This is a genomic window from Mesorhizobium hunchu (assembly GCF_040081975.1).
Lineage (GTDB): Bacteria > Pseudomonadota > Alphaproteobacteria > Rhizobiales > Rhizobiaceae > Mesorhizobium > Mesorhizobium hunchu.
Genome location: NZ_JBEBMG010000002.1, coordinates 113,409 through 168,964, shown reverse-complemented (window position 1 = coordinate 168,964; position 55,556 = coordinate 113,409). Strand labels below are relative to the sequence as shown.

Below are 55,556 nucleotides of genomic sequence, written 5' to 3'. Positions count from 1 at the left end.
TCGACGTTCGATTCGAAGCTCTTGGCGAGACGGACAAAACGGGTGGCCGGCCTGGCGTGCAGCCCTTCGTGCACCCTGACGATGGTCGAGCGTTCCATAGACACTATCCTAGCAGATTTCCGAACCGGCGGACGGCAGTCAGGCCGCGATGGTGATGGTCGCGCCGGGTTGAAGGGCCGCGACCAGCTTTTCGCCCTCGACTTCGGTGGCGCAGATCTCGCCGGGCCGCTCGGCCTCGCCGGCTCCGTTGAAGGAGATGACGACGTGGCCGATCTCGCGGACCTTGGACCACGCCGTCGCGCCGACGGCGGTGACGCTGGCCGAAACCGGCCCGATGGTGATCGACGCGCCCGGTGAAGGCGCGTCGTCGCCCGGCCCCTGAACGGCCCTGTGAAGCACGGAGACTTCGGCCAGTTCCGGCGGCGAGCCATCCGCGAACAGGATGAGCACGCCGCCTTCCGCGAGGTCCGCCACTTCGGGGCCGATTTCGGTCACCCGCGTTTCCAGAAAAACCATGATGTGGCGAACCTCCTTGCTTTCTTTACAGAACCAGCAGGCTGAAGACCCAGGCGATGAGCACCGAGACGGGACCCATGATCTGACGGCTGATGAGCACCGCCGGAACGCCGATCTCGATGGTCTTGGGTTTGGCCTCGCCGAGCGCCAGACCGACCGGCACGAAGTCGCAGCCGACCTGGGTGTTGTAGGCGAACAGCGCCGGCAGTGCCATCGCCGGCGCGATGGTGCCGTTGGCGATCTGCGGGCCGATGATGGCGACGCCGATCACCTGGGCGATGACCGCGCCCGGGCCGAGGATCGGCGACAGGAACGGCAGGCCGCAAATGGCCGAGATGACGATCAGCCCGACGATGTTGTTGGCCAGCGGCCCCATGGGCTGGGCGAGGATGTCGCCGATGCCGGTGTAGAGGATGAGGCCGATCAGCATGGTCACGAAGGCCATGAAAGGCAGCACGTTGCGCACCACCTGGTCGATGGTGCGGCGGCCGGCATTGAAGAAGATGCCGACGACGCGCCCCATGACGCGGCCGATCGAGCTGATCAGGCCGACGAAGCCGCCCTCGGACGACGGCGGCGCGGCGACCTTCATGGAAGCGGCGGCTTCCGCGGGCGTCATGTCCCGCTTGACCGTGCCGCCGGCCGAGGTCGCCGGTTCGGAGCCGTCCGCCATCTCGATGTTGGCCGGCTTCACGCCGGAGACGTAGATGTCCTCGGTGATGAACTGGGCGAGCGGCCCGGCCTGTCCGACCGGCGTCAGGTTGACGGTCGGGATGCGCTTGCGCGGATAGACGCCGCAGCGGGCGGTGCCGCCGCAATCGACCACCACCACCGCCATCTCGCCTTCGACCGGCGGCGCCCTGAAGCCGTCCACGGCTTCGGCGCCGGTCATCTCGGCGATCTGGGCCGCGACCGGGTGGATACCGCCGCCGGTGACGGAGACGACCTTGTTGCGCTGCTCCGTCGGCTGGATGACGAGCGGGCCGCCCCATCCGCTGGAGCCCCTGGAGATTTTGACTGCCTTGTAGGTCTTGACCATGTTCGTGTCCTCCCTACCCGGCCTAGAGCTCGACGCCCTGACGGCGCGCCATGAAGGCGGTGATGCGCTCGGTCAGGATGCCCTTCAGAAGGATGACGATCAGGCCGACGATGGCGTACCAGATGGCGACCCTGATGTGATAGCCGGAGGCCACGACGCCCTTCTTCTCGAGCTCGAGAAGCGCCACCAGCACGCCGCCCCAGACGAAGTATTCGCCCGGATTGATGTGCGGGAACAGGCCGAGCGGCGGATGCACGTAGGACACGGCCGCGTCGTAGAAGGCCGGCTTGTGCTTTTCCTCCAGAAACGATCCGAAGGTGTAGGCCATCGGGTTGGTGAGGAAGAACACCGAGATCACCGGCAGCACGGTGTAGCGGGTCAGCGCGATGCGGCCGGCGCCGCGCGCGATGCCGTGCACGCGCTCCTCGCCGATCAGTTCGGTGAGAGCGTAGAAGGCGGTCATCAGCACGACCAGCGTTGGAATGATGCCGGTCACGAAGCCAGCGAAGACCTCGCCGCCCTTCTGGAAGATGCCGATGAAATACTTGCCGGCATCGGCCAGCCAGCCGAGCTGCTCTTCCTGTTTGACGTCCTTCAGCTTTTCCCTGAACTGGTCAACGGTGATCGGGCCGCTGTCGGCCTGCGCCAGGACCACATAGTGGTCGCCGGCGTGCTGCGCGGCCGGATGGCCGTGGAACACGGCGTCCGACGCCATCGCGCTTGCGACATGCAAGTGCTGGACGGCGATGTCGGCATGTTGTGCCAACAATGAATAGAGTGACATTGCTCCTCCTTGCGCCGCCGCCTTCGTCCCCGTCGGCGGTCGGTTCCTGCCTATGCGCTGGCTGCGCTCAAGCCGGTCGGTTCCGGCTGCCTCCCTGGCGCGGACCGCGCACGGTCGACCTGTTCGACCGCCCGCCGCACCGCCTCCGTCACACCGGGTTCCCCCTCCCCCATCACGGCAGGATTGGACCGGAGCTGATCGAGGGACGTGCCCTCGAATTCTTCATGCCTCTTGAACTTGGTGAACACCGATCGGCCGGTCATGACCATCAGGCGCTGCACGACCAGATCGGGCGTCACGACGATCAGGGCGATGGTGCCCTTGTAGAGCCGCCCCTTCGAGTTGCCGGCGCCGACAAACCCGTCCTTGAAGCGGTTGGTGATGCCCTGGAACACGTCGGAATAATGGCGCATCTGCAGCCAGACGCCGAGCGACTGAAGCGCCCAGACGACCGCCAGAAGAAGCAGCGCCCATTGCCAGATCGCCATAAGGATCCTCCTCCCAAGGCCCGTGCCGACAACCGCCTGCCGGGACGGTCATGAAGTGTCAGCTAGAGAACATTTGTTTTCTTCGATGTCAATATGTATGATTTTACGACCCGACACCGCTCGATAAACAGGGAACCGCGTGGCGCAGCGCCGGCGGCGATGGTAAAGGATAGCCGAGGAACCCGCCCATGGATACGAGCTTCAAGGACGAATTGGCACTTATGCCCGACCTTGGGCACCAGCTCAGGCGGCTGCGCTGGTTTCGTGCCACGTTCCGGGCCAATGCCAGGGCCGTGGCGGCCGCCTACGGCGTCCGTTTCGAGATCGACGACACGAAACTGGCCAAGGCATTTCTCGACTGGATCGAGACGGTGGACGCCAGCAAGGGCCTCGCGCTGGTCGATCGCAGCGACTTCATCCGCTTCGCAGCGGGGCTGGCGCTGCGCGAACTGATCCGGCAGAATCCGGCCAGGGCCTGTGCCCCCGTCCAGCCCGGCTCCGGCGCGGACTCCAGGATGGCCGAGATCATCCGCTTCTGGCCCGAAGGCTTCCTCTACACCAACTATTGCGTCTCGGCGATCTCGGCCATCCACGAACAGGAATTCGGCCGCGCGCCCATCGTGGACGCCTGCGCGGACGACCTGCGCACATGGTGGTCCTATCGCGAGAACGCGACGGAGATGCCCGCCTACGCCGTCGCCTTCCTCGACCGGTTCCTGGGAACGGAACCGGACTGGATCCTGCCCGACAATCCGCGCTCGCGGCAAGCCATGCGCGACAGGGTCGCCGCCACGACCAGCCCCGGCATCCAAAGTCACTGAATATTCGGGCGTTTGCCGACAGCGATTTTCACAAGATCAAGCGGCGAGAGTGCAACGGTTCGCCATTCATCATTCTCGACCGCGATGGCGGCCGGTCGACAGGGCCGATGCGCGTCAGCCGGCCGAGGCGCCGAGCGACTCGACGAATGCGCCCGGCAACCGCGTCTCGCCGAACCAGTTCAACCGGTTGACGGTGGCGAAGCCGCGGTCGATCGCATCGTTCTCGTCGCCGGGCGTTGCGGCATGCGCGCGGCCGCGCGGGAACACCAGCACCGTGCGATCGCCTTCCCGTTCCGCCACCTCGGCCATGCGGCCGATCTTGTCGCGGCCGATCGCCGGCTGGCGGATTTCGGCCGGCAGCGCCTTCGGCAGGTTCACTGACAAAAAATGGCCTTCGGCGTGCCAGTTGGCGCGGCGGTCCCAGAGATCGCCGACGAGGCCGGCCAGCCATTCGTCATCGTCCGGCGACAGGTCCGGCGCCTTCACGCGCGAGAAGCCGATTGCCGGCGCGCCCCAGAAGGAGGCCTCGCGCGCGATGCCGAGCGTGCCAGAATAAGCGAGGTCCTCGGCGACGTTGCGGCCGTCGTTGACGCCGGAAAGCACGAGATCCGGCTTGGCGTCGTCCTTGAACAGCCAAGCGAAGGCGGCGATGACGCAGTCGGCCGGACGGCCGGAACAGGAATAGTGCCGTTCGCCGAGACGCGTCATGGTGATCGGTTTCGCCATGGTCAGGGACGGGCCGGCGGCCGTATGCTTCGTCTCCGGCGCGACGACCCACACGTCGTCGCTCAGACGCCGCGCCGCCGCCTCCAGCCGTGCGATGCCGGGGGCTTCGATGCCGTCGTCGTTCGAGATCAGGATTCGCATTCTTCTTCCTCAGGGCACGGTGACGCTGTCGCCGGTGCGGCATTCGTCACGCAGAGTCGTGATGTGCGGCTTGAGCGCGGCGAGGTCGGCGGGCGGACAGGAATGGCCGATCGCGGCGGGCCGGCCGGCCTTTTCCCAGATGGCAACATTGCCGGCGAGCGTCGGATGCGTCGGCATGCGGATCCAGTCCGCCTTGCCCTCGGCATACAGGCGCTCGCCGGGCGAATTCGCCGGCAAATGACCGGTCAGCAGCACCGGATAGGCTTGCGCTGCCGCCTGCGGCAGCAATTGCGCCGATGGACCGGCCTGCCCCATGCCGTCGTCGCACAGCAGCGGCGTCGCGGGCAGAGGGTCGCCGTCGCGCCAGTCGCCCGCCCCGGCAAGACGATGGCGCAGCGTGTCGGCGATGCCGGGAGACAGGGCCGGACCCGCCTCGACCTGCGCCTCGAGCGCGGGCCGCATCGCGGCGTGGACGGCGAAGGGCCGGTCGATCGCCGCGATCAGTTCCAACGACCGGCCGAACAGGGGCGTCGGCAGCAGGCAGCCCTGCGGACGGGCCGCGATCCAGCGCCCGATCGCTTCGGCCCGCTTCGCGCCCGGCACCGGGTCGGCGCCGTAGGAAGCGTCGAAGACGAGCAGGTCGCAGGCCGGTATCGGATCCATGACGAACACCGCGCTTTCGGGCACGACGTCGGCGCAGTAGACCAGCCTGCGCGCGCCGTCGCCGATCGCGAACCAGACGCCGCCGACGACATGGCCGGATCGGCCGGTGGCGATCTCCAGCCCGGCGATGCGCAGCGTGTCGCCCGGCATGAAAAGCTCCACCCGCCCGGCCGGAAAGGGATGGCCGCGAAGGTCGGCCGGATCGGCGTAGCCGGCGAGCGTCGCCGGCGCTTCCGCTTTTGTCTCTGCCGTCATCAGGATGCGGCCGCGAAACCCCTTGGCCAGCAGCCAGGACAGCGCGCCTATATGGTCCTCATGTGCATGCGAGATCAGCACCGCCTCGATGTCGTCCACCGGCCCTTGCAGCGCGGGATAGTATTCCGCGCCCGACGCGCCGACCTTGATGCCGAGGTCGAACAGCACGCGGCCGGACGGGCGCCGCACGGCAAGCGAGGTGCGGCCCTTCTCGCCGAAGCCGCCCAGGAGATCAATCCGCATGGTCACGCAGCACTTTCCGCCGGAATGAGCCAGCCCGAGGCGATGCGAAGGCGGGCGGCGCTTCCGGCCTCGAACGGATTGGGCTCGCGCTGCTCGAAATGGAGCGCGACGTCGGGCCATGCGGCAGGCACGAATTCGATGCGCGCCGCACCCCCCTTGTAGACCGCGCGCTTGACCGACCCGTCGACGCCCTGTTCGCCGGCTTCGGCGGCGACCAGGTCGGATGCGCGCACGCAGATCTGCGCATTGTCGCGCGGCCGTTCGCCGGGGCGGCAGCGCACGACGACCTCCTGCCCCAGCGCCTCGACCCTGCAATGGCCGCTGTCTTCCGAAGTCAGAACCTTGGCCGGCAGGACCATGCCCTGGGCGATGAAGGAGGCGACCATGGCGTTGGCCGGCTCGCTGTAAAGCTCGCGCGGCGTGGCGAGTTGCGCCAGCCGGCCCTTGTCCATCACCGCGATGCGGTCGGCCAGCGCCATCGCCTCGGCCTGGTCGTGGGTGATGTAGACGATGGTGGTGCCAGTGCGCTCGTGGAAGGCGGCGAACTCGTCCTCCATGGCGGCGCGAAGATGCACGTCGAGATTGGCGAGCGGCTCGTCGAACAGCACCAGCGACGGCGCGGCGACAAGGCAGCGGGCGAGCGCGACGCGCTGGCGCTGGCCGCCGGACAGGTTGGCCGGGCGCCGTTCCCCCAGCCCCTGGAGATTGACCAGCGCAAGCGCATCATCGATGCGCTTCTTCGCCTCGGCCCGGTCGACCTTCGCCACTTTCAGCGAATAGCCGATGTTCTCGGCGACCGTCATGTGCGGCCACAGCGCATAGTTCTGGAAGACGATGCCGACGCGTCGCTTCTCGGGCGGGACGTTGAATTCGCCCGACGACACGCTGTCGGAGCCGATGCGGATTTCACCGGCCGTCAGTTTCTCGAAACCGGCGACCAGACGCAGCAGTGTGGTCTTGCCGCAACCGGACGGGCCGAGCACGGCCAGGAACTCGCCGTCCTTCACATCGATGGAAACGTCCTTGACGGCGTCGAAATCGCCGAAGGACTTGGTGACGCCTGCAAGGCTCAATCCCGCCATGGCAGAACTCCGTTGGGAAGATAGGAAGCAAAAAGGTTGGCGCCGAGCATCAGCACGAACGTGATGGAGACGGTGATCGCCGACATGGCGGCCGCGTAGCTGGAATCACCGCCCTGCTCGAAGGAGAACATGACGACGCCGATGGTCTCGGATCCCGACGACCACAACAGTGCCGAGACGGTGAGTTCCGACAGCGCCGTCATGAAGATCAGCAGGCCGCCCGCCATGGCAGCCGGCGCCACCAGCGGAAAGACGATGGTGCGCAGGCGCGTGAACAAGCTGGCGCCGGCCACCTGCGCGGCCTCCTCCAGCGCCCGGTCGATCTGGTGATAGCCGCTGACGGTGGGTCGCAGAGCCAGCACGAGGAAGCGCGCGAGATAGGCGTAGAGGATGATCCAGACGGTGTTGTAGATCTGGATGCCGGTGAAGGGGATCGGCTTCAGGAACAGCAGCAGCGAGGCGATCGCCAGCACCACGCCCGGCAACGCATAGGGCAGTTCGACCGACAGGTTGATGAGACGAAGCCACTTCTTCTGGCCCCAGGCGATCAGGTAGCCGACGGGAATGGCGACCACGACGGCGAAGACGGCGGCGGCGATCGACAGGCAGAAGGAATTGAAGAAGGCGCGGCCGGCCGCGTCGTGCTCGAACAGGACGAAGCGATAATTGTCGAGCGTCGCGGTCTTGGCGTTCAGGGGAATACCGTAACCGGGCACCAGCGAGGTCAGGAGCAGACCGAACAGCGGCAGGGCGAGGATCAGCACGATCAGCAGCCAGAGCGCGGCCTGCACGGGCAGGCGCCAGCGACCCAGCTCATAGGGCTCGGCCGGCAGCGACGTGGACGAGATGCGGTAGTCGCGCCGGCGGCTCATGACCTCCTGCGTGACGATGCCGGCCATGGCGATGACGCCGATCAGCACCGACAGGAAGGCGGTTTCGCCCAGAACCGCCGGCCCGGCACCTGCAAGGCGCTGGTAGATCAGCGTCGGCAGGACGAGATAGTTGGCCGGGATGCCGAGAAAGGCGGGGATGCCGAAATTGCCGACGCAGGAGACGAAGGCGAGCGCGGCCGCCGCCACGATGGCCGGCGTCATCAGCGGCAGGATGACGGTCCTGAGCACCGTGAACCAGCCGGCGCCGCCGGCCCTTGCCGCCTCCACCAGTTCGCGCGGCAGCTTGCGCAGGCCGGCCCGCACCAGCAGGAAGACCAGCGGGCCGTACTGGATGCCGAGCAAAAGGATGATGCCGCCGGGCGAATAGAGCGGGTTGCGGGTGCCGAGCGGCGGCGCCATGCCCAGCATCTTCAGGAACGGGCTGGCCGGGCCGAAAAGCTGAAGCCAGGCCAATGCCGTGACCTGCGGCGCGATCATCAGCGGCATGACGTAGAACAGGATGAATGGGCTGCGGCCGCGCATGTCGGTCAACGTCACCACCAGCGCCACCAGCGTTCCCAGCACGACCGCCAGCAGCGTGCCGCACACGCCGACGAAGATGGTATGACCGGTAGCGACCCAGGTGGCCGGGTTCGACAGGCCCGCATCGATGGCCGCCATCGACAGCGTGCCGCCGGGAAAGACGATCTCCCGGATCAGGCGCAGCATCGGCAGGATGGAGAGGATGAGAACGGCGACGGCAACCGCCGCCGTCAGAGCCATCTCCTGGCCCCGGCTTTCCTTGGTCCGTGATGACATGGTTACAGCCTGAGAGGTTCGAACAGCCTGTCGGCCGGACAGGCCGAAGAGAGCGATGCGGCCCGCCGTGGGGGCAAGGCGCCGGACAGGGGCCGCATCGGTTTCACGAGATCCTGCCTTAGCCGCCGAAGAGTTCGGAAAACTTCTTCTTGTCGGCGTCGGTGCGCTCGACGATGGCCTTGGTGTCGAAGGGCATGACCTTCACATTCACGCCTTCCGGCATCCAGTCGGGACGGCCGACCGAAGCCTTCGCCGGCAGATAGCCCATCGACAGCGCCAGCTTCTGGCCTTCGTCCGACAGGATGAAGTCGACGAAATGCTTGGCGTCGTCCATGTTCTTGGCGGTCTTCATGATCGCGACGGGCTCGGTGACGGCCGGCACGCCTTCGGACGGGAAGACGAATTCGACGGGCGAGCCCTTCTTCTTGGCGTTCATCGCCATGAAGTCGACCAGCACGCCATAAGGCTTCTCGCCGCTGGCGACCGACTTCAGCACCGCGCCGTTGCCGCGCACGGCGATCGTGTTGTTGTCCTTGAGCTTCTGGTAGAAATCCCAGCCATAGTTGGAATCGGACACGAAACCGGAAAGCATGTAGGCGGCGGCGCCCGAATAGAGTGGGCTCGGCATGACCAGCCCGTCCTTGTATTCGGGCTTGGCGAGGTCGGCCCAGTGCTCGGGCTTCTCAGCCGCCTGCGTGTTGTAGGCGATGCCGGTGGTGATCAGCTTGGAGCCGAAATAGGTCTTGTCCTTGTCGTAAGACGCCGGATCGATGCCGTCGAGCTTGGCTTCGGGATAGGCCTGAAGGTGATCGTCCTTCTTGAGCAGTTCCATCGACACCGCGTCGGCGATCAGCAGAACGTCGGGCTGCGGGCTGCCGGCGGCGAATTCGGCGGCGAGCTTGGTGAGGATGTCGCTGGTGCCCGAGCGGTAGATGTTCACCTGGACATCCGGGTAAGCCTTCTTGAAGGCATCGACGGTCTTGGCCGCGTCCGCCTCGGGCTGGGACGTGTAAAGGGTCAGCGTGCCCGCGCTGGCCGCGCCGGCAAACAAAGTCGCGGCGAGCACGAGCGGGCCCGCGAACGCTTTGGCGAATGTCGTTTTCATGAAACCTCCTGTTTCTGCGCGAGACGGACAGGCTTGTTTGCCGGCTCCGTCCGCTCCTCCCTGCACGGCGCATGTGACCCGTGGATGACATCCATGGATGACAATTGCCTTAGCACTATCAAATATGTTCATTTGTTCATTGTCAAACACAAATGAACATATTTATGATCGGCGTATGCAAATATCGCGCAGCTCACGAAATTGGGTTCGCGGGGCGCGGTGGAGGAGAGCGGACATGCTGGAGAAGAAAGGCCGTTCGGGCAAGCGCGCCAAGCTGGTGTCGTCCGACATCGCCGTCAAGACGGCATGGCTCTATTACGTGGAGGGGATGACGCAGGAGCAGATCGCCGAACGGCTCGGCGTCAACCGGGTCAAAGTGATGCGCACGCTGGCCGCCTGCACGGCCGACGGCGTCGTCGTCACCTCGATCAACGCGCAGACGAGCCGACAGGTCGAATTGGAACGGGCGCTGGAGACGCGGTGGGGACTGGATGCCGCCGTCGTGGTGCCGACGCCCTCGGGCGAAGAGCATCTGGAGAAGTCGATCGGCCACGCGGTGGCGCTCTATCTCGGCGAGGAGATGCAGGACGGCATGACGCTCGCCATCGGCGGCGGCGCGACGCTGCATGCCAGCCTCGGCTTCATGGCGCGGCGCGCGCTGAAGGATGCGAGCGTGGTGGCGCTGGTCGGCAGCCTGCCGCATTCGCAATGGATCAACCCGTCGATCGTCGCCGCCAAGGTGGCGGATATCTTCGGCGTCGACAGCTACCAGATCACCGCGCCGGTGGTGGTCAACGATCCGGCGCTGCGCGATCTCCTGTGGAAACAGCCGGAACTGACGGACGTGCGCAACCGCGCGGCCGCCGCCGACATCGCATTGTTGACGGTCGGCGAGATGTCACCGACCGCGACCGTATTCCGCTATGGCATCGTTCCGCAGGACGCCATGCGCGACCTGGAGCGCAAGGGCGCGGTCGCCAACATGCTGTGCTATTTCATCGATGCCGATGGCGGGCTTGTCGACCATGAGGTCAACGACCGCGTCATGGCGATCGATCTCGATGTCGTCAGCGCGGTGCCGAACGTCGTGCTGGCCGCGGGCGGGCGGCAGAAGGTCGCACCGATCCGCGCCGCCCTGAAGGCTGTCGAGGCCAATGTGCTGATCACCGACAGCGAGACAGCGATGGCTCTCACAAAGGACTGACGACGCGGAATCCGAGCTTCAGATCAGTCCGCGATCGCGCAGGAAATCGTCGATGCCGACATGCGTCATTTCCTCGAATTCGGCGATGGCGTCGGCCATCCTGCGCCGCTGGGCGACCAGCAGGGAAAACACCTGGCGCATCTCGCCCGAGACGCCGAAGCGGCCCCAGCGCTCGGCGATATGCTGCGGCAGGCCGATATCGGCGCAGAAGGCTTCGAGGTCTTCATAGCCCAACTGGCGGACGAATTCGCGCGTCGCCTCCGGCGACAGGCGCTCCTCGAAGGCATGGTCATGCAGCCGCTGCGCCATCAGCCGGATGTCGGCAGGCGATGCGCCCATCACCTTGGTGATGAGGTTCCTCACGTCGGAAGGTGCAGGCATGCGATCCTCCATTGCAGGCCGATGGCCGGCCCTTGCTCATATAATGGTGCGAGCTGCGGGGACGCGCAAGCAACCCTCTGTTGCACGGCGTCTCCGGAAAGACAGGGATATTCTCAAACCAGCATCGCCATCGGGTTTTCGATGAGCTTTTTGAAGGCGGCGATGAGTTCGGCACCGAGTGCGCCGTCGACGGCCCGGTGGTCGGTGGACAGCGTCACCGACATGACGGTGGCGATCTTGATCTCGCCGCCCTTCACCACCGCACGCTGCTCGCCCGCACCGACCGCCAGAATCGTCGCATGCGGCGGGTTGATGACGGCGGAAAAGTCCTTCACCCCGAACATGCCGAGATTGGAAACGGCCGTCGTGCCGCCCTGGTATTCCTCGGGCTTGAGCTTGCGCTCACGGGCGCGTCTGGCGAGGTCCTTCATCTCGTTGGAGATCGCCGACAGCGATTTCTGCTCGGCCTTCCTGACGATCGGCGTGATCAGACCGCCGGGAATCGAGACGGCGACGCCGACATCGGCATGGGCGTGTTTGACCATCGCGCTCTCGGTCCATGAGACGTTGGCGTCCGGCACGGCAACCAAGGCCATTGCCATCGCCTTGATGATCATGTCGTTGACGGAGAGCTTGTAGGCAGGCGCCTCGCCCTTGTCGGTCTTCTTCATCGGCGAGGCGGCGTTCAGCTGCGAGCGCAGGGCCAGCAGAGCGTCGAGTTCGCAATCGACGGTCAGGTAGAAATGCGGGATGGTGGACTTCGCCTCGACCAGACGCCGCGCGATGGTCTTGCGCATGTTGTCGTGCGGGATCAACTCGTAGGAGCCGGGCTCGAAGAGGCGCAGGATGGCGTCGTCCCCCTCCCCCTTGAGGGGAGGGGCTAGGGGTGGGGGTTGAGAAGCGCTGGCGCTCGATGAAATACCCCCACCCGCGCCTTCGGCGCGACCTCCCCTCAAGGGGGAGGTGGAGGGCTGAGCTGCTGCCGCCTCGACATCCGCCTTGACCACCCGCCCATGCGGGCCGGAGCCGGCAATGGCGGCAAGGTCGAGACCCTTCTCGCGGGCAATGCGACGGGCGAGCGGCGTGGCGCGAACGGCGCCCTCCGTAGAGGCCGCAGCGGATTCACGCGGGACCGGGGCCGCCTCGTCCAGCTTTTTCGCCTGATCGGAAGCCGGCTTCGCAATGTCTTTTGCCTCGCTTGCCGCGGGCGTGGCGGCGGCATTCGTCGCGACAGCCTCGCCCTCCGCGTAAATCCACGCCACCGGCGAGCCGACCGGCAGGTCCACGCCTTCCTGGCCGGTGATGTTGCGGATCGTGCCTGTAGCCGGCGAGTCGATTTCCATCGCCGCCTTGTCGGTCTCGATCTCGAACAGCACGTCGCCCTGTTTGACGGTGGCGCCTTCCTCGACGAACCAGCGCGAAATCTTCCCGGTCGCCATGTCCATGTCGACCTTGGGCAGGATGACCTCGACCGGCATCAGCGGCGCCCCTGCACCAGGTCGCGTGCGGCGGCGACAATGCCGGGCACCTGCGGCACGGTGGCCTTCTCGAGTTCGGGATTATAGGGGATCGGCGTCTCCGCGCCGCCGAGGCGCACGATAGGCGCGTCGAGGTAATCGAAAGCCTCGCTCTCGGCGACCATGGCGGAAATCTCGGCGCCGATGCCCAGCGTCTTGACCGCCTCGTAGACGCACATCAGCCGCGAGGTCTTCTTGACGCTGTCGATGACGGTCTCCCGGTCGATCGGGCGGATGGTGCGCAGATCCACTACCTCGACGTCGATGCCCTCGCCTTCGAGCGTCGCGGCGGCTTCCAGCGCCTTGTGCACCATGATGGAGGTGCCGACGATGGTGAGGTCGCGGCCCTGGCGGCGTATCTCGGCCTTGCCGATCGGCACGGTATAATGGCCTTCCGGCACCGGCCCCTTCATCTTGTAGAGCAGCTTGTGCTCGAAGATCATCACCGGATCAGGATCGGCGATCGCTGCCAGCAGCATGCCCTTGGCGTCGTGCGGCGTCGCCGGCTGGATGACCTTGAGGCCAGGCACATGGCCGAGCCAGGCTTCCAGGCTCTGGCTGTGCTGGGCCGCCGCGCCCGTGCCGGAGCCGGCGGGAAAGCGCATCACCACCGGCACCGAGACCTCGCCGCCAAGCATGAAGCGCATCTTGGCGGCCTGGTTGACGATCTGCTCCATGCCGAGCGTGGCGAAATCGGAGAACTGGAACTCGAAGATCGGCCGCATGCCGGTGACGGCAGCGCCTACCGCCACGCCCGCGCCGCCAAGCTCGGAGATCGGCGTGTCCATCACCCGGTCGGCGCCGAAGCGCTCGACGAGGTCTCCGGTGACCTGGAAGGCGCCGCCATAGACGCCGATGTCCTCGCCCATCAGGAAGACGCGCTCGTCGGCCTCCATGGCCAGCGCCATCGCCTCCTGGATGGCCTGGGCATAGGAAAGTTCGCGCACGGCCATATCCATCACGCGCTCTCCGTGTAGACGTATCTGTCGTGGTCGGCGATTTCGGGCATCGGGCTTTCCTTGGCGAAGTCGATTCCCTCGGCGATCTCCTTGGCCACTGCCTCGCGCACCGCCTCGATGCCAGCGTCGTCGATCACGCCGAATTCCTTCAGCGCCGCCTCGAACTGGACGATCGGGTCGCGATTGGTCATCCAGTCCTCGATCTCTTCCTTGGTGCGGTAGCGGTTGCGGTCGCTCTTGGAATGGCCGCGATAGCGGTAGGTCTTCGATTCGATCAGCGTCGGCCCCTCGCCGCGCCGCGCGCGCTCCACCGCCGCCTGCGAGGCCTCGGCCACGGCCGAGAAATCGTTGCCGTCGACGATGACGCCCGGCATCGAATAGGCGGCGGCGCGCTCGGCGATGTTATGGACGGCGGTCGAGCGCTCGGTCGAGGTCGACATGCCGTAGCCGTTGTTCTCGCACACGAAGATCACCGGCAGCTTCCAGATCGCCGCCATATTGAGCGCCTCGTGGAAGGCGCCTTCATTGTTGGCGCCGTCGCCGAAAAAGGAGATGACGACCTTGCCGGTCTTCATCTTCTTCGACGTCAACGCGGCACCGACGGCGATCGGAATGCCGCCGGCGACGATGCCGTTGGCGCCGAGGTTGCCCTTGGCGACGTCGGCGATGTGCATGGAGCCGCCGCGGCCCTTGCAGTAGCCGGTGGTCTTGCCGAAGAACTCGGCGAACATGCGCTTCACGTCCGCGCCCTTGGCGATGCAATGGCCGTGGCCGCGATGGGTGGAGGTGATCTGGTCGTCGTCGGTCAACGGCATGCAGATGCCGAGCGCGCTCGCCTCCTGGCCGATGGAGAGATGCATGGTGCCGTGGATGAGGCCGCGCATGTAGCTGTCCTCCGCCCCTTCCTCGAAACGGCGGATGAGGTACATCTTGCGCAGTACCTCCCTGAGCTGGTCAGGGGAATAGTGCTGGAAGGCAAACGGCAGATTGCTCTGTTCGGCCGTTTTGTCCTCGGGGGCGACGGCCTTCTTCGCGACAGCCATGATATCAGTCTCCGTAGACGAGCTTGTCCTGGCGCGCGCGCAACTCGGCGAGCTTCGAGCCGGGCGCGACGGCGGCGTTGGCGTAGGTGATCAACTCGCCCTTCTTGATCGGCGCGGTCACCGACCCGCCCTGCAGCATACCGCAGGGAATGGCCTTGGCCGCGCGGGCCTCCGGCACGGTCATGATCCAGGCGCGGTAGCAGTACTCGCCTATGGCGTCGAGCTTGTCGCCCGGCTGCATGTCCTTCTTGGCGACGGCGCAGACTTCCGCCACAGGCTTGGACAGCGGCACCATGTCGGCCTTGCCGTAGAGCACGACGCGGGCGCAGGTGAGCGGCACTTCCAGCGAGGTCAGGTGGTAGGGGCGATGGAAGGTGAAATAGGGGCCGTGGCCCATCTTCAGGTCTTCCATGCGTTCCGAGATACGCGGATGCGACATGTCGGCGATGACGAAGACGCCGGGCGCGACGCCCTTGCCGATGGAATAATCCACCACGCCCACCTTCGACAGAACGCCGCCGTCCTTCTCGGGCACAAGCACTTTCGACAGTTCGCCGAGCGTCGCGGAGGGGCCGTGCATGCCCGGCTTGTCCGGCACCAGCCCGGTGGCGTTGGCGATCGCCGCCATCTCGACCATGGTCTTGGAGCCGTCGACGAACTCGACCAGCATGCGCACGTTCATGTTGCGGCGGTGCGCCTCTTCCTCGTAGTCGGGCGGGGTGGCGTCGATGTTGAGCGGGTTGTTCTTGCCCTTGCCGGCGGCGACGATCGGATGGCCCATCGCCGAGACGAACTCGATCAGTTCCATGCAGGACGACGGCTCGTCGCCGGCACCGAGCGAATAGGTGACCCCGAGTCGCTCGGCCTCGCTCTTGAGATAGGCGCCGATGGTCACGTCGGCCTCGACGTTCATCATGACGAGATGCTTGCCGTGCTCCATGGCGCGCAGGCCGATCTCGGCGCCGACGGCCGGCACGCCGGTGGCGTCGATGACGACGTCGATCAGGTCGCTGCCGATGACGAGGCCGGCGTCGTCGGTGACGGCGATCTTGCCGGCTTCCATCGCCTCGGTCATGGCCGAGGCGGTCGAGACCTCCCTGGCGTGGCCCTGTTCCTGGTAGGCGATATCGACGGCCTTGGCGGCGTTGGGCAGGCGCAATTCAGAGATCGCGCCGATCTCGATGCCGTCCATATGGGCGACGCGGGTGACGATGTCGGTCCCCATCTCGCCGGAGCCGATGAGGCCGATGCGGATCGGCTTGCCCGAGGCCTGCCGTTCCTTCAAATCGCGGGTGAGCCCGATCGGGGCGACGTTGACGGTCATCTGACACCTCCCTATGCGTCTGCATCATCACTATTGAACATCTGTCTTTCAATCAAGCATAATGTTCATATCTCGGCAGGATTTGCAGATGCCGGTCCCAGGCCGCGCCGTCACCTCGCACTTGCCGCCCCTGCCACCATCGGCTAGGACGCAGGCGCTTTGAACCTCCGTGGCCGGCAAGGCAAGCCGCAGGCGGAAGAATCCTGAGACGGACGACATTTTCATGGCCGACAAATCGCACAAGATGCTGGCGCGCCTGCCGCGCGGCTTCGCAGATCGCAGCGCCGACGATATCCGCGCGGTCGAGGAAATGACGGCCAGGATCAAGGCGGTCTACGAGCTTTACGGGTTCGAGCCGGCCGACCAGCCGATGATCGAATACACCGACGCGTTGGGAAAATTCCTGCCCGACCAGGACCGGCCGAACGAGGGCGTGTTCTCCTTCCAGGACGACGACGAGCAATGGCTGTCGCTGCGCTACGACCTCACCGCGCCGATGGCGCGCTTCGTGGCCGAGAACTACGAGCGGCTGCCGAAGCCGTTCCGCAGCTATCGGCAAGGCTGGGTGTTCCGCAACGAAAAGCCGGGACCGGGACGTTTTCGCCAGTTCATGCAGTTCGACGCCGACACGGTCGGCACGCCGGGCGTCGCGGCGGATGCCGAAATGGCGATGATGATGGCCGACGTGATGGAAGCGCTGGGGATTAAGCGCGGCGACTATGTCATCCGGGTGAACAACCGCAAGGTGCTCGACGGCGTGATGGAGGCGATCAGGCTCGGCGGCGAGGAGAATGCAGGACGCCGGCTGACGGTGCTGCGGGCGATCGACAAGCTGGATAAGGTGGGGTCCGACGGCGTGCGCGACCTGCTCGGCAAGGGCCGACTGGACGAGAGCGGGGATTTTACGAAGGGTGCGGGGCTGGATGAAGCCCAGTCTGAGAACATTCTTTCGGTCGTAGCTCATACTGACCGTGAAATGTTGAGCGCTGCTGATGCCGAGCTTTCATTTCTAGCCAACATTAAAATTCTAGCCGGATCTGCGGGAGCGGACGAGCTTTACGAAATATCCAAGCTGGTTCGCGCCGCAGGCTACGGCCCTGACCGCATAAAGATCGATCCCTCCGTCGTGCGCGGCCTCGAATATTACACCGGCCCCGTCTACGAGGCCGAATTGCTGGCCGAAATTCCCAACGAAGAGGGAAAGATCGTGCGCTTCGGCTCGGTCGGCGGCGGCGGGCGGTATGACGGGCTGGTGTCGCGCTTTCGCGGTGAGCCGGTGCCGGCGACGGGTTTTTCCATCGGCGTTTCACGGCTGATGACGGCGCTGAAGAACCTCGGCAAGCTCGATACCTCCGACGTCGTCCAGCCGGTGGTGGTGCTGGTCATGGACCGCGACACGGAAAGCCTCGGACGATACCAGAAGATGGTGTCCGACCTTCGTCAGGCCGGTATCCGCGCCGAGATGTATCTCGGCGGCGCCGGCATGAAGGCGCAGCTCAAATACGCCGACCGGCGCGGCTCCCCGATCGCGGTGATCCAGGGGGGCAACGAGCGAGAGGCCGGCGAGGTGCAGCTCAAGGACCTGATCGAGGGCGCGCGGCAGGCGGCGGCCATCGCCGATCACGCCGAATACAAGGAGGCGCGACCGGGCCAGGTGACCGTGAAGGAAGCCGACCTGGTGGCGGAGGTGCGCAAGATACTGGACGCGCAGGCGGCGGAGCGGCAGCGTGGGTGAGGGCAGCATTCCTTCGCGCCCCCCTCTGTCCTGCCGGACATCTCCCCCACACGGGGGGAGATCTGCCTTCGCGTCGATCTTCGCTAATCGCCAACGTTTGAGAGTTGCCGGCAAGGTCGACGCTGCCGATCTCCCCCCGTGTGGGGGAGATGCCGAGTGGCCCCGTTGGCAGGACAGAGGGGGGCGCCGTAAAGCACCGTCCCCGCCAATCTCATCTCCCGCACACCTCATCCGTCTCGACGCCGCGCGCCGAGCCACCTTCTCCCACAAGGGGAGAAGGGAAGGCGCGGCCTCATGACGTTCCTGGCCATCGATCACGTCCAGATCGCCATGCCGGCCGGCCGCGAGGCCGAGGCGCGCGGCTTCTATGCCGGCGTGCTCGGGCTTGCCGAGGTCGAGAAGCCGGCGAGCCTCGCGGGCCGCGGCGGCTGCTGGTTCGAGAGCGGCGCGATAAAAGTGCATCTCGGCGTCGATTCCGATTTCCATGCCGCCGCCAAGGCGCATCCCGCCTTTCTGGTCGATGACGTGGCCGCGCTCGAGCGCCGGGCCACCGAGGCGGGAGCGACGGTGAAGCGCGACGTGGCGCTGGACGGCTACGACCGCATCCACGTGTTCGATCCGTTCGGCAACCGCATCGAACTGATGCAGAGGGCCGCGCCGTGACCGCCCGCCTCCCTGCCTTCGCCGCCGACATCGCAGCGACACTGGCCGAGCGCGGCGCGCCTCTGGTCGAGGTGCCGGTGCTGCAACCGGCCAACCCGTTCCTCGACATGGCCGGCGAGGATCTGCGCCGGCGCATCTTCCTCACCGAGAGCGAGACCGGCGAAGCGCTCTGCCTGCGTCCCGAATTCACCATCCCCGTCTGCCGCGACCATATCGCAGCCCAAGCCGGCACGCCGCGCCGCTACGGCTATCTCGGCGAAGTTTTCCGCCAGCGCCGCGACGGGGCGAGCGAATTCTTCCAGGCCGGCGTCGAGGATCTCGGCGAGACCGACATGGCGGCCGCGGACGCCCGCTCGGTAGCGGACGCGCAGGCGCTGCTTGCCCGCGTGCTGCCTTCGACCGCCCTTTCGATCACGCTGGGCGACCAGGCGCTGTTCGAAGCGGTGCTCGCGGCGCTCGGCCTGCCGCGCGGCTGGCGCATGCGGTTGGCGCGTGCCTTCGGTTCCCACGCCATGCTGGAGGCGGCATTGGCCGACCTCGCCAATCCGCCGCGCAACGCGGCCCTGCCGCAGCCCGTCGCCATGCTGGCGCTGGACGGCGACGCCGAGGCGCTCGCCGCGCATATCGCCGAGGGCATGGAGCGCGCCGGCCTACCGGCCACCGCCGGGCGCGCGCCGGCGGACATCGCGCGCCGGCTGATCGAGAAGGCGCAACTGCGCTCGGTGCGGCTGTCCGACGAGGCGTTTTCCGCGCTCAAGACCTTCCTCGCCATCGACGTGCCGCTGCCGGACGCCACCGCCGCGCTGGAGCGTTTTGCTGCCGACGCAGGGCTTTCGCTCGACGCGGCGCTCGAGACCTTCGCCGAAAGGGCCGACGCCATCGCCGGGCACGGCCTGCCGCTGGAGACGATCCGCTACGACGCCGCATTCGGCCGGCCGCTCGACTATTATACCGGGCTCGTCTTCGAGATCGGCACGGCAACGGGCGAGCGCCCGCTGGCCGGCGGCGGCCGCTACGACCGGCTCTTGACCCTGCTGGGTGCGAAAGCAGCGATTCCAGGGGTTGGATTCTCGGTGTGGCTCGACCGGATCGAGGCGGCGCAGGAGGGAAAATGAGTCTTTTGTTTTCGACCCCCACCCCTAACCCCTCCCCACAAGGGGGAGGGGAACTCTGCCGCAGCTCTGGAATTCCGTCTCAGGATGTTATCGTCGGCAGCGATACGGCCAGATCCCCCTCCCCCTTGTGGGGAGGGGTTAGGGGTGGGGGTAGCATGGCCGCAACGGGCGGGTCTGTCCCAGCCATAACGTGCGTAACCCTGCCATGACCGTCACCCTCGCCCTGCCCTCGAAAGGCCGCCTCAAGGATCAGGCGCTGGAGATTCTGGCCAAGGCCGGCCTTCCGGTCAGCCTGCCGGAAGATGCGCGCAAGTATCATGCGCGGATCGACGGAAGGAGCGACATCGAGGTCGTCTTCCTGTCCGCCTCGGAGATCGCGGGCGAGATCGGCGCCGGCGCGGTGGATCTCGGCGTCACCGGCGAGGACCTGGTGCGCGAGACGCTGGCGGACTGGGAAAGCCGCGCCGAGATCGTGGCTCGGCTCGGCTTCGGCCATGCCGACGTGGTGGTGGCCGTTCCCGACATCTGGCTCGACGTCGAGACCATGGCCGATCTCGACGACGTCGCCGCCGATTTCCGCCAGAAGCACGGCCGTCGCCTCCGGATCGCCACGAAATACTGGCGGCTCACCCAGCAGTTCTTCACCGCCAAGCACGGCATCCAGGTCTATCGCATCGTCGAAAGCCTCGGGGCAACCGAGGGCGCGCCGGCGGCCGGCTCGGCCGACATCGTCGTGGACATCACCTCCTCGGGCTCGACGCTGCGCGCCAACCATCTGAAAATTCTCTCCGATGGCGTCATCCTGCGCTCGCAGGCCTGCCTGGTGGCCTCGCGAAAGGCGCGGGCGCCGGCGGACGAAGCGCTAATCGCGGAGATCGGGGAGAAGACGGCGAAGGCAGCCGGTTGAATCTTCGACGAAGCGGAATTTTCTGCCTGAACGGCGCTGACCTTACCGGGCACCTCCTACCATAGCGGCATTGCGCGACCGCTCCCGGGTGCTAGGTTCTTTCACAGTTTGCGGAGGAGATGACCATGGCGACTGGCACCACGGCGCTGCGCAGCGCAGGGCGTGAAGGGTCCTTCATCGAACCCCGCGACGGGCTTTCGCGCGTCTCGGGCGACCGCTCCGTGCCGCTGCTGGTAAAAACCATCCCGCAGCAATTCGCGGAGACCGCACAGACCTATGCCGATCGTGACGCCGCCATCTTCGTCGGCCAGGACAGGCGCTTCACCTGGGCGGAACTGGCCGAGACGGTCGATGCCTTCGCCGCCGGGCTGCTGGCGCTCGGGCTCGAAAAGGGCGACCGCATCGGCATCTGGTCGCCGAACCGCTGGGAGTGGCTGGTCACCCAGTTCGCAACCGCGCGCATCGGGCTCATCCTGGTCAACATCAATCCGGCCTATCGGCTGACCGAGCTGGAATATGCGCTGAACAAGGTTGGCTGCAAGGCACTGGTCACGGCTTCCAGCTTCAAAAGCTCGGACTATCTCGGAATGCTGGCGGCGCTGGCGCCGGAACTGGAGACGGCGGAGCCGGGCGCGCTCGACGCCGCCAGGCTGCCGTCGCTCAAGTCGGTCATCCGCATGGGCGAGGAAAATTCGCCCGGCCTATTCAACTTCGGCGACGTGCTTGCCATGGGCGGACGCGACGAGCACGACAGCCTCGACCGCATCACCGACTCGCTCAAGCCGTCGGATGCCATCAACATCCAGTTCACTTCCGGCACCACCGGCGCGCCGAAGGGCGCGACGCTGACGCATCTCAACATCGTCAACAACGGCAATTTCGTCACCTCGGCGATCAAGCTGACGGCCGACGACAGGCTCTGCATTCCCGTGCCGCTCTACCATTGCTTCGGCATGTCGATGGGGACGATGGGCTGCGTGACCAAGGGCGCGACGATGGTCTTTCCGGGCGAAGGCTTCGATCCGGGCGCGACGCTCAACGCCATCGAGGCGGAGCGCTGCACCGGGGTCTACGGCGTGCCGACCATGTTCGTGGCCATGCTCGACCATCCGGATTTCAAGCGCTTCGATCTTACCAGCCTGCGCACCGGCATCATGGCAGGCTCCCCCTGCCCGATCGAAGTAATGAAGAAGGTGGTGTCGCTGATGCACATGAGCGAGGTCACCATCGCCTACGGCATGACCGAGACCAGCCCGGTCTCCTTCCAGTCCGGCACGGACGACCCGCTGGAAAAGCGCGTCTCGACGGTCGGGCGCATCCAGCCGCATGTCGAATGCAAGGTCATCGATGCGGACGGTGCGACGGCGCCGGTCGGCGAGCGGGGCGAATTGTGCACGCGCGGCTATTCCGTGATGAAGGGCTATTGGGAGGACGCGGAGCGCACGGCCGAGGCGATCGACGCCGACGGCTGGATGCACACCGGCGACCTCGCCACGATCGACGCCGGCGGTTTCTGTAACATCGTCGGGCGGGTCAAGGACATGGTGATCCGGGGCGGCGAGAACGTCTATCCGCGCGAGGTGGAGGAATTCCTCTACCGGCATCCCAAGGTGCGGGAGGTGCAGGTGTTCGGCGTGCCGGACGAAAAATACGGCGAGGAGCTTGCCGCCTGGATCGTGCTCAAGCCCGGCGAGGATGCGACCGAAGAGGAGATCCGGGCGTTCTGCCAGGGCCAGATCGCACATTACAAGGTGCCGCGCTATGTCCGCTTCAGGGACACGCTGCCAATGACGGTGACGGGCAAGGCGCAGAAATTCGTCATGCGCGAGGCGATGAGCGAAGAACTGGGACTGACGGAGGCAAAGACCGCCTGAGCGCAGCCCTTCACATAGCGACCTTGTCGACGCTGCTCCTGCCGACACCTGCCCTGAAGGAACGGATCGTCCCGGCCATCTCCAGGCATTCCGCCTGCATGGACGTGTTTCGCCGCCACGCCAGGCAGATGGTGCGGTCGGGCGCCGGTTCCTCGAACGGCACAAGCCGCACGTTGGGCGTGACGGCAGCGGCCTCGGCCGCCATTTCGGGAATGAGCGTCACGCCCATGCCGTGCGCCACCATCTGCAGGAGGGTGGTCAGGCTGGTGGCGCTGAAGCTCGCCATGACGCGTGGCTGGACCTTGCCGCAGACCGCCAGCGCCTGGTCGCGCAGGCAATGCCCCTCCTCCAGAAGCATCAGGCGTTCGAGGGCCGGGCTCTCCGGCGATACCGGCGGATCGATGAAGCCGGCGTCGTCGGTTGGCACGGCCAGCAGGAAGCGGTCGGCGAAAAGTGGCTCCACCACCAGCCCGCCGCGCTCCAGCGGCAGGGCGGCGATCAGCGCATCCAACCGGCGCGCCGCCACGTCGTCGACGAGCGTGGGTGTGGTCGCCTCGCGGATCTCGACCTGCAGTTCGGGGAAGCGACGCCTCAGTTCGGCAAGGAGACCGGGCAAGAGATAGGGGGCCACGGTCGGAATGATGCCGAGGCGAAACGGGCCGGACATGCCGCGGGCGCCGCGCGCAGCATTTTTCTCGATCGCGCGCATCTGATCCAGCACGAGCTCGACGCGCTCGCGCAGCGCGACGCCCTCGCTGGTCAGGCGCACGGCCCTGCCGCCCCGCTCGAACAGCTTCATCCCAAGCTGTCGCTCCATCTTGCCGATCTGCGCCGACAGGGCCGGCTGAGAGACGCCGGCAAGATCAGCCGCGCGGCCGAAATGGGCGGTTTCAGCCAAAGCCTCGAAATACTCCATCTGGCGGATGGTCAAAGCTATCATAACTTTTTCTTATCAGCTTTTATGCAAATCGCAATTTGCGTTTATGAAAAACAGGCGCTAGGCTGGAACGGTTCCAAACTGGCGTCGCTGCTGCGACGGCCGGGACGGCGAAGATCACCCACCCAGACAGGGAGGCACGAGGCCAGAGACAGGCTCTCCGCAACGGGATCCTTTTTCGAGCGGCGGCGCGAGGCGCAGGCTGCAACCTCGGCCTTCCAGGCATCAGCGGAGAGCATGATGGACGCGAAAACCGACGACAAGAACACCGGCAAATGCCCTTTCAGCGGCAGCCAAGGGCATCGCAACCGCGACTGGTGGCCCGAACAATTGGATGTGCAGGTTCTCCACGCCAACTCGAAGCTTTCCGACCCGATGGGTGAGGCCTTCGACTACGCCAGGGAGTTCGAAAGCCTCGATCTCGATGCCGTCATCGCCGACCTGAAGGCGCTGATGACGGATTCGCAGGATTGGTGGCCGGCGGATTTCGGCCATTACGGCGGTCTCTTCGTGCGCCTGGCCTGGCACAGCGCCGGCACCTACCGCATCACCGATGGGCGCGGCGGCGCCGGCGGCGGTCAGCAGCGTTTCGCCCCGCTCAATTCCTGGCCGGACAATGTGCTCCTCGACAAGGCGCGGCGGCTGCTGTGGCCGATCAAGCAGAAATACGGGCGCAAGATCTCCTGGGCCGACCTGTACGTCCTTGTCGGCAACGCGGCACTGGAATCGATGGGCTTCAAGACGTTCGGCTTCGCCGGCGGCCGTGCCGACACCTGGGAGCCGGAAGAGCTCTACTGGGGCCCGGAAGGCACCTGGCTCGGCGACGAGCGCTACAGCGGCGAGCGCCAGCTCGCCGAGCCGCTGGGCGCGGTGCAGATGGGCCTCATCTACGTCAATCCCGAAGGTCCGAACGGCAAGCCGGATCCGGTCGCGGCGGCCAAGGACATTCGCGAAACGTTCTTCCGCATGGCCATGAACGACGAAGAGACCGTGGCGCTGATCGCCGGCGGCCACACGTTCGGCAAGACCCACGGCGCCGGTGACCCGTCCTTCGTCGGCGTGGCGCCGGAAGGGGCCGCGATCGAGGACCAGGGCCTCGGCTGGAAGAGCAAGTATGGCACCGGCATGGGCGGCGACACGATCGGCAGCGGCCTCGAAGTCACCTGGTCGCAGACGCCGACGAAGTGGAGCAATTATTTCTTCGACAATCTGTTCCGCTACGAATGGGAGCTGACGAAGAGCCCGGCGGGCGCCTGGCAATGGGTCGCCAAGGACGCTCCGGAGAACGTCCCCCTCGCGCACGACACGTCGAGAATGCAGCGCCCCACAATGCTGACGACCGACCTTTCGCTGCGTTTCGACCCGGAATACGAGAAGGTTTCGCGCCGATTCTACGAGAACCCGGACCTGTTCGCGGACGCCTTCGCCCGCGCCTGGTTCAAGCTGACCCATCGCGACATGGGTCCGAAGATCCGCTACCTCGGCCCGCTGGCGCCGCAGGAAGAGCTGATCTGGCAGGATCCGGTTCCGGCCGTCGATCATCCGCTGGTCGACGAAAAGGATATCGCCGACCTCAAGGCCAGGGTCCTGGCATCCGGCCTGTCCGTGTCCGAGCTCGTCTCGACGGCATGGGCGTCGGCATCCACCTTCCGCGGCTCCGACAAGCGCGGCGGCGCCAACGGCGCGCGCATCCGCCTCGCCCCGCAGAAGGACTGGGAGGTCAACCAGCCCGACCAGTTGCAGAAGGTCCTTTCGACGCTGGACTCCATCCGCCAGGCGTTCAACGCCTCGGCTTCCGGCGGCAAGAAAGTCTCGCTCGCCGATCTGATCGTGCTCGGCGGCTCGGCCGCCATCGAGAAGGCGGCGAAGGATGCCGGCGTTGACGTGACCGCGCCCTTCACGCCCGGTCGCACGGACGCCTCGCAGGACCAGACCGACGCCGAATCCTTCGCGCCGCTCGAACCGCGCCAGGATGCCTTCCGCAACTACACCAATGCGAACAAGACGCAGTTCATGGCGCCGGAAGAGGCGATGGTGGACCGGGCGCAGTTGCTCAGGCTGACCGGACCCGAACTGACGGCCCTCGTCGGCGGACTGCGCATCCTGGGCGCCAATGCGGGCGGCTCCAGGCACGGCGTGTTCACGGACCGGCCTGGCACGTTGACCAACGACTTCTTCGTCAACCTGCTCGACATGGCCACCCAATGGGCTCCGGCCGGCGAAGGCGTCTATGAGGGCCGCGACCGCAAGAGCGGCGACCTGAAATGGACGGCGACGCGCGTCGACTTGATCTTCGGCTCGCACTCGCAATTGCGCGCCTTCGCGGAAGTCTACGGCAGTGCCGACGCGAAGGAGACGTTCGCGAAGGACTTCGTCAAGGCCTGGACCAAGGTAATGAACGCCGACCGCTTCGACCTCGTCGGAGCACGAAAGGCGGCGTAGGCCGATCGATGATCGATTGCCGAACAGGCGCGGCGCAAGCCGCGCCTGTTTTGCTTTCCATCCATAACGGGCTTGTGAAACGGCCCGGCTACGGCTAGCAGTCCAGCATTCGGGTGTGCCGAAAACGGGAAAACCGACATGCGACTGGGCGGACGGCTGGCGGCAGCCATCGAAGTGCTTGAAGACATCAACCGGCGGCATCGGCCGGTTGCCGACGCGCTGAAGGATTGGGGCCTCTCCCATCGTTTCGCGGGCGGAGGCGACCGCGCCGCGATCGGCAACATCGTCTATGACGCGCTGCGCCGCAGACGCTCGGCCGGCTGGCTTCTCGGCGACGACACGCCCCGCGCCATCGCCATCGGTGCCCTGCTGCTGGAATGGAGGCTGACGCCGCAGAAGCTCGGCGCGGCACTTGAAGGCGACAAATTCGCGCCGCCGCCACTGACGTCCGCAGAGCTGGCGGCGATTTCCCACAACAGGGACGAAGCCGCGCCGCCGGCCGTGAAAGCCGACTGCCCGGATTGGTGCGCCCCGCTGCTCGAGGAAAATTTCGGCGACCGCTGGGTCGACGAAGGTTCGGCACTGGCGATGCGCCCGCCGCTCGACCTCAGGGTCAATGCGCTGAAGGCGGCGACCGACGAAGTGCTCGGCGAACTCGAGGACACCGGCGCACGGCCGGCGGCGATCGCGGCGAACGGCATCCGCATCGCGCCGATCGAAGGTGATGGCCGCCATCCCAACGTCCAGGCCGAGCCGGCTTTCCAGAAGGGCTGGTTCGAAGTGCAGGACGAAGGCTCGCAGATCGTCGCGACGCTTGCCGGGGCCGAACCCGGCATGCAGGTGCTCGATTATTGCGCGGGCGCCGGCGGCAAGGCGCTGGCGCTGTCGGCGGCGATGGACGGCCAGGGGCAGATCTTCGCGCATGACTCCGAAAAGCAGCGGCTCGCGCCGATCTTCGAGCGCATGCGCCGCTGCGACAGCCGCAATATCCAGGTGGCGGCGAAGCCGGCCGACCTCATCCCGTTGCAGGACAGGATGGATATCGTGCTGGTCGATGCACCCTGCACGGGCTCCGGTACCTGGCGGCGCAGGCCGGACGCCAAATGGCGGCTGACGGAGAGGCAGCTCGACGCCAGAAGGGGCGAGCAATCCGCCATTCTCGATGCCGCGAGCGCCTATGTGAAGCCGGGCGGCCTGCTCGTCTACATTACCTGCTCCGTGTTCGACGAAGAAAACGGCAGGCAGGTCTCGGCGTTCCGGCAACGCGACGCGGGTTTCTCGCCCGTCGACCATACGGCGTTGTGGCACCGGCATTTTCCCGGACACGCGGACGCCGCGCGGATCGACGTCGATGCCGGCATCTCGCTGTCCCCGGCGTGCAGCGGCACGGACGGCTTCTTCTTCTGTGCAATGCGCAAGGCCGGCTGAGCCCGCTTGACGCGGCGCACAACCGCTCCAGATGAGGAAGCGGTCCTTCCGGGTGAGTTCATGCACCGCTATCTGTCTCTCGCACTCTTCCTGCTCATCGTCCTGGGCGGCGGCCTCGCCATCGGATACGCGACGCTGCCGGGCGACTGGTATGCAGGTCTGGCCAAGCCCGCCTTCAATCCGCCGAACTGGGTGTTCGCTCCTGTCTGGAGCCTGCTCTACATATGCATCGCGCTGGCTGGCTGGCGTATCTGGCGCGCCGGCAAAAGCGCGCCCCTGAAGCCGTTGTGGATCGGCCAGCTCATCCTCAACTTCCTGTGGTCGCCGGTCTTCTTCGGATTGCGGCTGCCCGGACCGGCTCTCGTCGTCATCCTCGCCCTGCTTGCGACAATCCTTGTTTTCATCGCGCGCGCATGGAACCGCGACCGGATCGCGGCCTGGCTGTTCATCCCCTATGCGGCATGGGTCGCCTTCGCGTCGCTGCTCAACGCCGCGATCGTGCGGCTGAACTGACGTCGGCGGCGACCTTGATTGCTGCATTGCAACATAACCATTGCCTGCGCAGGCCCGCTCTGCGATAAGCCGGCTATCGCAGCAGCCGAAGGCGCGTGACATGGCGGCCAAGACCGTACCGGCACCGGACTACGAGGAGCGCGTCCGATCCTCGTTCGCGCGGCAAAAGGCGATGGAGACGATCGGCGCGGAGCTGACGCTGGTGACGCCCGGCATCGTCGAGATCGAGATGCCCTATTCGGATAGGCTGACCCAGCAGCACGGCTTCCTTCATGCGGGCGTCATCTCGACGGCGCTGGATTCGGCCTGCGGCTACGCCGCCTTCTCGCTGATGCCGGAGAATGCCGGCGTGCTCACCATCGAGTTCAAGGTCAACCTGCTGTCTCCGGGACGCGGCGAGCGCTTCCTGTTCCGCGGCTCCGTCACCAAGCCCGGCCGCACCATCATCGTCGCCGACGGCCAGGCCTACGCCTACAGCGCGGACGGCGAGGCAAGGCTGATCGCCACCATGACGGGAACGATGATGGCGGTGACCGGGCGTGACGGGATAGCAGGCTGACGCATGGCCGCCGTTGCGACCATAGACGGCAAGTCCGTTCTCTTCGTCATGGCCGTGGAGGCCGAATACGGACCGCATCTCAATCGTCTTTTTCAGCCCCTGATGACAGGCGTAGGCCCTGTCGAGGCGGCCGTGCGCATGGGCGTCGAACTGGCGCGGCTCAGCACAGAGCATGCCCTTCCCGATCTGGTCGTGTCACTGGGATCCGCGGGCTCGCGGCGCCTCGAGCAGACAGAGATCTACCAGGCCGTCTCGGTCGGCTATCGCGACATGGATGCCTCACCACTCGGCTTCGAGAAAGGCAGGACGCCCTTCCTCGATCTGCCGGCTGCCGTGCCGCTTCCCTTCCGAATACCGGGCATAGACGAGGCGACCCTTTCGACCGGCGGCGCGGTTGTTTCCGGCGACGCCTATGACGCCATCGATGCCGACATGGTCGACATGGAGACCTTCGCGATATTGCGCGCCTGCCAGCAGTTCGCGCTGCCGCTGATCGCGCTGCGCGCCATTTCCGACGGCGCGACGGAACTTCGCCACGTCGGCGACTGGACGGAATATCTCCACGTCATCGACGAGAAACTGGCGGGTGCAGTCGGCCTCATGGAGCAGGCGCTGGGCGACGGGACGATCCGCCTCTGAAGTCCGGGCACACACCCATTGCGTCGAATCGGTTCTTTCTCTAAAGGCTCGCCATGACGACGCACCCCGACACAGTTCTCATCATCGATTTCGGCAGCCAGGTCACGCAGCTCATCGCAAGACGAGTGCGCGAGGCGGGCGTTTATTGCGAAATCGCGCCGTTCCAGTCGGCCGAGGAAGCCTTCCGGCGCATCAATCCCAAGGCCGTCATCCTCTCCGGCAGTCCTCATTCCACCGTCGATATCGGCAGCCCCCGCGCGCCGGAGGCGGTGTTCTCCGCCGGTATTCCGGTGCTTGGCATCTGCTACGGCGAGCAGACCATGTGCGCGCAGCTCGGCGGCAAGGTCGAGGCCGGCCACCATCGCGAATTCGGCCGCGCCTTCCTCGAAATCCAGGACGAATGCGCGCTGTTCGACGGCGTCTGGGCCAAGGGCACGCGCCATCAGGTCTGGATGAGCCACGGCGACCGTGTCACCGCCCTGCCGCCCGGCTTCCACGTCGTCGGCACGTCCACCGGCGCGCCCTTCGCGGCGATCGCCGACGAGGCACGCAAATTCTACGCCGTGCAGTTCCATCCCGAAGTCGTGCACACGCCGGACGGCGCCAAGCTGCTCAGGAACTTCGTCCACCACATCGCCGGCCTGCGCTCCGATTGGACGATGGCGGCCTATCGCGAGCAGGCGGTCGAGCAGATCAGGAAGCAGGTCGGCACCGGCAAGGTGATCTGCGCACTGTCGGGCGGCGTCGATTCCTCGGTCGCGGCGCTGCTGATCCACGAAGCGGTCGGCGACCAGCTCACCTGCATCCTCGTCGACCACGGCCTGATGCGCAAGAACGAGGCGGCCGACGTGGTGGCGATGTTCCGCCAGCACTACAACCTGCCGCTGATCCTGGTCGACGCCTCGGACAAGTTCATCTCCGCCCTGGAGGGCGAGAGCGATCCGGAAACGAAGCGCAAGACCATCGGGCGGCTGTTCATCGAGGTGTTCGAGGAGCAGGCGAAGAAGCTTGGCGGGGCGGATTTTCTTGCCCAGGGCACGCTCTATCCCGACGTCATCGAAAGCGTTTCCTTCACCGGCGCCACCTCCTCCACCATCAAGTCGCACCACAATGTCGGCGGCCTGCCGGAGCGCATGAACATGAAGCTGGTGGAGCCGCTGCGCGAGCTGTTCAAGGACGAGGTGAGGGCGCTCGGCAAGGAACTCGGCCTGCCTGAAAGCTTCATCGGCCGCCATCCCTTCCCTGGTCCTGGCCTTGCCATCCGCTGCCCCGGCGGCGTGACGCGCGACAAGCTGGAGATCCTGCGTGAGGCCGATGCCATCTATCTCGACGAAATCCGCAAGGCCGGACTCTACGACGCGATCTGGCAGGCATTCGCCGTGCTGCTGCCGGTGCAGACGGTCGGCGTCATGGGCGACGGCCGCACCTACGACTTCGTCCTTGCGCTGCGCGCCGTGACCTCGGTGGACGGCATGACGGCGGATTTCTACCACTACGACATGGACTTCCTCGGCCGCGCCGCCACCCGCATCATCAACGAGGTGAAAGGCATCAACCGCGTCGTCTACGACGTGACGAGCAAGCCGCCAGGTACAATCGAGTGGGAGTAGTCACGGTTGGACCGCGTTTTCTGAACGACCAAGTTCTGCATCTAGCAAGACTTGGTTTCCCGGATACTCAAGAGCGCTGACACGATACCGCCCCTTATGGGATTATCTCTTCGCAAGCGAGACGGCGCTGCAAAGAGGTAAAGCCTTGTCGTGAAAGGATAGGCGCGAAATATCCTCGCACGGCTGTCCGCTTATTGCCGTTCCGGCGCCTTCTCACCGGAGCGGTAGGCGGATCGCCAGCCCAGTCTCGTCTCGATGCGCCGGGCGCTTTCCTTGACCAGCGCCACCAGATCGGGGTTCTTCTGGGTGACCTTCATATCCGGCACCACGATCGAGATGGTGGCGCGGCAGGCGCCCTGGCTGTCGCAAATGGGCGCTGCGATACAGGCGACGGAGAAGTCGGATTCGCCGGCCTGGATCGACAGGCCCTGCTCCAGCGCGGTGGCGGCGCTGCGGGAAAGCTGCGCTTTGTCGGTTTCGGCGCGACCGGTCGGCGACGCGGTGGCGCAGCGGCCGAATATCTCCAGGCGCTCGGCCTCGGGCAGATGTCCCACCAGCAGCCGGCCGGAGGCCGTCCAGTTGAGCGGCGAGCGCGTGCCGACGCGCGAGGTGACTTGGAAATGGTCCAGCCCCTCCTCCATGGCGAGCACCACCATGTCGTCGCCGTCGCGGCCACAGACCTGCACCGTCTCGCCCGAGCCGCGCGCCAGCTCGTGCATTTCGTGGACAGCCACGTTGAGCAGGTCGAGCGAACGGGCATAAGTCAGGCCGTAATGGTAAAGCCTGGGGCCGAGCCACAGCAGCCCGCCGTCGGTGCGGTCGAGCATCTCCTTGTCCACCAGATCGTCGACGATGACATAGATGGTGGAGAGCGGCGCGCGCACGGCGCGCGCGATCTCATAGGCGGTGGCAGGCCGTCCTTCCTTCTGCAGGTGGTCGAGGATCTGCAGCGCCCGGTCGATGCCGCTGGTGCGCGTACGGCGGGGTCCCGCCGGATCGGCGGCGCCTGTTTCGATGTTGGCGGCAGTGGTCGACATGAGGTTCCTATGGAAGCGTATTTCAGCTCCGTTGGCTAACGCGGCAGAGGCGGGTTCACAAGAGACGACAAGCGCACGCCCGCCGCAATCCCGGACACCCTCAATCCGGCCATTTCAAGATCGCCGCCTCGCGCGCCAGCAGCCGTTCGACGAAAGGCGTTGCGATCGGCGTGTTGGACTTGCGTGCGGTCTCCAGTTCCTCGGCCAGGCGCCTCGCCACCGTGAATTCCTCGTCCGGGTGCAGATTGCAGGGATCGAGGAAGAAAGTGCCGTGCTCGACCTCGTGGTCGCGCACGATCACCGGCGGATCGCCGGCGGCCAGCCGGTCGGCGAGGTCCCAGGCGGTGATGTTGGCCGTCTGCGGGTCGACCGCCACCTTCAGGCGGTCGAGCGGGTTGTTCGTCGGGTCCGGCACGATCGTCGCCGTCACGCCCGGCCGGCCGGCCAGCACTTCCACCCAGCAGTCGAGCGCCCGGCGCTCGCGGGCGCGGATGCCGGCGTGGTCGCGACTCTTCCAGGCCTGCAAGGCTGCCAGCGCGCCCACGATGCCCTCCTTGCCGACCTTCATGCCGCGGCCGATGCCGCGGTTCTGCAGATAGGTGTCGCGCACCCGTTCCTTGGAGCCGGCGACGATGCCCGAGGTCGGCCCGCCGAGAAACTTGTGGCCGGAATAGAGCGCGAGGTCGGCGCCGTCCTTCAGGAAGCCTGTCAGGTCGTATTCGGAGGCCGCGTCGACGATCACCGGCACACCACGGGCATGGCAGACGTCGCAGAACACTTTCAGCGGGATCTGCGCGTAGTCGACGACGTGGTGCGACACGACATAGACGGCCGCCGCGGTGCGCTCGGTGATGGCGCCGGCGAGCTGGTAGGCATGGGCGCTGGTCGCCTGGCCGACCGGCACGACCCTGGCGCCGGCAAGGCGGATCGCCTGCTCGACCGGCGCGCCGTAGCTGACCATATGACCGGACTGGATCAGCACCTCATCCTTCAGCCCCGTCGTGTCCGGCAGCCGCTCTATTGCCGCGAGGTCCGGCCCGGTCATGCAGGCGGCGACCGCCAGCGTGATGCCTGCCGAGCAGGAGGCGGTGACGAAACCCGCCTCCGCGCCGGTCAATTCGGCGATCACCGTGCTGGCGCGGCGGTAGAGGTCGCCCATCTCGACGAATTGGGTGAGGATCGCCGAAACGGCATCGACGGCGCCGGGCACGACGATGGAGGCGCCCAGCGCCGTCATCGTGCCGGAGACGTTGACGACCGGCCTGAGGTTGAGTGCGGCGCGGATATTCTGTTCGGTCATGTTCCCGGGACTCCAATTGGTTCGGCCGGGTCGAACGAACTACCGGCATCGACTGGAAGTGTACCCCCACCCCTGACCCCTCCCCTCAAGGGGGAGGGGGATTCTTTGCGCGCGGCAGCTTCCTCTCCCCCTTGAGGGGAGGGGTCAGGGGCGGGGGTAACTTTCATGTGTGATCGCCCTTAATCAATCGCCGGTCAGTCAATCGCCACGATGGCTTCGATCTCGACGGTGATCTGCCCCGGCAGCGAGCCGTGGCCGACGGCCGAACGGGCATGCACGCCGGACAACCCGAACACCTCCACCATCAGGTCGGAACAGCCGTTGATAACGGCAGGATGATCGCCGAAGTCGGGCGCGGCGTTGACCATACCGAACAGTTTTATCACCCTGCGCACGCGCGACAGGTCGCCGAGCGCGGACTGCATGACGGCAATCAGGTTGATGCCGGTCAGACGCGCGTCGGCATAGGCCTGTTCAATGGAAACGCCTGCACCGACCTTGCCGGTATGCTGGCGGCCGCCCGGTTCGGTCGGTCCCTGGCCAGACAGGTAGAGCAGTTTTCCTTCCTGGACATGGGTGACGAAATTGGCGATCGGCGGCGGCGCCGACGGCAAGGTGATACCGAGCGCCTTCAAGCGCTCATTGGGGCTCTCGTTGGGCGTTTCTTGCAGACGCTTCGGTTCGGGAAGGTTCATGCGGGAGGACTCCGGTCAGGTTCTGCCATCGTGGCGGATGCAGGCCACGTGATGCCCGCCGCCGATCTCGACGACGGGAGGGACGGTTTGAGCGCAGGCGGCGATCGCTTCCGGGCAGCGGGTGCGGAAGACGCAGCCGGACGGCGGCGCGATGGGGCTCGGAATATCGCCCTTGAGCGGCACATGCGTGCGCACCCTCGTCGGGTCCGGCACCGGCGCGGTGGCGAGCAGCGCCTTCGTGTACGGATGGCGCGGCGCGGCGTAGACCAGCTTGCTCGGGCCGCGTTCCATGACGCGGCCGAGATAGAGCACCACCACCTCGTCGCACAGATATTCGACCACCGACAGGTCGTGGGCGATGAACAGCAGCGTCAGGCCGAGCTTCTTCTGCAATTCGCCGAGCAGATTGAGCACCTGCGCCTGCACCGACACGTCGAGCGCCGAGACCGGCTCGTCGGCGACGACGAATTCAGGCTGGACGGCAAGGGCACGGGCGATGCCGATGCGCTGGCGCTGGCCGCCGGAAAACTCGTGCGGATAGCGCGCGGCGTGGTCGGGCGACAGGCCGACGAGGGTCAGGAGTTCGGCGATGCGCTCGCGGCGCGCCTTGCCGCGTGGAAAGCCGCAGGCGTCCAGCGCCTCGCTGAGGATCGCGGATACTTTCAGGCGCGGGTTGAGGCTGGAGAACGGGTCCTGGAAAACGATCTGGAGCTTTCGCCGATAGGCGCGCATCTCCTTCGCCGACAGCGAAAACAGGTCGACGCCGTCGAACAGCGCCTTGCCGGAGGTCGGCTCGATCAGCCGCAGGATAGCGCGCCCGGCGGTGGTCTTGCCGGAACCGCTCTCGCCGACCAGCCCGACCGTCGAGCCGCGCCTGACCTCGAAGCTGACGTCCTCGACGGCATGGACGATGCGGCCGTTGCGCGCCGGAAAATGTTTCGTCAGGCCCTGCACGGAGAGCAGCGGCTTCGTCTCCGCGCGGCGGTCGATCCCGCTGGCGGCGCTCACAGCTCGGCACTCCGGATGCAGCGGGAGAAGCCATCGCTGCCGGCCGGTATCAGCGGCGGTGGTGCTGCCTTACAGGGCGGGATAGCGAAGTCGCAGCGCGGCTCGAAGGCGCAGCCCGGCGGCAGCGCGGTGATCGGCGGCACGGAACCCGGAATGGAATAGAGCGCGCGGCGCTCGCCGGCGGCGTCGATATCGCGCACGGCGTTCGGCGTGCAGGCGAGCAGGCCTTTCGTATAGGGATGGCGCTGGTGCGCGAACAGGTCCTTCACCGGCGCCTGCTCGACCACGCGGCCGGCATACATGACCACGACATTGTGGGCGATCTCGGCCACGACGCCGAGATTGTGGGTGATGAACAGGATCGACATGCCGAACTCGCCCTGCAGCCGGCGCAAGAGGTCGAGGATCTGCGCCTGGATGGTGACGTCCAGCGCCGTCGTCGGCTCGTCGGCGATCAGCAGCGAGGGGTTGCAGGCGAGCGCCATGGCGATCATCACGCGCTGGCGCATGCCGCCCGACATCTGGTGCGGATAGTCGTCGAGGCGCGAGGCTGCGTCCGGGATCTCGACATGCTTCAGCATGGCGAGCGCCCGTTTGCGCTTTTTCTCACGGCTGACATTTTCGTGCAGCGCGATCATCTCGCCGATCTGGTCGCCAACCGTATAGAGCGGATTGAGGCTGGTCATCGGCTCCTGGAAGATCATCGCGATCTCGCGGCCGCGGATGCGGCGGAAATCCGCCGGGCCGAAACCGACGAGGTCGTGCAGCTTTTCGGTCCGGTCGCGAAACAATATCTCGCCGCCCTCGATCCGGCCCGGCCGCGACAGCAATCCCATGATCGACAGGCTGGTGACCGACTTGCCCGAACCGCTCTCGCCGACCACGGCCAGCGTCTCGCCGCGCTTCAGGTCGAAGGTCACGCCGTCCACCGCCTTGGCGGTGAAGCGGCGGTTGACGAACCAGGTCCTGAGGTCCCGGACGGAGAGGATCGTATCGGGCGCCGGCGCGTCGGTCATGACTTCCACCCGCAATGCGGGCAGACATGGCCAGCGCCGGCCGTGCCTTCCGGCGGCACATGGCGATGCGCGGCGACGGCCTCGGCGCCGAGGATGGCATGGCGCGGCTCGAACAGGCGGTGCAGCGTCGAGGTCGCCCCTTGCGAATCGCGCACGGTCACGTCGGCGTCGACGAGGTCGAACAGGGTGAACTCGGCCGGCTTGCCCTTTTCCAGCAGTTTTTTCGTCGGCAGTTTTATGGCGCACCGCGGTGCGATGGTGGAGGCGGCGACGACGTCCTCGAATGTCATGCCGAGCGACAACAGCTTCGACATGGTGGTGGCCATGTCCCACACGGACGTGTCCATCGAGCGGTTGTGCAGGTCGGTCGAGATGGTTTTCGGCGGCAGGCCGCGTTCGAGCGCTGCCTTCGCCACGTCGAATGAGAAGGAGGCGCCGCCATGGCCGACGTCGAGTACGATGCCGCGCGCCGCAGCGTCTTCGGCCAAGCGATAGAGGTCCTCGTCCTCGAGGATTGAGCCGCCCGCCTTGCCGTTGAAACAGTGGGTGACGATGTCGCCTTCCGACAGCAGCGGCAGGATGTCGTCGTAGAGCGGCGGCGGCTCGCCGACATGCACCATGATCGGCAGTTTCAGGATGCGGCTGAACTTCTTCGCCAGCCTGACCGGCGTCAGGTCCCAACCGCCAGTGATGACGTGGCTGGCGCGCACCTTGAGGCCGACGATGACGTCGCGGTTGGCCTCGACGGTTGCAATGGTGCGGTCGATGTCGATCGAGCGCATGTCGATCAGTTCGGAGACGCGGTTGCAGGCGACCAGTCCGATCGAGCCGATGTTCAGGAAGGCGTAGATGTTTTCCCTCGCCGGCTCGATGATGAACTCGCGGAAGCCGTGGAAATTGGCCTCGCCGGCCGAGCCGGCATCGACCATGGTGGTGACGCCGCGCGCGGCGCCGCATTGCTCGGGACGCAGCGAGATGTCGGTGCCGCCGTACCAGACATGCACATGCAGATCGGTCCAGCCGGGCGAGAGGTATGCGCCCTTGGCCTCGATCACCTGCACATCGTCGCCGGCGGCGATCATTGCGCCGGTCTCGGCGATGCGGCCATCCTTGCCGATCAGCACGTCCAGCCGCTCGGGCAGCCCGGACCCGAAACCGACGAGCCTTGCGCCACGGATCAGCAGCGGGCGCTCGGCGGGAGCAAATTGATTGCCGATCATCAGATGTCCTTTGCCAGTCTTGGGTCGAGGAGGTCGCGCAGCCCGTCGCCGACAAGCTGCAGCGCAAGCACGGTGACGACGATGGCGGCGCCGGGAAACATCATGATCCAGCCGGCCTGGTCCATATATTGCCGGCCGACCGCGATCATCGTGCCCCAGGTCGGGATGTCCGGCGAGATGCCGACGCCGAGGAAGGAGAGCCCGGCTTCCGCCAGGATGGCGTTGGCGAAGATGAAGGTGCCCTGCACCAGGATCGGCGAGGCGACGTTGCGCAACACATGCCGCATCAGGATGACCGGCGTCGGCACGCCCAGCGCCCGGGCGGCCTCGACATAGGGCAGTTCGCGGATCACCAGCGTCGAGGCGCGCACCACGCGCGCCAGCCGTGGCGCGTAGACGATGCCCAGCGCCACCACCACGTTGACGGCGGTGGGGCCGAGCGCCGCCACCAGCGCGATGGCGAGCAATATGTCGGGGAAGGCCATCATGGCGTCGACCAGCCGCGACACCGGCGTGTCGAGCTTCTTGAAGAACCCGGCCATCAGCCCGAGCACGATGCCGACGATCGAGGAAAAGACGACCACGGCCAGCGCGACCGAGAGCGAGGTGCGCGCGGCGAACAGCATACGCGAAAACACGTCGCGGCCGAGGTCGTCGGTGCCGAACAGATGGTCAAGGGCGGGCGGATGCAGCCGGTTAGCGACGGAAAGCTTCGTCGGCGCATAGGGCGCAATCCATGGCGCGGCGAGCGCCGCCACTGCGATCAGCACCAGCACCACGAGCCCCGCCGCCGAGGTTGGCCGGCTCATCAGCCGCGACAGCAGATTGGGCTCGTTGTGCAGGGGAACGGCGATCGCGGCCATCAGTACCGTACCCTCGGATCGATGGCGAGATAGAGCATGTCGATGGCGAAGTTCACCAGAACGTAGAGACCCGCGATGACCAGCAGCGCGCCCTGTATGACCGGATAGTCGCGCCTGAGCACCGCCGACACCACCAGCGAGCCGACTCCCGGCAGGCCGAACACGGTCTCGGTGACGACCGCGCCGGAAATCAGCAGCGCCGCGGTCAGGCCGATCACGGTCAGGATCGGGATCAGCGCGTTCTTGAAGGCGTGCTTCAGCACCACGCGCCATTCGCTCATGCCCTTGGAGCGGGCGGTGCGGACATAGTCGTCGTTGAGAACGTCCAGCATCGAGGCGCGGGTGAAGCGGGTGATCAGAGCAGAGGACACCAGCCCGAGCGCCAGCGCCGGCAGCACGAGATGGTTCAGCCGGTCGAGGAAGGAGGCGCCCGGTCCGCCATAGCCCGACGTGTCGAACCAGCCGAGTTTCACCGCGAAGAACTGGATGAACAGCAGGCCCAGCCAGAAGCTCGGCACGCTGGCTGCGAACATGGCGAGCGTGGTGGCGGCCTGATCGAAGACGGAGCCGCGCCTGTAGGCGGACAGAATGCCGACGGGCAGCGCGATCACCGTGGCGATCAAAAGCGAGAAGAGAGTGAGGAAAAAGGTCGGTTCGGCGCGCTGGGCGAGCGCGGTCGTCACCGGCTCGTTGAGGAAGATCGACTGGCCGAGATCGCCCTGCAGGAGGTCGACCACATAGCGGCCGAACTGCACCGGCATCGATTGGTCGAGCCCGAGCCGCGTTCTGAGCGCGGCCACATCGGCGGCGGTGGCGTCCGGACCGAGCATGACCGCCGCCGGGTCGCCCGGCGTGACGCGCACGATCACGAACACGATGGTGACGACCAGCGCCATCACCGCGATCATGCCGATCAGCCTGTTCAGGATCGAGCGCAGCATTGGCTATCCTTCGACCGTTTGCGTCCGGCGATCTCTTTCGCCTGAGGGCAGAGCGATCCCATAGGGTGACGCACCCCCACCCCTAACCCCTCCCCACAAGGGGGACGGGGACTTTGCGGTAGCACCGAGGTTGGCACGTGGCCTAAGCATTGGCGCCGGCGTCTCCCTCCCCCTTGTGGGGAGGGGACAGGGGTGGGGGTACCGCACCGTCGAAATTCCATATGCGACAGCCCTGCCCCCCGAATGCGATCACTTCTCCAGATAAGCGTTCCAGAAGAAGGGCCACGGCGCCGGCGTGACGCCCTTCAACTCCGGCGATTGTGCGGCGAGCGCGTTGAAGTCGCCGACCTTGTAGATCGGGGCCTCGTCGTAGATCACCTTCTGCACGTCCTCATAGAGCTTGGCGCGCTTGGCCGGGTCGGACTCGGCGTTGAACGCCTCGACCGCCTTGTGCTTGGCGTCGGTCGACCACCAGCCGGGCGTGGTGTCCGACATGAAGCCGTTGAGCGAAGGCTCCGGCAGGAACGGGCTGTGGGTGATGTAGATGTCCCACAGCTTCGGATCGGTGCGGTTCTTGGTCAGCGTCGCCCATTCGACCACGTCCAGCTCGACCTTGAAGCCGGCCTGCTCGAGATAGGCCTGCGCCACCTGCGCCATCTTGTAGTGGAATTCGTACTGGCGGCTTGTGAGGATGCGCAGCGGTTTCGAGCCGTCATAGCCGGCTTCCTTGAGCAGGGCCGCAGCCTTCTCGGTGTCGCCGTCCGGCTTGTAGGCGTCGGTGCCCGCGGTGTTGTGCCAGGCAAAGCCCTCCGGATACATCGAGCCGTCGACGGCGAAGAAATCGGTGGAGCCGAAGGCGGCGGTCAGCATATCGCTGGGGGCGAGCGCCGCCTGGATGGCCTTGCGGATGCGGATGTCCGAGTTCAGCCCTTCCTTCGTGTTCATGACGAAGACCGGCCAGCCGAAGGGCTTCAGGATCACCGGCTTGTCCTTGCCGCCGGAAAGCTTGTCATAGGATTCCACCGGCAGAGCGTCGGCATAGGCGAACTGGCCGGCGACCGCGCCCTCGACTCGGGTATTGGGATCGGGAACCGGCACGAAGCGGATCTCGTCGAGATACTGCTTGCGGGCGCCGCCATAGAAATTCGCTTCGCCGTCGCGTGACTTGTAGCCGTCGAAGCGGGCGAGCTGGATATATTGGTCGGGCTTGCGGTCCTTCAGCATATAGGGACCGGTGCCGATGAACTTGGTCATCGGGTCCTCATCGGCGTTTTCCGACGGGATGATGATGGCGGCAGCGTTGTTGAAGGCCAGAAGCGACAACAGCGGTGCATATGGCTTCTTCAGCGTGATCTTGACCGTATTGGCATCGACCGCCTCGACGCCGCTGATGACTTCGGCGGCCTGCTTGCCGCGCGTCGCGATCTTCTCCCAACGATTCAGCGAGGCGACCACGTCGGTCGAATCCATGTCGGAGCCGTCGTGGAACTTGATGCCGGTCCTGAGCGGGATCGTGTAGGTCAGCCCGTCGGCGGAAATCTGCGGCATGTCGGCAGCCAGCAGCGGCGTGATCGCCCAGTCCTTGCCGAAGGTGTAGAGCGTCTCGAAGATATGCTGGGTGATGATGCCGACCAGATCGGCGGTCGAGGCCATCGGATCGAGCGTCGGCGGCTCGCCGACGGTCGCCACGTCGATCACGCCGCCCTTGACCGGGTCGGCCAAGGCTCCATGTGCGGCAGGCAGCATCATTGCAGCAAGCGCTGCGGCAAGTGTCGCCAAGCGTCCCATATTCAACTCCTTGTTCCCTTATTATGTAATCTATACTTTATTTGTGTATGACTATTCCATCAGGCTCCCGTTTCGTCAAGCGGCTGCGGCCAAGACCCGTTCATTCGCCGTGCCGGGACTTGTCTGGCGCCCGACACGTCGCCAGATGAGGATCCAGCAGACGGGCAAACAGGAGTGCAGCCATGAATATCGGTGAGGCGGCGGCGGCTTCGGGCGTTTCGGCCAAGATGATCCGCTATTATGAATCGATCGGCCTGATCGTCGACGCCGCGCGCAGCCCTGCAGGGTACCGCATCTATTCGCAGGACGACGTGCACACGCTGCGCTTCATCCGGCGCTCGCGCGATCTCGGCTTCTCGGTCGAGCAGATGGGCAATCTGCTGGCGCTGTGGAACGACCGTTCGCGCGCCAGCGCCGACGTCAAGCGGATCGCGCTCGCCCATATCGCGGAACTGGAACGCAAGATGCGCGAGTTGCGCGACATGACCAGGACGCTGCGCCATCTCGCGGACACCTGCCACGGCGACGAGCGGCCGAACTGCCCGATCATCGAGGAATTGTCCTGCGGGCATCACGCAACGCCGGACCAGAGCGGCCGGCGGCAGGAGAGCGGACGGCCATCGGCCGCATAGCGCAGCGCCGTCGCACGGACGATCCGTCCCGTACCGGAAAATGAAACAAATTCGCCATCATCGCGGCATCGTGCCGACACAATCGCATCCGATAAGCGCAACCGGAACAAGAGGTTGGCTCATGTCACAGATTGCGGGACCCCTTCTGCGCGACGACGCCGCATCGGCGCGGATGCCGGCGGCTCTCGCCGGCCGGAGCGCCCCCCTGCAAAGGGCGGGACCGTTCGATCCTGCGCCGGCTCATGAACGCGATCCCGGTTTCGCCGGCATCGTCGTCACCGGCCTGCTCGTCGTCTATCCTGCGCTGGCCATCGTGGCGGCGGTCATCGTTGGCCTGAAGCTGTCCGGCGCCGGTGCCTGAGCGCCGCTGACCTAGCGGCTCCTTCGCATGCGGATCATTTCGGCCGTTTGAAAGCGTTGCGCTCCGCCTCGACCTCTGCGCGGCACGTGCATCCTTCGAGATGATCGTTGACCAGCCCCATCGCCTGCATGAAGGCATACACGGTCGTCGGGCCGACGAAGCTCCAGCCGCGCTTCTTCAAGTCCTTCGACAGGCGCACGGAGACGGCCGTGGTCGGATTGGCGCGCAGATGCTTCAGATCCACCACCGCCGGCCTCTCGTCCGCACCGGGCTCGAAGCGCCAGAAGAAGGCCGCCAGCGAACCGGCCTCCTTGATCAGCTCGCGCGCGCGCCTGGCGTTGTTGACGGTCGAGACGATCTTGCCGCGATGGCGGATGATGCCGGCATCGCCGACGAGGCGCTCCACATCGGCGTCGGTGAAGGCCGCGACCCGGTCGATGTCGAAACCGGCGAAAGCCTTGCGGAAGTTCTCGCGCTTGCGCAGGATGGTGAGCCAGGAAAGCCCCGACTGGAACCCTTCCAGGCAGATCTTCTCGAACAGCCGGCGGTCGTCATCGACCGGCCGGCCCCATTCATGGTCGTGGTAATGTAGGTAATCGGGCAAATTGCCGTGCCAGAAACAGCGCATCGCCCCGTCTGGCCCTGCGATCAATCCTGTCTCTTCGCTCATCATCGATCCGTTCGTTAACCGGGCCGTCGGGTTTTTACGCCGGCTTTACCAGATTCCTGAACCGGCCGGTAACCGTACCGGAAGGTTTCCTGACAAAACGGCATTTTACCGATTTCGATTCACCTTTCGGTTGCCGCGGCGCGCCACCATGCCGCTCGAAGTCGGGAGCGGACACCCGTTTCCGGCCACGAGACGATCAGGCAAGAGTGCGTTCAATGTCCAGGTTCTTCTTCTCCGCTTTCGCCGCGGCGGCGATACTCGCCGCCGGCGCTTCGCCCTCGCAGGCCAACGACCGCTACAGGGAAAGGCCGCCGGTGGTGGTCAGCCCCGATCTTTCGGCCCCGTGGGTGCTCCAGCTTCAAGGCGCTCCCAGGGTGCGTGCGCCGAGGATGAACGCGCCGCGCACCGACGCGGCGCGGGTGGCGCGGCAGGTCCGTCCCGTCGCCCTGCCCCGCATGCGCGCCGGCCAAGCGGCCGCGATCCAGCCCGACCGGACCCGCACCGCCGCCGTGCAGAAGCCCGCCCGGCGCATGATCATGGTGCCGAAGCAGATCAACCCGATCTACCTGCCGCAGGAAGTGAACTACCACGGCAGCGAAAAGACGGGCACGATCGTCATCGATACGCGCGACAATTTCCTCTACCTGGTCGAGAAGAACGGCAAGGCGCGCCGCTACGGCGTCGGCACCGGCAAGCCGGGCTTCGAGTGGGCCGGGACGCACAAGATCACCGCCAAGCGCGAATGGCCCGACTGGCGCCCGCCGGCAGAGATGATCGCGCGCGAGGCGGCCAAGGGGCGCCACCTGCCCACCATGCTGCCCGGCGGCATCGAGAACCCGCTCGGCGCGCGCGCCCTCTATATCGGCTCCACGCTCTACCGCATCCACGGAACCAACCAGCCCTGGACGATCGGCGGCGCGGTATCGTCGGGTTGCATCCGCATGCGCAACGAGGACGTGGTCGATCTTTACGAGCGTGTGCCGGTTGGCACGACCGTCGTGGTCATGTAAGGAATTCCGCGAACAACGGGGGACGGGCCGTGTGGGGACATGGCCGGTCACGAAAGGGGCAGCCGCAAGCCGGCTGCCCCTTTTGCTTTCGATCAGGACTTGTCGTAACAGGCAGCCGGTCTTAATTGTGCGTCGCACAAGAGGCAGGACTGTTCGCTTTCCCGCCCTCACGCCGACGGATCGCCTGATAACAAGGCGGCAAGACAGGTAATCGAGGTTCAAGCATGTCATCGCCCGAAGACAGCCGCTACCTGAAGGGCGGCCCGGTCGCCCAGCGCATCATCGCCGCCGTTCGGCATGACGCGGAGATCGCGCGCGCCGAAGGTTTTGCACCCAAGCTGGTCTCGATCACCGTGGGCGACGTCGCCGCCGTCGACGTCTATGTCCGCAACCAGCGCGCCAAGGCGGCGCTCGCCGGCATCGATTTCGAAGAGCGGCATTTCCCGGCGGACCTGACGGCGGCGGAACTGGAAGCCGCCATCCACGGCATGAATGCCGATCCGCGCGTGACCGGCATCATCATCCAACGGCCGGTGCCCGCGCACATATCCATCAAGGCGATCCAGGCTGCGGTGCATCCGCTCAAGGACGTCGAAGGCATGCACCCCACCTCGATCGGCAACATCGTCTACAACCAGCTCGACCTGGCGCCGTGCACCGCCGCCGCTTCGGTGGAACTGCTCAAGGAAACCGGGCTCGATCTCAAGGGGCTCGAAGTCGTCGTCGTCGGCCATTCGGAGATCGTCGGCAAGCCAATCGCCTTCCTTCTCATGAGCGAGGGCGCCACCGTCACCGTCTGTCACCACATGACGCGCTCCGTGGCCGCCCATGCGCGCCGCGCCGACGCGCTGTTCGTGGCCGTCGGCAGGCCGCGGCTGATCAAGGCGGACATGGTCAAGCCGGGCGCTGCCGTCATCGACATCGGCATCAACTCCGAGACCGGTCCGGACGGCAAGGAGCGGATCGTCGGCGACGTCGATACCGAGAGCGTGCGCGAGGTCGCCGCCTGGATCACGCCGGTCCCCGGCGGCGTCGGCCCGCTGACGGTGGCGATCCTGTTGCGCAACACGATGGTCGCGCTCAACCGCCAGCGCGACCTCTACCGCGCCACCTACGGCGTCGACCAGTCGGACGCATCGCGCATCGCGGCCGAATAAGCTTCGCCATCCGCTGGTCCAACACTCAAGGATCGACAAGTCGCCGCTTGATTGGGATCAAGAAGCGATCAAGCGTCGGCGCCCATATCGAGGCACGACGTCAAGCTCCAGGAGACAATCATGCACCAGCACATCCTGATCCCCACGGACGGGTCCGAAACCGCGCAGAAGGGCGTGAGCTACGCGCTCGCGCTCGCCAAGGACCTCGGCGCCAAGGTGACCGTGGTGACGGTGACCGACCCCTATCCGGTGCCGGGAATGGCACTGGGCGCCGGCTGGATTCCGTCCGAGGAAGAGGTGAACAGCTACTATGCGGCGCAGAAGGACAGCGCCGGGAAGCTTTTGCAGGAGATCAAGGCGGCAGCCGACAAGCTCGGCGTCGAGGCCGCGACCGTGCATGTCTCGGAAGCCCGGCCGGCCGACGGCATTTTGCAGACGGCGGCGGAGCACGGGGCGCAACTGATCGTCATGGCCTCGCACGGACGGCGCGGGGTCTCGCGCCTGGTGCTGGGCAGCCAGACGGCGGAAGTGCTGGCGCTCGCGGAGGTTCCGGTCCTCGTGGTGAAGTAGGCGGGGAAGGCAGGCGCCCGGCCCCGGGCCACTTCGTGGCAGCGGCCCGGCGCTCTCCGGATCTATGCGCCCGATGGGCGCTCGCGTGGCAAGCCGGCGGGCCTTCGCCCGCCATAAGCCCAGTCGAGCAGTTGCACCGTATGCACGACCGGCATTCGGGCCGCCGAGGCGATCTGGGTGATGCAGCCGATATTGCCAGTGGCGACGGCCTCGGCGCCGGTCGCCTCGATGTTCTTCACCTTGCGATCACGCAGCCGCGCCGAAATCTCCGGCTGCAGCATGTTGTAGGTGCCGGCCGAGCCGCAGCACAGATGCCCCTCGCGCGGCTCGCGCACGGTAAAGCCGGCATGGGCCAGAAGCGCTTTCGGCTGGCGCGTGATCTTCTGGCCGTGCTGCATCGAACAGGCCGAATGATAGGCCACGACCATATGCGGCTTCGCCGCCGGCTCCGGCAGGTCGAGCGACGAAAGATATTCCGTCACGTCCTTCGCCAGCGCCGATACCCTCGCCGCCTTCTCCGCATAGGCCGGGTCGAGGCGCAGCATGAAACCATAATCCTTGATCGTGGTGCCGCAGCCGGACGCCGTGATGACGATGGCATCCAGCCCGCCGTTCTCGATCTCGCGCGTCCAGGCGTCGACGTTGCGGCGGGCGGAGGCGAGCGCCGCCGCCTCCCTGCCCATATGGTGGGTAAGCGAACCGCAGCAGCCTTCGCCTTGCGGCACCACCACCTCGATGCCCAACCGCGTCAGCAGCGAAACCGTCGCCTCGTTGATGGCGGGATCGAGCACCGATTGCGCGCAGCCGGTGAGCAACGCGACGCGCCCCTTGCACTCGCCTTTCGGCGCGTGCCTGCCCGGACGCGACACCGGCGAGGCGGCGGGAACCGATTTCGGCGCGAGCCGCAGCATGGCAGCCAGCGGCTTCAGCGCCGTACCCTCGAACAGCCCTGCGAAGGGACGGCCGAGCTTCGCCAGCTTCAGCGCGGCGCGGAACCGCGCCGGATAGGGCAGCACGAAGGCCAGCAAACCGCGCACCAGACGGTCGGGCAGCGGCCGTTTGTAGGTCGCCTCGATATGGGCGCGGGCATGATCGACCAGATGCATATAATTCACGCCCGACGGGCATGTCGTCATGCAGGCGAGGCAGGACAGGCAGCGGTCGATATGGGTGACGATTTCCTTATCCGCCGGCCGGCCGGCCTCCAGCATGTCCTTGATGAGGTAGATGCGGCCGCGCGGACTGTCGAGTTCGTTGCCCAGCGTCACATAGGTCGGGCAGGTGGCGGTGCAGAAGCCGCAATGCACGCATTTGCGCAGAATGCTTTCGGACTCCGCCACATGCGGGTCGGCAAGCTGCTCGGACGTGAAATTGGTCTGCATGATGTCTGCCTAGGCCATGCGGCCGGGGTTGAGGATGTTCTTCGGATCGAATTGCTCTTTCAGCCTAGCCGATAGCGCTGCCAGCGCGGGCGGCTGCGGCTGGAAAACCGGTATTGCCGCGCGGTCGGCAGGCGTCGCGCGCACCAGCGTCGCGTGGCCGCCGCCCTGCTGGCGGACCAGAGCGCGCACCAGGTTCGCCTCCGGTTCGCCGGCCTCCATGCGCAGCCAGGCCAGTCCGCCCTGCCAGTCGTAGAAGACGTCGACCGCCGTCTGCCGGCGCAGCGTCATGACCATGTCGTGACAATCCGCAGGCGCCATCGAGACGCGCCAGACCGGGCGCTCGTCCGGACCGGCGAACGGCGCGCAATCGCGCACGTCCCGCCACAGGGCCCCGGACTTCTCGCCGGAAATCTCCTCCAGCGCTCCCGCGTGCTTCAGCAGGCCTTTCAGCATCTCAAGCCGCGCCGCCACCGAGGGCGCGAAGCCCTCGACGCGCAGCAGCGTGGCGGACTCGCTGCCGAAGCGGCCGCCATTGACGCGCGCCACGGACGGATAGGGCAGGTGCGCGGCGCTGGAGACCTCGGCGCTGGAACCCAGGGCAAGCGCCATGGCGGCGGCCGCCTGCTCGTCGTAGAGGCCACGTATCGCGAGCGTCGTCTCGGTCTCGGCCGCCGGCAGCACCTTGAAGGTGACGTCGGTCACCACGCCCAGCGTTCCCCATGACCCCGCCATCGCCTTCGACAGATCGTAGCCGGTGACGTTCTTGACCACACGGCCGCCCGACTTGAAGGCCTCGCCGCGCCCCGACACGGCATGGATGCCGAGGACATGGTCGCGCGCGGCGCCCGCCTTGAGCCGCCGTGGGCCGGAAACATTCGCCGCCAGCACGCCGCCGATCGTGCCGCGCCCCGCTGCGTGGCCGTGCAGCGGGCCATAGTCCATCGGCTCGAAGGCGAATTGCTGACCGTTCTCGGCCAGCAGCTTTTCGATCTCGGCCAGCGGCGTGCCGGCCTTTGCGGACAGCACCAGTTCGGCCGGCTCGTAGAGAGTGACACCGGAAAGCTTAGAGAGGTCCAGCGTGTGCCCAGTCTGGGGCGGCCGGCCGATCTCACGCTTGGAACCGTGGCCGACGATTTCCAGCGGCGCTTCCTCCGACACTGCCCATTGGACGGCGGAAAGCGTTTCGGCAGCGGAGGTGGGGGCGAAGATGGTCATGGCGCAGACCTTTTCTCCCCCCTCGAGGGGGAGATGGCTGCGCAGCAGCCAGAGGGGGTCGCTGCGGCAGCGCGGGACGCCGGTAGGCCTCTCGACGCCTCGTCGACCCCTCCCGGCCGCTTCGCGGCCGTCCTTCGGACCCCCTCAAGGGGGAGGAAAAACACTGGCGCTCGCATCATCAAAACCTCGGAATATCCGGAAACGCCACTTGTCCCTTGTGCACGTGCATCCGCCCCAGTTCCGCACATCGTCTCAGTTGCGGAAACACTTTTCCCGGGTTGAGCAGATGGCCGGGGTCGAAGGCGCATTTGACCCGCATCTGCTGGTCGAGGTCGGTTTCGTTGAACATTTCCGGCATCAGGTCGCGCTTTTCCACGCCAACGCCGTGTTCTCCGGTCAGCACGCCTCCGACATGCACGCACAGGCGCAATATGTCGGCGCCGAAGGCTTCCGCCTTTTCAAGTTCGCCCGGCCTGTTGGCGTCGTAGAGGATCAGCGGGTGCAGATTGCCGTCCCCGGCATGGAAGACGTTGGCGACGCCGAGCCCGTATTTTTCCGACAGTTCCTTCATGCCGTGCAGGACCTTCGGCAGTTCCTTGCGTGGGATGGTGCCGTCCATGCAGTAGTAGTCGGGCGAGATGCGGCCGACCGCCGGGAACGCCGCCTTGCGCCCGGCCCAGAAAGCCAGCCGCTCGTCCTCGTCCTGTGAGATGCGGCAGGTGGTCGAGCCGTTGCGGAGCGCGATCGCCTCGACCTCGCCGATCAGGTGATTGACCTCGACCTCCGGCCCGTCCAGCTCGACGATCAGCAGCGCCTCGCAGTCGAGCGGATAGCCGGCGTTGACGAAATCCTCGGCGGCGTGGATGGCCGGCCGGTCCATCATCTCCATGCCGCCGGGAATGATGCCGGCACCGATGATGTCGGCCACGCACTGGCCGCCCTGCTCGCTGGTCGGGAAGCCGATCAAAAGGGCGCGAGCCGTGTCCGGTTTCTTGAGGATGCGCACCGTGACCTCGGTGACGACGCCGAGCAGCCCTTCCGAGCCGGTCATGACGCCCAGCAGATCATAGCCTTCGCTGTCGAGATGCCGGCCGCCAAGCCGCACCACCTCGCCGTCCATCAGCACCATCTCGATGCCCAGCACGTTGTTGGCGGTCAGGCCGTATTTCAGGCAGTGCACGCCGCCGGAATTCTCCGCCACGTTGCCGCCGATGGAACAGGCGATCTGCGAGGACGGATCGGGCGCGTAGTAGAAGCCCTCCTCCTCGACCGCGCGGGTGATGCCGAGATTGGTGACGCCAGGCTGCGCTACGACGACACGGTTGGGATAGTCGATGGCAAGGATGCGGTTGAAGCGGCTCATCACCAGCAGCACGGCGTCTTCCAGCGGCAGCGCGCCGCCCGACAGCGAGGTGCCGGAACCGCGCGGGACGACGCGGATATTGCGCTCGTTGCAGTATTTCAGCACGCGCGAGACCTGCGCGACCGTTTCCGGCAGGACCACCACCAGTGGAAGCTGGCGGTAGGCGGTCAGCCCGTCGCTCTCGAAGGCGCGCATCTCGTTGACGGCGTCCACCACGCCCTCACCCGGCACGATGGCGCTGAGGTCCGCGACGATTTCCGCGCGGCGGGCAAGCGTTTCGCTATCAGCCTTCGGCATGACGAGGCCGGACATGAATGATCCTTCCGCCAAACTGGTAAAAAGCTTTTACCAGTGACCGGCACCGCTTGCAAATGCGGCTTTGGGCGAAGCTGGAAGCGACGGACGGCGCCGCTTTCCGCAGCGGCAATTGGCCGCGATGCTTTCATGAGGGCAGGCTGTCGCGGATGGAGTGCCTGATCGCGGATGGGGGTTCCCGATCGCAACGGGCGAGCACCCCCACCCCTATCCCCTCCCCACAAGGGGGAGGGGGATTTTTGCAACGGCGCTACCCTGCGCCGGTGCTGGCGATCTTGGGCGAAACGATGGTGTCGGTGTCTCCCTCCCCCTTGTGGGGAGGGGATAGGGGTGGGGGTGCGCGGCAGCGATGGCTATGCTCTCAAAGGAACGGAAAGCCGCCCTATTCGCCCGCCGCCCTGCCATGTTCGGAATGCGCCCGCTGGACGCGCCTCACGCCCCACCATACCAAGAGCACCACCACCGGCACACTGACCGCGGTGACCGCTTCGGGCGCAACAGCATGGCCGAAGACCGAAGTGCTGCCCTTGGCGAGATAGCCGATGAGACCGACCACGTAATAGGACACCGCCGCCACCGACAGGCCCTCGACGGTCTGCTGCAGGCGCAGTTGCAGGCGCGCGCGATTGTTCATGGAGGCGAGTAGGTCGCGGTTCTGCTTTTCCACTTCGACATCCACCCAGGTGCGTAGGAGCGTGGTGGCGCGGGTCAGTTTTCTGGACAGGTTCGCCTGGCGCTCCTCGACCGAGCGGCAGGTGCGCATGGCCGGCGCGACGCGGCGCTGCAGGAAGCCGGCCCAGGTGTCGTAGCCGGGCACGGATTGCTCGTCGAGCGCTTCCAGCCGCTCGCGCACGATGCCGTCATAGGCGCGGCTGGCGCCGAAGCGGTAGAGGCTGGACGCCGCGTCGGCCTCCAATTCCGCTGCCAGTTCGGTGAGGTCGGCCAGCAGCGTCTGGTTGTCGCGCGTCTCCACGACCTTCATCTCGCTGGTGATGACGGCCAGCCTGTCCTCGATGCGGCGCGCGCGGGCCGACATGGAAAGTGCCAGCGGCAGGCCCATCACCGCAAGGGTGCGATAGGTCTCGACATCGATCAGCCTCTGGCAGAGCGCGCCGGTGCTGGCCGGCGTCAGGCCCCGGTCGAGCACCAGCATGCGCGTCAGCCCGTCGCCGTCCTGGCGGAAGTCGGTGACGATCGCCGCCTTGCCGCGCTCGACCAGCGAATAGCACAGGCTGGTCGGGTCGAAGGCGGCAACGAGCTTTTCCGCCGCTGGCGTCCACTTCCGGATCTCCAGCCTTATGCCGGAGATCACGGTGCCGGGCGGCGAGAAGCCGTTGCCGAAGGGCGACTCCTCGCGCGCCTTGCCGGCGCCGAGCGGCCCTTCCCACAGATAAGTCGAGAACTCGGTATGGCGCTCCCAGCGCAGGGTGCCGTTGCCCCATTTCATCGCATGGTGGCGGGCCTGCCGGTCGGGAGCGGCCACGCCGAGCCGGCGCGACAGTTCCGACAGCACGGCATGATCCACCGCCGCGCCTGCCTCGGTCATGAAGGAAAGCTGCACAAGCACGCGCGGCGCGGCGACCAGTGGATGCGGGCGTGCATGCACCTCGCCCAGTGCGCCGGGCCTGCCTTCATGGGCGGGAAAGCCCATCACCGCGCCGGCGGCGCGCGGCCTGAATTCCAGATTCGATGCCTTGTCTGTCACGGCTGGTCCCCCGATACGACCGTTGCCTGCGCGGTATCCCCTCTAGGGTCAATCCACGGGTCGGGCAAACGCAAGGATCGTCGCGTTCCCGCATTACGGTGCCATGCCGGACCGGCATGGCGCACACAAACTGGATAAATTAATTGACCAGTTGGCGGACTTGCCCTTATCCTCGCTGGCACATCCCGTTTTGCAGGCAAACCCGTTGGGCGACATCTTTTCCCGCATCGAGCATTCGCGTACCGCCGACGAGGTGGTGGGGCAGATCGAGGGGTTGATCCTCGAAGGCGTGCTGCGCGTCGGCGACCGGCTGCCCGGCGAGCGGGAACTGGCGCGCCAGTTCGAGGTGTCGCGGCCGATCCTGCGTGATGCGCTCAAGACGCTCGAGACCCGCGGCCTGCTGGCGACCCGGCACGGCGGCGGGACCTATGTCGCCGACGTGATCGGCGAGGTCTTCTCGCGGCCGGTCATGGATCTGTTCTCCACCCATCCCAAGGCCGCTTCGGACTACCTGGAATACCGGCGCGAGATGGAAGGGATGGCCGCAGACTACGCGGCGCGGCGCGCGACGCCCGACGACATCGCCCTGCTCGATGCCATCATGGCACGCATGGACGAAGCACACCGCTCCGGCGATTTCGAGGACGAGGCGGAAGTCGACGTCGAATTCCATCATGCGGTGGGCGAATGCGCCCACAATATCATCCTGCTGCACACACTGCGCTCCTGCTACCGGCTGCTGTCGGACGGCGTTTTCCGCCACCGGCTGCTGGTCTTTTCCCTGCCCGGCGCGCGCGACGCGCTTCTCGCCCAGCACCGCGTCATCCATGCCGCCGTCAAGGCCGGCGATCCGGCGGCGGCGCGCAAGGCCGCGATGGATCATATCACCTATGTCGAGCGCTCGATGGCGGAAGCCGAGCGCACCGGCGACTGGCAGCGCGTCTCGCGGCTGAGGCTGCGCCAGCGCGCCGGCGAACACGAATTGCAACGCAAACGATCCTGAAGTCCGGAACCCAGACCATGAGCCTTCAACTGACCATCGACGACCTCAAGCGGCAGGCGCGCCGGCGCGTGCCGACCATGTTCTTCGACTATGCCGATTCGGGCGCCTGGACGGAGAGCACCTACCGCGCCAACGAGGAGGATTTCCATAAGATCAAATTCCGCCAGCGCGTGCTGGTGGATATGGACAACCGCTCGCTGGCCTCGACCATGATCGGCGAGACGGTGTCGATGCCGGTGGCGCTGGCGCCGACCGGCTCGACGGGCATGCAGCATGCTGACGGCGAGATGCTGGCGGCACAGGCGGCCGAGGAGTTCGGCGTGCCCTTCACGCTGTCCACCATGAGCATCTGCTCGATCGAGGACGTCGCGTCGGTGACTAGGAAGCCGTTCTGGTTCCAGCTCTACGTCATGCGCGACAAGGACTTCGCCTACAACCTCATCGACCGCGCCAAGGCGGCCGGGTGCTCGGCACTGGTGCTGACGCTCGACCTGCAGATCCTGGCGCAGCGCCACAAGGACCTGCGCAACGGCCTCTCCGCCCCGCCGAAGATGACGCCGAAGAACATCGTCGACATGGCGATCCGTCCGCGCTGGGTGATGGGGATGCTCGGCACGCAGCGCCGCACCTTCCGCAACATCGTCGGCCACGCCAAGGGCGTCACCGACCTCTCCTCGCTGAAGGCATGGACCGACGAGCAGTTCGACCCGTCGCTGTCGTGGAAGGATGTGGAGTGGATCCGCGAGCGCTGGGGCGGCAAGCTGATCCTCAAGGGCATCCTCGATCCCGAGGATGCCGAGATGGCGGCCAAGACCGGCGCGGACGCCCTCATCGTTTCCAATCACGGCGGACGCCAGCTCGACGGGGCGCCGTCCACCATCTCGATGCTGGAAAGCATCGTCGACAAGGTCGGCGACCGCATCGAGGTGCATATGGACAGCGGCATCCGCTCCGGGCAGGACGTGCTGAAGGCGCTGTGCCTCGGCGCCAAGGGCACCTATATCGGCCGGCCGTTCCTCTATGGGCTCGGTGCCGACGGCAAGAGGGGCGTGACCAGGGCGCTGGAGATCATCCGCAAAGAGCTCGACATGACGATGGCGCTGTGCGGTCGCCGCGACATCAACACGGTAGGCAAGGACATGCTGCATCGGTAACGTCCCGGCCATCGAAGACTTCAAGCGGCGAATTTCGTGACCGGCATCCATTTCCTCGACGCCAGAACGCCCGCAGGCATGGCCCTCTACGCCATCGGCGATATTCATGGCCGGCTCGACCTGCTCGCCGCCATGCACGAGGCGATTGCCGCCGAGATCGCGCGCGACCGCCCGGCCGATTGGCGCATCGTCCATCTCGGCGATTATGTCGACCGGGGGCCGGACAGCAGCGGCGTCATCGAGTTCCTGGTCGAGGCGGGCCGGCGCGACCGGCGCAATCTCTTCCTCGCCGGCAACCACGAGTTGGGAATGCTCGATTTCCTGGCGAAACCCGATCTAAACGGCCTGTTCGCGCGCTATGGCGGACCGGCCACCGCACGGTCCTACGGCGTGGATATCGAACAGGGCAGTGCGCAGGAAGCCGCGGCGGCGCTGGCGGCGGCCATGCCATCGGCGCATATGGACTTCCTCCATCGCCTCGCCTTCTCGGCGAGCTTCGGCGACTTCTTCTTCTGCCACGCCGGCATCAAGCCGGGCGTCCCGCTGGAGAATCAGTCGGAGCGTGATCTCGTCTGGATCCGCGAGCCGTTCCTGACCTCGCCCGACCTTCATCCGAAACTGGTGGTGCACGGCCACACGCCCGGCCCGGAAGCCGAGATCATGCCCAACCGCGTCAACATCGACACGCTCGCCTGGTCGAGCGGACGCCTCACCGCGCTGGCGATGGCCGGCGCGGGCAAAAGCATCATCGAAGTGAGCGAAAACGGTGCCGTTCAGCGCAGCGAGGCGGTGACCCCATAGCCGTCGACGGCGTTGTGGTTGTTGGCGGCATCGGCCGCATAGATGCCAAGACCGCACAACACGATGGCGGCAAGCATGGCGAAAGACAGGAACGCAGCTTTCACAGTCATTATCCCCGAGTCATCCCGACGCAATCGCTGCACGGGCGAAGTTACCAATGCGTTGAGAACGCGGCGCTTGCGCGATGGTTTCGGCAACGATGCGGTCTTAGGCATGTTCTGTTTCGGTCCTGTGTCGCGCGGGCAACAGCTTTTCGGATGGCCCGGATACCGGATCGAAACAGAGCGAGCGCGCTCATAGTCCTTCGGGCGGCCACACGCCAAGCGCGAAATCGCCTGTTCACAGCGGATTTTTCGGGCTGTGTCAGAACTGCAACGACGCCGAAGGTTGAGCGGCCTCGGCGCCGCGAAAGCTCAGATTGTCGCGACCCAGGCCCGCGCGATCGCCAGACCGACGGCGTCGGACCGGCTCCCCTTTCCAGCGATCTCGGCATCCAGCCTGTCGTGCCATCCCGGATGCCGTTTCGCGATCAGCTCGGCGAAGGCCTCGCTCCATTCCCTCACCAGCCGGCTGTCTGCTTCGAAATGGAACTGGAAGCCGTAAACGGCGCGGCTGATCCGGTATGCCTGGTTTTCGGCGACGCCATTGCCGGCGAGACGGACGGCGGACGACGGCAGCGAAAAATGGTCGTCGTGCCACTGGAAAACCGGAAAGTTTCCCGGCAGGCCGGCCAGCAGGGCATCGGTTTCGCCCTCAGGCGTCAGCGCGACCTCCTGCCAGCCGAACTCCTCGGCACCGCCGACCCGGTTCTCGCCGCCGAAGGCGCGCGCGATCAACTGGCTGCCGAGGCAGATGCCGAGCACGGCGCGATCCCTGGCGGCGAAATCGCGCGTCAGGTCAAGGAGGTGAGGAAAGTAGGGATAGTCGTCGTCGGCGAGTGCATTCTGGGCGCCGCCCAGAACGACCATCGCGTCGTGGGCGGAAGCGTCCACCGGCAGGCTCTCGCCGAGATAGGGACGGCGCAGGTCGATCTCGGCATGTGCTTCGGCAAGCGCAGCGCCGACCTGGCCGAGCCCGGTATTGTCATAGTTCTGGACGACCAGCACCCGCATCGGCATCCTGACAGGAATGGACAGATGTCCGCGTTATCATGGCGCGGACGGCAACGCCAAGCCGAGGCATCCCGGTCACGCAGGAGAAACGCCTGTGCCACTGCAGAACCGCGTCGACCCGTTCGGCGCCATCCACGCGACCCCGGAACGCGGCCTCTTCCTAGGTAACCGCGGCATCATCCATGATCCCGATACCAGAACGCTGCTCAAGAGGCGCTGGACGCTCAAGGCCTGGATCATCTGCGAATGCGCGTTTCGCGGCCGGCGGCGCGAACCGATGGGCCGCAACCGGCCCGGCGGGCCGAACGGCCAGGGCCTCGCCGGCTGGACGGAACTGTTCTTCCTCGACGAGGTGACGGCACTTTCGGCCGGACACCGCCCCTGCTTCCATTGCCGGCGCGAACGGGCGGCGGATTTCCTCAACCGTTTCGGCAAGGTCTTCGCCGTCAACGCACCCCGCGCGCCGATGCTCGACGAGGGACTGCACACGGAACGGGCAGCTTCGGGCGGCCGGCCTCCTGTGGTCGACGCCGCGACGCTCGCAGGCCTGCCGGACGGCGCGATGATCGCGAACGGCAGCCGGGCCTACGCCCTGCGCGGCAATTGCGCCCTGCCCTGGTCCTTCGCCGGATATGGCCAACCAGTGCCTTTCGCCTCTCTGGCAGACTGCAATCTCGTCCTGCTTACGCCACCGACCACCGTCGCGGTGCTGCGGCAAGGCTACCGGCCGGCCTGGCATCCGAGCGCCGGATGACTGTCAGGAGGGTTTCGGCGCTGTTGCTCCCTGCCCGCGCTGCGCGTCATGGAAGGTGATGACGGCATCGATGTAGGGAC

The 55,556-nt window shown here is 66.2% G+C and carries 55 protein-coding genes (2 of these 55 cut by a window edge); 22 read left to right on the top strand and 33 right to left on the bottom strand.

Annotated elements, in window-relative coordinates; translation table 11 throughout:
• The 5 genes in view from ptsP to ABMA46_RS04310 are tightly spaced (at most 50 nt apart) and all read right to left on the bottom strand, a layout consistent with a single transcriptional unit that may run on beyond the window.
• Positions 1-98, bottom strand: the beginning of a protein-coding gene (ptsP, locus tag ABMA46_RS04330; RefSeq protein WP_348998086.1) for a phosphoenolpyruvate--protein phosphotransferase. Its footprint begins 1,885 nt before the window's first position; the window shows 98 of its 1,983 coding nt (coding positions 1-98); it begins with the start codon at positions 96-98; its stop codon lies off the left edge, out of view.
• A 40-nt stretch (positions 99-138) separates the two neighbouring features.
• Positions 139-519: a PTS glucitol/sorbitol transporter subunit IIA gene (locus ABMA46_RS04325; RefSeq protein ID WP_348998528.1), complete on the bottom strand. Its 381-nt coding sequence runs from the start codon at positions 517-519 to the stop codon at positions 139-141.
• 22 nt (positions 520-541) lie between these two features.
• On the bottom strand, positions 542-1,555 hold the full coding sequence (srlE, locus tag ABMA46_RS04320) for a PTS glucitol/sorbitol transporter subunit IIB (protein WP_348998085.1): 1,014 nt from the start codon (positions 1,553-1,555) through the stop codon (positions 542-544).
• Positions 1,556-1,577: 22 nt separating this feature from the next.
• Positions 1,578-2,339 (bottom strand): PTS glucitol/sorbitol transporter subunit IIC, encoded by a 762-nt coding sequence (gene srlA / locus ABMA46_RS04315; RefSeq protein ID WP_348998084.1) that lies wholly within the window; start codon positions 2,337-2,339, stop codon positions 1,578-1,580.
• 50 nt (positions 2,340-2,389) lie between these two features.
• The gene (locus ABMA46_RS04310; RefSeq protein WP_348998083.1) at positions 2,390-2,827 is read right to left on the bottom strand and encodes a transcriptional regulator GutM; all 438 of its coding nucleotides are present in this window, start codon (positions 2,825-2,827) and stop codon (positions 2,390-2,392) included.
• 188 nt (positions 2,828-3,015) lie between these two features.
• On the opposite strand from ABMA46_RS04310, the gene ABMA46_RS04305 reads away from it, so the two are divergent.
• Positions 3,016-3,648: a hypothetical protein gene (locus ABMA46_RS04305; RefSeq protein ID WP_348998082.1), complete on the top strand. Its 633-nt coding sequence runs from the start codon at positions 3,016-3,018 to the stop codon at positions 3,646-3,648.
• A 114-nt stretch (positions 3,649-3,762) separates the two neighbouring features.
• Here ABMA46_RS04305 and ABMA46_RS04300 read toward each other — a convergent pair whose 3' ends face one another.
• The 5 genes from ABMA46_RS04300 to ABMA46_RS04280 form a co-directional block, all read right to left on the bottom strand.
• Positions 3,763-4,515, bottom strand: coding sequence for a 5'/3'-nucleotidase SurE (locus tag ABMA46_RS04300; RefSeq protein ID WP_348998081.1), 753 nt, complete (start codon positions 4,513-4,515; stop codon positions 3,763-3,765).
• A 9-nt stretch (positions 4,516-4,524) separates the two neighbouring features.
• Complete coding sequence (locus tag ABMA46_RS04295) at positions 4,525-5,676, bottom strand: MBL fold metallo-hydrolase (RefSeq protein WP_348998527.1); 1,152 nt, start codon at positions 5,674-5,676, stop codon at positions 4,525-4,527.
• 2 nt (positions 5,677-5,678) lie between these two features.
• Positions 5,679-6,758 (bottom strand): ABC transporter ATP-binding protein, encoded by a 1,080-nt coding sequence (locus ABMA46_RS04290; protein WP_348998080.1) that lies wholly within the window; start codon positions 6,756-6,758, stop codon positions 5,679-5,681.
• Positions 6,746-8,449, bottom strand: coding sequence for an ABC transporter permease (locus tag ABMA46_RS04285; protein WP_348998079.1), 1,704 nt, complete (start codon positions 8,447-8,449; stop codon positions 6,746-6,748). Before ABMA46_RS04285 ends, ABMA46_RS04290 begins: the two co-directional genes overlap by 13 nt.
• 118 nt (positions 8,450-8,567) lie before the next feature.
• Positions 8,568-9,554: an ABC transporter substrate-binding protein gene (locus ABMA46_RS04280; RefSeq protein ID WP_348998078.1), complete on the bottom strand. Its 987-nt coding sequence runs from the start codon at positions 9,552-9,554 to the stop codon at positions 8,568-8,570.
• Between the two features lie 235 nt (positions 9,555-9,789).
• Between ABMA46_RS04280 and ABMA46_RS04275 the strand changes: the two genes are divergently transcribed.
• The gene (locus tag ABMA46_RS04275; RefSeq protein WP_348998077.1) at positions 9,790-10,758 is read left to right on the top strand and encodes a sugar-binding transcriptional regulator; all 969 of its coding nucleotides are present in this window, start codon (positions 9,790-9,792) and stop codon (positions 10,756-10,758) included.
• Between the two features lie 18 nt (positions 10,759-10,776).
• Here the strand turns inward: ABMA46_RS04275 and ABMA46_RS04270 are convergent, their stop codons facing one another.
• The 5 genes from ABMA46_RS04270 to ABMA46_RS04250 all read right to left on the bottom strand — a co-directional run bounded on the left by ABMA46_RS04270 (position 10,777) and on the right by ABMA46_RS04250 (position 15,982).
• Entirely contained in the window at positions 10,777-11,139 is a 363-nt protein-coding gene (locus tag ABMA46_RS04270; protein ID WP_348998076.1) for a hypothetical protein, read from the bottom strand.
• Between the two features lie 113 nt (positions 11,140-11,252).
• Positions 11,253-12,617 carry a pyruvate dehydrogenase complex dihydrolipoamide acetyltransferase gene (locus ABMA46_RS04265; protein WP_348998075.1) on the bottom strand — a complete coding sequence of 455 codons (1,365 nt, stop codon included), beginning with the start codon at positions 12,615-12,617 and terminating at the stop codon, positions 11,253-11,255.
• Positions 12,617-13,615: an alpha-ketoacid dehydrogenase subunit beta gene (locus tag ABMA46_RS04260; protein WP_348998526.1), complete on the bottom strand. Its 999-nt coding sequence runs from the start codon at positions 13,613-13,615 to the stop codon at positions 12,617-12,619. Before ABMA46_RS04260 ends, ABMA46_RS04265 begins: the two co-directional genes overlap by 1 nt.
• Positions 13,615-14,658, bottom strand: coding sequence for a thiamine pyrophosphate-dependent dehydrogenase E1 component subunit alpha (locus tag ABMA46_RS04255; protein ID WP_348998074.1), 1,044 nt, complete (start codon positions 14,656-14,658; stop codon positions 13,615-13,617). Before ABMA46_RS04255 ends, ABMA46_RS04260 begins: the two co-directional genes overlap by 1 nt.
• 4 nt (positions 14,659-14,662) lie before the next feature.
• The gene (locus ABMA46_RS04250) at positions 14,663-15,982 is read right to left on the bottom strand and encodes an NAD(P)H-dependent oxidoreductase (protein WP_348998073.1); all 1,320 of its coding nucleotides are present in this window, start codon (positions 15,980-15,982) and stop codon (positions 14,663-14,665) included.
• Positions 15,983-16,205: 223 nt separating this feature from the next.
• Here ABMA46_RS04250 and hisS point away from each other — a divergent pair, with 223 nt between their 5' ends.
• The 5 genes from hisS (at position 16,206) to ABMA46_RS04225 (ending at position 22,276) form a co-directional block, all read left to right on the top strand.
• The gene (hisS, locus tag ABMA46_RS04245; RefSeq protein WP_348998072.1) at positions 16,206-17,717 is read left to right on the top strand and encodes a histidine--tRNA ligase; all 1,512 of its coding nucleotides are present in this window, start codon (positions 16,206-16,208) and stop codon (positions 17,715-17,717) included.
• A gap of 294 nt (positions 17,718-18,011) precedes the next feature.
• Complete coding sequence (locus ABMA46_RS04240) at positions 18,012-18,380, top strand: VOC family protein (protein ID WP_348998071.1); 369 nt, start codon at positions 18,012-18,014, stop codon at positions 18,378-18,380.
• Positions 18,377-19,495 carry an ATP phosphoribosyltransferase regulatory subunit gene (locus ABMA46_RS04235; protein ID WP_348998070.1) on the top strand — a complete coding sequence of 373 codons (1,119 nt, stop codon included), beginning with the start codon at positions 18,377-18,379 and terminating at the stop codon, positions 19,493-19,495. The genes ABMA46_RS04240 and ABMA46_RS04235 overlap by 4 nt, the downstream gene beginning before the upstream one ends.
• Before the next feature lie 205 nt (positions 19,496-19,700).
• A complete protein-coding gene (hisG, locus tag ABMA46_RS04230; RefSeq protein ID WP_348998069.1) occupies positions 19,701-20,402 on the top strand; it encodes an ATP phosphoribosyltransferase in 702 nt (233 codons plus the stop codon).
• A 125-nt stretch (positions 20,403-20,527) separates the two neighbouring features.
• Positions 20,528-22,276, top strand: coding sequence for an AMP-binding protein (locus ABMA46_RS04225; protein WP_348998068.1), 1,749 nt, complete (start codon positions 20,528-20,530; stop codon positions 22,274-22,276).
• 10 nt (positions 22,277-22,286) lie between these two features.
• Here ABMA46_RS04225 and ABMA46_RS04220 read toward each other — a convergent pair whose 3' ends face one another.
• On the bottom strand, positions 22,287-23,216 hold the full coding sequence (locus ABMA46_RS04220; RefSeq protein WP_348998067.1) for a hydrogen peroxide-inducible genes activator: 930 nt from the start codon (positions 23,214-23,216) through the stop codon (positions 22,287-22,289).
• Positions 23,217-23,453: 237 nt separating this feature from the next.
• On the opposite strand from ABMA46_RS04220, the gene katG reads away from it, so the two are divergent.
• The 6 genes from katG (at position 23,454) to guaA (ending at position 30,404) form a co-directional block, all read left to right on the top strand.
• The gene (katG, locus tag ABMA46_RS04215; RefSeq protein WP_348998066.1) at positions 23,454-25,655 is read left to right on the top strand and encodes a catalase/peroxidase HPI; all 2,202 of its coding nucleotides are present in this window, start codon (positions 23,454-23,456) and stop codon (positions 25,653-25,655) included.
• Positions 25,656-25,793: 138 nt separating this feature from the next.
• Positions 25,794-27,083 carry an RsmB/NOP family class I SAM-dependent RNA methyltransferase gene (locus ABMA46_RS04210; RefSeq protein WP_348998065.1) on the top strand — a complete coding sequence of 430 codons (1,290 nt, stop codon included), beginning with the start codon at positions 25,794-25,796 and terminating at the stop codon, positions 27,081-27,083.
• Positions 27,084-27,143: 60 nt separating this feature from the next.
• On the top strand, positions 27,144-27,596 hold the full coding sequence (locus ABMA46_RS04205; protein ID WP_348998064.1) for a TspO/MBR family protein: 453 nt from the start codon (positions 27,144-27,146) through the stop codon (positions 27,594-27,596).
• A gap of 100 nt (positions 27,597-27,696) precedes the next feature.
• Positions 27,697-28,155 carry a PaaI family thioesterase gene (locus ABMA46_RS04200; protein ID WP_348998063.1) on the top strand — a complete coding sequence of 153 codons (459 nt, stop codon included), beginning with the start codon at positions 27,697-27,699 and terminating at the stop codon, positions 28,153-28,155.
• 3 nt (positions 28,156-28,158) lie between these two features.
• The gene (locus ABMA46_RS04195) at positions 28,159-28,794 is read left to right on the top strand and encodes a 5'-methylthioadenosine/S-adenosylhomocysteine nucleosidase (RefSeq protein WP_348998062.1); all 636 of its coding nucleotides are present in this window, start codon (positions 28,159-28,161) and stop codon (positions 28,792-28,794) included.
• Between the two features lie 53 nt (positions 28,795-28,847).
• Positions 28,848-30,404 carry a glutamine-hydrolyzing GMP synthase gene (gene guaA, locus ABMA46_RS04190; protein ID WP_348998061.1) on the top strand — a complete coding sequence of 519 codons (1,557 nt, stop codon included), beginning with the start codon at positions 28,848-28,850 and terminating at the stop codon, positions 30,402-30,404.
• Between the two features lie 191 nt (positions 30,405-30,595).
• Here the strand turns inward: guaA and ABMA46_RS04185 are convergent, their stop codons facing one another.
• From ABMA46_RS04185 to ABMA46_RS04145, 9 genes are all read right to left on the bottom strand, one after another.
• Positions 30,596-31,441, bottom strand: coding sequence for an IclR family transcriptional regulator (locus tag ABMA46_RS04185; RefSeq protein WP_348998060.1), 846 nt, complete (start codon positions 31,439-31,441; stop codon positions 30,596-30,598).
• 100 nt (positions 31,442-31,541) lie between these two features.
• Complete coding sequence (locus ABMA46_RS04180; protein WP_348998059.1) at positions 31,542-32,741, bottom strand: aminotransferase class V-fold PLP-dependent enzyme; 1,200 nt, start codon at positions 32,739-32,741, stop codon at positions 31,542-31,544.
• Between the two features lie 194 nt (positions 32,742-32,935).
• Positions 32,936-33,436, bottom strand: coding sequence for a RidA family protein (locus ABMA46_RS04175; RefSeq protein ID WP_348998058.1), 501 nt, complete (start codon positions 33,434-33,436; stop codon positions 32,936-32,938).
• Positions 33,437-33,451: 15 nt separating this feature from the next.
• Complete coding sequence (locus ABMA46_RS04170; RefSeq protein ID WP_348998057.1) at positions 33,452-34,444, bottom strand: ABC transporter ATP-binding protein; 993 nt, start codon at positions 34,442-34,444, stop codon at positions 33,452-33,454.
• A complete protein-coding gene (locus tag ABMA46_RS04165; RefSeq protein WP_348998056.1) occupies positions 34,441-35,460 on the bottom strand; it encodes an ABC transporter ATP-binding protein in 1,020 nt (339 codons plus the stop codon). Before ABMA46_RS04165 ends, ABMA46_RS04170 begins: the two co-directional genes overlap by 4 nt.
• A complete protein-coding gene (locus ABMA46_RS04160) occupies positions 35,457-36,680 on the bottom strand; it encodes an amidohydrolase/deacetylase family metallohydrolase (RefSeq protein ID WP_348998055.1) in 1,224 nt (407 codons plus the stop codon). Before ABMA46_RS04160 ends, ABMA46_RS04165 begins: the two co-directional genes overlap by 4 nt.
• Positions 36,680-37,543: an ABC transporter permease gene (locus tag ABMA46_RS04155; RefSeq protein ID WP_348998054.1), complete on the bottom strand. Its 864-nt coding sequence runs from the start codon at positions 37,541-37,543 to the stop codon at positions 36,680-36,682. Before ABMA46_RS04155 ends, ABMA46_RS04160 begins: the two co-directional genes overlap by 1 nt.
• On the bottom strand, positions 37,543-38,484 hold the full coding sequence (locus ABMA46_RS04150) for an ABC transporter permease (RefSeq protein ID WP_348998053.1): 942 nt from the start codon (positions 38,482-38,484) through the stop codon (positions 37,543-37,545). Before ABMA46_RS04150 ends, ABMA46_RS04155 begins: the two co-directional genes overlap by 1 nt.
• A gap of 249 nt (positions 38,485-38,733) precedes the next feature.
• Complete coding sequence (locus tag ABMA46_RS04145; RefSeq protein WP_425475698.1) at positions 38,734-40,263, bottom strand: ABC transporter substrate-binding protein; 1,530 nt, start codon at positions 40,261-40,263, stop codon at positions 38,734-38,736.
• A 191-nt stretch (positions 40,264-40,454) separates the two neighbouring features.
• On the opposite strand from ABMA46_RS04145, the gene cueR reads away from it, so the two are divergent.
• Together cueR and ABMA46_RS04135 are read left to right on the top strand one after the other, a co-directional pair.
• A complete protein-coding gene (cueR, locus tag ABMA46_RS04140; RefSeq protein ID WP_348998052.1) occupies positions 40,455-40,904 on the top strand; it encodes a Cu(I)-responsive transcriptional regulator in 450 nt (149 codons plus the stop codon).
• A gap of 121 nt (positions 40,905-41,025) precedes the next feature.
• A complete protein-coding gene (locus ABMA46_RS04135) occupies positions 41,026-41,265 on the top strand; it encodes a hypothetical protein (RefSeq protein WP_348998051.1) in 240 nt (79 codons plus the stop codon).
• A 34-nt stretch (positions 41,266-41,299) separates the two neighbouring features.
• Here the strand turns inward: ABMA46_RS04135 and ABMA46_RS04130 are convergent, their stop codons facing one another.
• On the bottom strand, positions 41,300-41,938 hold the full coding sequence (locus ABMA46_RS04130) for a DNA-3-methyladenine glycosylase I (protein WP_348998050.1): 639 nt from the start codon (positions 41,936-41,938) through the stop codon (positions 41,300-41,302).
• Positions 41,939-42,150: 212 nt separating this feature from the next.
• Here ABMA46_RS04130 and ABMA46_RS04125 point away from each other — a divergent pair, with 212 nt between their 5' ends.
• The 3 genes from ABMA46_RS04125 (at position 42,151) to ABMA46_RS04115 (ending at position 44,672) form a co-directional block, all read left to right on the top strand.
• Complete coding sequence (locus ABMA46_RS04125) at positions 42,151-42,945, top strand: L,D-transpeptidase (protein WP_348998049.1); 795 nt, start codon at positions 42,151-42,153, stop codon at positions 42,943-42,945.
• Positions 42,946-43,169: 224 nt separating this feature from the next.
• Positions 43,170-44,102: a bifunctional 5,10-methylenetetrahydrofolate dehydrogenase/5,10-methenyltetrahydrofolate cyclohydrolase gene (locus ABMA46_RS04120; RefSeq protein WP_348998048.1), complete on the top strand. Its 933-nt coding sequence runs from the start codon at positions 43,170-43,172 to the stop codon at positions 44,100-44,102.
• Between the two features lie 120 nt (positions 44,103-44,222).
• A complete protein-coding gene (locus ABMA46_RS04115) occupies positions 44,223-44,672 on the top strand; it encodes a universal stress protein (protein ID WP_348998047.1) in 450 nt (149 codons plus the stop codon).
• Positions 44,673-44,734: 62 nt separating this feature from the next.
• Here the strand turns inward: ABMA46_RS04115 and glcF are convergent, their stop codons facing one another.
• From glcF to ABMA46_RS04095, 4 genes are all read right to left on the bottom strand, one after another.
• A complete protein-coding gene (gene glcF / locus ABMA46_RS04110) occupies positions 44,735-46,054 on the bottom strand; it encodes a glycolate oxidase subunit GlcF (RefSeq protein WP_348998046.1) in 1,320 nt (439 codons plus the stop codon).
• Positions 46,055-46,063: 9 nt separating this feature from the next.
• On the bottom strand, positions 46,064-47,269 hold the full coding sequence (gene glcE / locus ABMA46_RS04105) for a glycolate oxidase subunit GlcE (protein ID WP_348998045.1): 1,206 nt from the start codon (positions 47,267-47,269) through the stop codon (positions 46,064-46,066).
• A 178-nt stretch (positions 47,270-47,447) separates the two neighbouring features.
• The gene (locus ABMA46_RS04100; protein ID WP_348998044.1) at positions 47,448-48,944 is read right to left on the bottom strand and encodes an FAD-linked oxidase C-terminal domain-containing protein; all 1,497 of its coding nucleotides are present in this window, start codon (positions 48,942-48,944) and stop codon (positions 47,448-47,450) included.
• Positions 48,945-49,329: 385 nt separating this feature from the next.
• A complete protein-coding gene (locus ABMA46_RS04095; RefSeq protein ID WP_348998043.1) occupies positions 49,330-50,652 on the bottom strand; it encodes a DUF3422 family protein in 1,323 nt (440 codons plus the stop codon).
• 205 nt (positions 50,653-50,857) lie between these two features.
• Between ABMA46_RS04095 and ABMA46_RS04090 the strand changes: the two genes are divergently transcribed.
• From ABMA46_RS04090 to ABMA46_RS04080, 3 genes are all read left to right on the top strand, one after another.
• Positions 50,858-51,655 carry a FadR/GntR family transcriptional regulator gene (locus ABMA46_RS04090; protein ID WP_348998042.1) on the top strand — a complete coding sequence of 266 codons (798 nt, stop codon included), beginning with the start codon at positions 50,858-50,860 and terminating at the stop codon, positions 51,653-51,655.
• Positions 51,656-51,672: 17 nt separating this feature from the next.
• Positions 51,673-52,809 carry an alpha-hydroxy acid oxidase gene (locus tag ABMA46_RS04085; RefSeq protein WP_348998041.1) on the top strand — a complete coding sequence of 379 codons (1,137 nt, stop codon included), beginning with the start codon at positions 51,673-51,675 and terminating at the stop codon, positions 52,807-52,809.
• 78 nt (positions 52,810-52,887) lie between these two features.
• On the top strand, positions 52,888-53,610 hold the full coding sequence (locus tag ABMA46_RS04080; RefSeq protein WP_425475697.1) for a metallophosphoesterase: 723 nt from the start codon (positions 52,888-52,890) through the stop codon (positions 53,608-53,610).
• On the opposite strand, the gene ABMA46_RS04075 is transcribed toward ABMA46_RS04080, so the two are convergent.
• On the bottom strand, positions 53,583-53,720 hold the full coding sequence (locus ABMA46_RS04075) for a hypothetical protein (protein ID WP_348998039.1): 138 nt from the start codon (positions 53,718-53,720) through the stop codon (positions 53,583-53,585). The two genes, ABMA46_RS04080 and ABMA46_RS04075, sit on opposite strands and share 28 nt — an antisense overlap.
• 303 nt (positions 53,721-54,023) lie before the next feature.
• Positions 54,024-54,722, bottom strand: coding sequence for a type 1 glutamine amidotransferase (locus ABMA46_RS04070; RefSeq protein ID WP_348998038.1), 699 nt, complete (start codon positions 54,720-54,722; stop codon positions 54,024-54,026).
• Positions 54,723-54,816: 94 nt separating this feature from the next.
• On the opposite strand from ABMA46_RS04070, the gene ABMA46_RS04065 reads away from it, so the two are divergent.
• Complete coding sequence (locus ABMA46_RS04065) at positions 54,817-55,476, top strand: hypothetical protein (RefSeq protein ID WP_348998037.1); 660 nt, start codon at positions 54,817-54,819, stop codon at positions 55,474-55,476.
• 3 nt (positions 55,477-55,479) lie between these two features.
• Here ABMA46_RS04065 and ABMA46_RS04060 read toward each other — a convergent pair whose 3' ends face one another.
• A protein-coding gene (locus tag ABMA46_RS04060; RefSeq protein WP_348998036.1) for a hypothetical protein crosses the window boundary here: on the bottom strand, positions 55,480-55,556 show its 3' portion. Its footprint extends 505 nt past the window's final position; only the last 77 of its 582 coding nucleotides appear in the window; its start codon lies beyond the right edge, outside the window; the stop codon is at positions 55,480-55,482.

What these genes read in the sequence shown, in the direction of transcription:
- ABMA46_RS04260 (WP_348998526.1), bottom strand. Translation starts at nt 13,615, where the DNA reads ATGGATATGGCCGTGCGCGAACTTTCCTATGCCCAGGCCATCCAGGAG.
- hisS (WP_348998072.1), top strand. Translation starts at nt 16,206, where the DNA reads ATGGCCGACAAATCGCACAAGATGCTGGCGCGCCTGCCGCGCGGCTTC.
- ABMA46_RS04080 (WP_425475697.1), top strand. Translation starts at nt 52,888, where the DNA reads ATGGCCCTCTACGCCATCGGCGATATTCATGGCCGGCTCGACCTGCTC.
- ABMA46_RS04285 (WP_348998079.1), bottom strand. Translation starts at nt 8,449, where the DNA reads ATGTCATCACGGACCAAGGAAAGCCGGGGCCAGGAGATGGCTCTGACG.
- ABMA46_RS04220 (WP_348998067.1), bottom strand. Translation starts at nt 23,216, where the DNA reads ATGATAGCTTTGACCATCCGCCAGATGGAGTATTTCGAGGCTTTGGCT.
- ABMA46_RS04205 (WP_348998064.1), top strand. Translation starts at nt 27,144, where the DNA reads ATGCACCGCTATCTGTCTCTCGCACTCTTCCTGCTCATCGTCCTGGGC.
- ABMA46_RS04305 (WP_348998082.1), top strand. Translation starts at nt 3,016, where the DNA reads ATGGATACGAGCTTCAAGGACGAATTGGCACTTATGCCCGACCTTGGG.
- ABMA46_RS04185 (WP_348998060.1), bottom strand. Translation starts at nt 31,441, where the DNA reads ATGTCGACCACTGCCGCCAACATCGAAACAGGCGCCGCCGATCCGGCG.
- srlE (WP_348998085.1), bottom strand. Translation starts at nt 1,555, where the DNA reads ATGGTCAAGACCTACAAGGCAGTCAAAATCTCCAGGGGCTCCAGCGGA.
- ABMA46_RS04265 (WP_348998075.1), bottom strand. Translation starts at nt 12,617, where the DNA reads ATGCCGGTCGAGGTCATCCTGCCCAAGGTCGACATGGACATGGCGACC.
- ABMA46_RS04085 (WP_348998041.1), top strand. Translation starts at nt 51,673, where the DNA reads ATGAGCCTTCAACTGACCATCGACGACCTCAAGCGGCAGGCGCGCCGG.
- ABMA46_RS04160 (WP_348998055.1), bottom strand. Translation starts at nt 36,680, where the DNA reads ATGATCGGCAATCAATTTGCTCCCGCCGAGCGCCCGCTGCTGATCCGT.
- ABMA46_RS04075 (WP_348998039.1), bottom strand. Translation starts at nt 53,720, where the DNA reads ATGACTGTGAAAGCTGCGTTCCTGTCTTTCGCCATGCTTGCCGCCATC.
- ABMA46_RS04195 (WP_348998062.1), top strand. Translation starts at nt 28,159, where the DNA reads ATGGCCGCCGTTGCGACCATAGACGGCAAGTCCGTTCTCTTCGTCATG.
- ABMA46_RS04240 (WP_348998071.1), top strand. Translation starts at nt 18,012, where the DNA reads ATGACGTTCCTGGCCATCGATCACGTCCAGATCGCCATGCCGGCCGGC.
- srlA (WP_348998084.1), bottom strand. Translation starts at nt 2,339, where the DNA reads ATGTCACTCTATTCATTGTTGGCACAACATGCCGACATCGCCGTCCAG.
- ABMA46_RS04200 (WP_348998063.1), top strand. Translation starts at nt 27,697, where the DNA reads ATGGCGGCCAAGACCGTACCGGCACCGGACTACGAGGAGCGCGTCCGA.
- ABMA46_RS04130 (WP_348998050.1), bottom strand. Translation starts at nt 41,938, where the DNA reads ATGATGAGCGAAGAGACAGGATTGATCGCAGGGCCAGACGGGGCGATG.
- ABMA46_RS04295 (WP_348998527.1), bottom strand. Translation starts at nt 5,676, where the DNA reads ATGCGGATTGATCTCCTGGGCGGCTTCGGCGAGAAGGGCCGCACCTCG.
- glcE (WP_348998045.1), bottom strand. Translation starts at nt 47,269, where the DNA reads ATGACCATCTTCGCCCCCACCTCCGCTGCCGAAACGCTTTCCGCCGTC.
- ABMA46_RS04155 (WP_348998054.1), bottom strand. Translation starts at nt 37,543, where the DNA reads ATGGCCGCGATCGCCGTTCCCCTGCACAACGAGCCCAATCTGCTGTCG.
- ABMA46_RS04165 (WP_348998056.1), bottom strand. Translation starts at nt 35,460, where the DNA reads ATGACCGACGCGCCGGCGCCCGATACGATCCTCTCCGTCCGGGACCTC.
- ABMA46_RS04255 (WP_348998074.1), bottom strand. Translation starts at nt 14,658, where the DNA reads ATGGCTGTCGCGAAGAAGGCCGTCGCCCCCGAGGACAAAACGGCCGAA.
- ABMA46_RS04210 (WP_348998065.1), top strand. Translation starts at nt 25,794, where the DNA reads ATGCGACTGGGCGGACGGCTGGCGGCAGCCATCGAAGTGCTTGAAGAC.
- ABMA46_RS04070 (WP_348998038.1), bottom strand. Translation starts at nt 54,722, where the DNA reads ATGCGGGTGCTGGTCGTCCAGAACTATGACAATACCGGGCTCGGCCAG.
- ABMA46_RS04100 (WP_348998044.1), bottom strand. Translation starts at nt 48,944, where the DNA reads ATGTCCGGCCTCGTCATGCCGAAGGCTGATAGCGAAACGCTTGCCCGC.
- ABMA46_RS04125 (WP_348998049.1), top strand. Translation starts at nt 42,151, where the DNA reads ATGTCCAGGTTCTTCTTCTCCGCTTTCGCCGCGGCGGCGATACTCGCC.
- hisG (WP_348998069.1), top strand. Translation starts at nt 19,701, where the DNA reads ATGACCGTCACCCTCGCCCTGCCCTCGAAAGGCCGCCTCAAGGATCAG.
- ABMA46_RS04300 (WP_348998081.1), bottom strand. Translation starts at nt 4,515, where the DNA reads ATGCGAATCCTGATCTCGAACGACGACGGCATCGAAGCCCCCGGCATC.
- ABMA46_RS04120 (WP_348998048.1), top strand. Translation starts at nt 43,170, where the DNA reads ATGTCATCGCCCGAAGACAGCCGCTACCTGAAGGGCGGCCCGGTCGCC.
- ABMA46_RS04280 (WP_348998078.1), bottom strand. Translation starts at nt 9,554, where the DNA reads ATGAAAACGACATTCGCCAAAGCGTTCGCGGGCCCGCTCGTGCTCGCC.
- cueR (WP_348998052.1), top strand. Translation starts at nt 40,455, where the DNA reads ATGAATATCGGTGAGGCGGCGGCGGCTTCGGGCGTTTCGGCCAAGATG.
- ABMA46_RS04150 (WP_348998053.1), bottom strand. Translation starts at nt 38,484, where the DNA reads ATGCTGCGCTCGATCCTGAACAGGCTGATCGGCATGATCGCGGTGATG.
- ABMA46_RS04270 (WP_348998076.1), bottom strand. Translation starts at nt 11,139, where the DNA reads ATGCCTGCACCTTCCGACGTGAGGAACCTCATCACCAAGGTGATGGGC.
- guaA (WP_348998061.1), top strand. Translation starts at nt 28,848, where the DNA reads ATGACGACGCACCCCGACACAGTTCTCATCATCGATTTCGGCAGCCAG.
- ABMA46_RS04175 (WP_348998058.1), bottom strand. Translation starts at nt 33,436, where the DNA reads ATGAACCTTCCCGAACCGAAGCGTCTGCAAGAAACGCCCAACGAGAGC.
- ABMA46_RS04135 (WP_348998051.1), top strand. Translation starts at nt 41,026, where the DNA reads ATGTCACAGATTGCGGGACCCCTTCTGCGCGACGACGCCGCATCGGCG.
- ABMA46_RS04275 (WP_348998077.1), top strand. Translation starts at nt 9,790, where the DNA reads ATGCTGGAGAAGAAAGGCCGTTCGGGCAAGCGCGCCAAGCTGGTGTCG.
- ABMA46_RS04290 (WP_348998080.1), bottom strand. Translation starts at nt 6,758, where the DNA reads ATGGCGGGATTGAGCCTTGCAGGCGTCACCAAGTCCTTCGGCGATTTC.
- ABMA46_RS04310 (WP_348998083.1), bottom strand. Translation starts at nt 2,827, where the DNA reads ATGGCGATCTGGCAATGGGCGCTGCTTCTTCTGGCGGTCGTCTGGGCG.
- ABMA46_RS04250 (WP_348998073.1), bottom strand. Translation starts at nt 15,982, where the DNA reads ATGACCGTCAACGTCGCCCCGATCGGGCTCACCCGCGATTTGAAGGAA.
- katG (WP_348998066.1), top strand. Translation starts at nt 23,454, where the DNA reads ATGGACGCGAAAACCGACGACAAGAACACCGGCAAATGCCCTTTCAGC.
- glcF (WP_348998046.1), bottom strand. Translation starts at nt 46,054, where the DNA reads ATGCAGACCAATTTCACGTCCGAGCAGCTTGCCGACCCGCATGTGGCG.
- ABMA46_RS04225 (WP_348998068.1), top strand. Translation starts at nt 20,528, where the DNA reads ATGGCGACTGGCACCACGGCGCTGCGCAGCGCAGGGCGTGAAGGGTCC.
- ABMA46_RS04115 (WP_348998047.1), top strand. Translation starts at nt 44,223, where the DNA reads ATGCACCAGCACATCCTGATCCCCACGGACGGGTCCGAAACCGCGCAG.
- ABMA46_RS04180 (WP_348998059.1), bottom strand. Translation starts at nt 32,741, where the DNA reads ATGACCGAACAGAATATCCGCGCCGCACTCAACCTCAGGCCGGTCGTC.